Annotated in this window: 44 protein-coding genes, 2 tRNA genes, 1 pseudogene and 1 riboswitch (1 of these 48 running past the window's edge); of the genes and pseudogenes, 17 read left to right on the top strand and 30 right to left on the bottom strand. The window is 72.2% G+C overall.

Annotation, left to right across the window (positions count from 1 at the left end; translation table 11 throughout):
* A protein-coding gene (locus ACZ4E1_RS33205; protein WP_467546516.1) for a DUF4287 domain-containing protein crosses the window boundary here: on the top strand, positions 1–146 show its 3' portion. 85 nt of this gene lie to the left of the window's left edge; only the last 146 of its 231 coding nucleotides appear in the window; its start codon lies off the left edge, out of view; it ends in the stop codon at positions 144–146.
* A gap of 71 nt (positions 147–217) precedes the next feature.
* On the opposite strand, the gene ACZ4E1_RS33200 is transcribed toward ACZ4E1_RS33205, so the two are convergent.
* Together ACZ4E1_RS33200 and ACZ4E1_RS33195 are read right to left on the bottom strand one after the other, a co-directional pair.
* Positions 218–1,114 (bottom strand): Bax inhibitor-1/YccA family protein, encoded by an 897-nt coding sequence (locus ACZ4E1_RS33200; protein WP_467546514.1) that lies wholly within the window; start codon positions 1,112–1,114, stop codon positions 218–220.
* 175 nt (positions 1,115–1,289) lie between these two features.
* Positions 1,290–1,373, bottom strand: a tRNA-Leu gene (locus ACZ4E1_RS33195).
* A gap of 399 nt (positions 1,374–1,772) precedes the next feature.
* Between ACZ4E1_RS33195 and ACZ4E1_RS33190 the strand changes: the two genes are divergently transcribed.
* Positions 1,773–2,543 (top strand): ABC transporter ATP-binding protein, encoded by a 771-nt coding sequence (locus tag ACZ4E1_RS33190; protein WP_467546512.1) that lies wholly within the window; start codon positions 1,773–1,775, stop codon positions 2,541–2,543.
* 53 nt (positions 2,544–2,596) lie between these two features.
* Positions 2,597–5,128 carry an ABC transporter permease gene (locus ACZ4E1_RS33185; protein WP_467546510.1) on the top strand — a complete coding sequence of 844 codons (2,532 nt, stop codon included), beginning with the start codon at positions 2,597–2,599 and terminating at the stop codon, positions 5,126–5,128.
* Positions 5,129–5,197: 69 nt separating this feature from the next.
* Here the strand turns inward: ACZ4E1_RS33185 and ACZ4E1_RS33180 are convergent, their stop codons facing one another.
* The 9 genes from ACZ4E1_RS33180 to yczR all read right to left on the bottom strand — a co-directional run bounded on the left by ACZ4E1_RS33180 (position 5,198) and on the right by yczR (position 16,137).
* Positions 5,198–6,496 (bottom strand): class I SAM-dependent methyltransferase, encoded by a 1,299-nt coding sequence (locus tag ACZ4E1_RS33180; RefSeq protein ID WP_467546508.1) that lies wholly within the window; start codon positions 6,494–6,496, stop codon positions 5,198–5,200.
* Between the two features lie 218 nt (positions 6,497–6,714).
* Positions 6,715–8,106, bottom strand: a complete 1,392-nt coding sequence (locus ACZ4E1_RS33175) for an NAD(P)/FAD-dependent oxidoreductase (protein ID WP_467546507.1) — start codon at positions 8,104–8,106, stop codon at positions 6,715–6,717.
* Positions 8,107–8,545: 439 nt separating this feature from the next.
* Positions 8,546–9,490, bottom strand: a complete 945-nt coding sequence (locus tag ACZ4E1_RS33170) for a Ppx/GppA phosphatase family protein (protein WP_467546505.1) — start codon at positions 9,488–9,490, stop codon at positions 8,546–8,548.
* Positions 9,487–10,026: a DUF501 domain-containing protein gene (locus ACZ4E1_RS33165; protein ID WP_467546503.1), complete on the bottom strand. Its 540-nt coding sequence runs from the start codon at positions 10,024–10,026 to the stop codon at positions 9,487–9,489. The genes ACZ4E1_RS33170 and ACZ4E1_RS33165 overlap by 4 nt, the downstream gene beginning before the upstream one ends.
* Positions 10,027–10,098: 72 nt before the next feature.
* On the bottom strand, positions 10,099–10,596 hold the full coding sequence (locus tag ACZ4E1_RS33160) for an FtsB family cell division protein (RefSeq protein WP_467546501.1): 498 nt from the start codon (positions 10,594–10,596) through the stop codon (positions 10,099–10,101).
* 97 nt (positions 10,597–10,693) lie between these two features.
* Positions 10,694–11,974: a phosphopyruvate hydratase gene (gene eno, locus ACZ4E1_RS33155; protein WP_467546499.1), complete on the bottom strand. Its 1,281-nt coding sequence runs from the start codon at positions 11,972–11,974 to the stop codon at positions 10,694–10,696.
* A gap of 507 nt (positions 11,975–12,481) precedes the next feature.
* The gene (locus tag ACZ4E1_RS33150) at positions 12,482–13,165 is read right to left on the bottom strand and encodes a transglycosylase family protein (RefSeq protein ID WP_467546497.1); all 684 of its coding nucleotides are present in this window, start codon (positions 13,163–13,165) and stop codon (positions 12,482–12,484) included.
* A gap of 4 nt (positions 13,166–13,169) precedes the next feature.
* A riboswitch (cyclic di-AMP (ydaO/yuaA leader) is annotated at positions 13,170–13,333 on the bottom strand.
* A gap of 180 nt (positions 13,334–13,513) precedes the next feature.
* The gene (locus ACZ4E1_RS33145) at positions 13,514–14,554 is read right to left on the bottom strand and encodes a transglycosylase family protein (RefSeq protein ID WP_467546495.1); all 1,041 of its coding nucleotides are present in this window, start codon (positions 14,552–14,554) and stop codon (positions 13,514–13,516) included.
* A gap of 179 nt (positions 14,555–14,733) precedes the next feature.
* Positions 14,734–16,137, bottom strand: coding sequence for a MocR-like transcription factor YczR (gene yczR / locus ACZ4E1_RS33140; RefSeq protein ID WP_467546493.1), 1,404 nt, complete (start codon positions 16,135–16,137; stop codon positions 14,734–14,736).
* Positions 16,138–16,199: 62 nt separating this feature from the next.
* Here yczR and yczE point away from each other — a divergent pair, with 62 nt between their 5' ends.
* A complete protein-coding gene (gene yczE, locus ACZ4E1_RS33135; protein WP_467546491.1) occupies positions 16,200–16,826 on the top strand; it encodes a membrane protein YczE in 627 nt (208 codons plus the stop codon).
* Here yczE and ACZ4E1_RS33130 read toward each other — a convergent pair.
* The 8 genes from ACZ4E1_RS33130 to ACZ4E1_RS33095 form a co-directional block, all read right to left on the bottom strand.
* Complete coding sequence (locus ACZ4E1_RS33130; RefSeq protein WP_467546489.1) at positions 16,759–17,958, bottom strand: Cmx/CmrA family chloramphenicol efflux MFS transporter; 1,200 nt, start codon at positions 17,956–17,958, stop codon at positions 16,759–16,761. The genes yczE and ACZ4E1_RS33130 overlap by 68 nt on opposite strands.
* A gap of 209 nt (positions 17,959–18,167) precedes the next feature.
* Positions 18,168–19,403, bottom strand: coding sequence for a cytochrome P450 family protein (locus tag ACZ4E1_RS33125; RefSeq protein ID WP_467546592.1), 1,236 nt, complete (start codon positions 19,401–19,403; stop codon positions 18,168–18,170).
* A gap of 23 nt (positions 19,404–19,426) precedes the next feature.
* Positions 19,427–20,419 (bottom strand): nucleoside triphosphate pyrophosphohydrolase, encoded by a 993-nt coding sequence (locus ACZ4E1_RS33120; protein WP_467546487.1) that lies wholly within the window; start codon positions 20,417–20,419, stop codon positions 19,427–19,429.
* 33 nt (positions 20,420–20,452) lie between these two features.
* Positions 20,453–21,130 (bottom strand): rhomboid family intramembrane serine protease, encoded by a 678-nt coding sequence (locus ACZ4E1_RS33115; RefSeq protein WP_467546485.1) that lies wholly within the window; start codon positions 21,128–21,130, stop codon positions 20,453–20,455.
* Positions 21,131–21,361: 231 nt separating this feature from the next.
* Positions 21,362–22,027 (bottom strand): SurA N-terminal domain-containing protein, encoded by a 666-nt coding sequence (locus tag ACZ4E1_RS33110; RefSeq protein ID WP_467546483.1) that lies wholly within the window; start codon positions 22,025–22,027, stop codon positions 21,362–21,364.
* 139 nt (positions 22,028–22,166) lie between these two features.
* On the bottom strand, positions 22,167–23,693 hold the full coding sequence (locus ACZ4E1_RS33105) for a protein kinase domain-containing protein (RefSeq protein ID WP_467546590.1): 1,527 nt from the start codon (positions 23,691–23,693) through the stop codon (positions 22,167–22,169).
* 5 nt (positions 23,694–23,698) lie between these two features.
* Positions 23,699–24,364 (bottom strand): hypothetical protein, encoded by a 666-nt coding sequence (locus ACZ4E1_RS33100; RefSeq protein ID WP_467546481.1) that lies wholly within the window; start codon positions 24,362–24,364, stop codon positions 23,699–23,701.
* Positions 24,365–24,474: 110 nt separating this feature from the next.
* The gene (locus tag ACZ4E1_RS33095) at positions 24,475–26,610 is read right to left on the bottom strand and encodes an N-6 DNA methylase (protein ID WP_467546479.1); all 2,136 of its coding nucleotides are present in this window, start codon (positions 26,608–26,610) and stop codon (positions 24,475–24,477) included.
* Positions 26,611–26,832: 222 nt separating this feature from the next.
* On the opposite strand from ACZ4E1_RS33095, the gene ACZ4E1_RS33090 reads away from it, so the two are divergent.
* Complete coding sequence (locus ACZ4E1_RS33090; RefSeq protein ID WP_467546478.1) at positions 26,833–27,648, top strand: DUF4352 domain-containing protein; 816 nt, start codon at positions 26,833–26,835, stop codon at positions 27,646–27,648.
* A gap of 157 nt (positions 27,649–27,805) precedes the next feature.
* Here the strand turns inward: ACZ4E1_RS33090 and ACZ4E1_RS33085 are convergent, their stop codons facing one another.
* The 4 genes from ACZ4E1_RS33085 to ACZ4E1_RS33070 form a co-directional block, all read right to left on the bottom strand.
* Complete coding sequence (locus tag ACZ4E1_RS33085; protein WP_467546476.1) at positions 27,806–28,567, bottom strand: N-acetyltransferase; 762 nt, start codon at positions 28,565–28,567, stop codon at positions 27,806–27,808.
* Positions 28,568–28,661: 94 nt separating this feature from the next.
* Positions 28,662–32,195 (bottom strand): transcription-repair coupling factor, encoded by a 3,534-nt coding sequence (gene mfd, locus ACZ4E1_RS33080; protein ID WP_467546474.1) that lies wholly within the window; start codon positions 32,193–32,195, stop codon positions 28,662–28,664.
* Positions 32,196–32,441: 246 nt separating this feature from the next.
* The gene (locus ACZ4E1_RS33075; protein ID WP_467546472.1) at positions 32,442–35,030 is read right to left on the bottom strand and encodes an ABC transporter permease; all 2,589 of its coding nucleotides are present in this window, start codon (positions 35,028–35,030) and stop codon (positions 32,442–32,444) included.
* Positions 35,027–35,815, bottom strand: a complete 789-nt coding sequence (locus ACZ4E1_RS33070) for an ABC transporter ATP-binding protein (RefSeq protein ID WP_399128696.1) — start codon at positions 35,813–35,815, stop codon at positions 35,027–35,029. Before ACZ4E1_RS33070 ends, ACZ4E1_RS33075 begins: the two co-directional genes overlap by 4 nt.
* Positions 35,816–36,153: 338 nt before the next feature.
* Between ACZ4E1_RS33070 and ACZ4E1_RS33065 the strand changes: the two are divergent.
* The 3 genes and pseudogenes from ACZ4E1_RS33065 to ACZ4E1_RS33055 form a co-directional block, all read left to right on the top strand.
* Positions 36,154–37,680 (top strand): annotated as a pseudogene (locus ACZ4E1_RS33065) (MDR family MFS transporter); the annotation flags it as partial.
* A gap of 140 nt (positions 37,681–37,820) precedes the next feature.
* Complete coding sequence (locus ACZ4E1_RS33060) at positions 37,821–38,195, top strand: DUF485 domain-containing protein (protein ID WP_467546470.1); 375 nt, start codon at positions 37,821–37,823, stop codon at positions 38,193–38,195.
* Entirely contained in the window at positions 38,192–39,826 is a 1,635-nt protein-coding gene (locus ACZ4E1_RS33055) for a sodium/solute symporter (RefSeq protein ID WP_467546468.1), read from the top strand. The genes ACZ4E1_RS33060 and ACZ4E1_RS33055 overlap by 4 nt, the downstream gene beginning before the upstream one ends.
* A gap of 17 nt (positions 39,827–39,843) precedes the next feature.
* Here the strand turns inward: ACZ4E1_RS33055 and def are convergent, their stop codons facing one another.
* The gene (gene def, locus ACZ4E1_RS33050; RefSeq protein ID WP_467546588.1) at positions 39,844–40,446 is read right to left on the bottom strand and encodes a peptide deformylase; all 603 of its coding nucleotides are present in this window, start codon (positions 40,444–40,446) and stop codon (positions 39,844–39,846) included.
* A 67-nt stretch (positions 40,447–40,513) separates the two neighbouring features.
* Between def and ACZ4E1_RS33045 the strand changes: the two genes are divergently transcribed.
* Positions 40,514–40,948, top strand: a complete 435-nt coding sequence (locus tag ACZ4E1_RS33045; RefSeq protein ID WP_467546466.1) for a helix-turn-helix domain-containing protein — start codon at positions 40,514–40,516, stop codon at positions 40,946–40,948.
* 16 nt (positions 40,949–40,964) lie between these two features.
* Here ACZ4E1_RS33045 and ACZ4E1_RS33040 read toward each other — a convergent pair whose 3' ends face one another.
* The 4 genes from ACZ4E1_RS33040 to ACZ4E1_RS33025 form a co-directional block, all read right to left on the bottom strand.
* Entirely contained in the window at positions 40,965–41,870 is a 906-nt protein-coding gene (locus ACZ4E1_RS33040) for a cellulose-binding protein (RefSeq protein WP_467546464.1), read from the bottom strand.
* An 88-nt stretch (positions 41,871–41,958) separates the two neighbouring features.
* Entirely contained in the window at positions 41,959–42,945 is a 987-nt protein-coding gene (locus ACZ4E1_RS33035) for an LCP family protein (RefSeq protein ID WP_467546462.1), read from the bottom strand.
* Positions 42,946–43,025: 80 nt separating this feature from the next.
* Positions 43,026–45,707: an SUKH-4 family immunity protein gene (locus tag ACZ4E1_RS33030; RefSeq protein ID WP_467546460.1), complete on the bottom strand. Its 2,682-nt coding sequence runs from the start codon at positions 45,705–45,707 to the stop codon at positions 43,026–43,028.
* 7 nt (positions 45,708–45,714) lie between these two features.
* Complete coding sequence (locus ACZ4E1_RS33025; RefSeq protein WP_467546458.1) at positions 45,715–46,707, bottom strand: SMI1/KNR4 family protein; 993 nt, start codon at positions 46,705–46,707, stop codon at positions 45,715–45,717.
* 223 nt (positions 46,708–46,930) lie between these two features.
* On the opposite strand from ACZ4E1_RS33025, the gene ACZ4E1_RS33020 reads away from it, so the two are divergent.
* Together ACZ4E1_RS33020 and ACZ4E1_RS33015 are read left to right on the top strand one after the other, a co-directional pair.
* Positions 46,931–47,521: a YwqJ-related putative deaminase gene (locus tag ACZ4E1_RS33020; protein WP_467546456.1), complete on the top strand. Its 591-nt coding sequence runs from the start codon at positions 46,931–46,933 to the stop codon at positions 47,519–47,521.
* Positions 47,521–48,033, top strand: a complete 513-nt coding sequence (locus ACZ4E1_RS33015) for an SUKH-3 domain-containing protein (protein ID WP_467546454.1) — start codon at positions 47,521–47,523, stop codon at positions 48,031–48,033. The genes ACZ4E1_RS33020 and ACZ4E1_RS33015 overlap by 1 nt, the downstream gene beginning before the upstream one ends.
* Positions 48,034–48,252: 219 nt before the next feature.
* Here the strand turns inward: ACZ4E1_RS33015 and ACZ4E1_RS33010 are convergent, their stop codons facing one another.
* Positions 48,253–49,569 (bottom strand): sensor histidine kinase, encoded by a 1,317-nt coding sequence (locus ACZ4E1_RS33010; protein WP_467546452.1) that lies wholly within the window; start codon positions 49,567–49,569, stop codon positions 48,253–48,255.
* A gap of 184 nt (positions 49,570–49,753) precedes the next feature.
* Here ACZ4E1_RS33010 and ACZ4E1_RS33005 point away from each other — a divergent pair.
* The 6 genes from ACZ4E1_RS33005 (at position 49,754) to ACZ4E1_RS32980 (ending at position 54,540) form a co-directional block, all read left to right on the top strand.
* Positions 49,754–49,825: transfer RNA gene (locus ACZ4E1_RS33005), tRNA-Gln, on the top strand.
* A 114-nt stretch (positions 49,826–49,939) separates the two neighbouring features.
* Positions 49,940–51,388 carry a bifunctional UDP-N-acetylglucosamine diphosphorylase/glucosamine-1-phosphate N-acetyltransferase GlmU gene (gene glmU, locus ACZ4E1_RS33000; protein WP_467546450.1) on the top strand — a complete coding sequence of 483 codons (1,449 nt, stop codon included), beginning with the start codon at positions 49,940–49,942 and terminating at the stop codon, positions 51,386–51,388.
* Positions 51,389–51,519: 131 nt separating this feature from the next.
* Complete coding sequence (locus ACZ4E1_RS32995; protein WP_188338454.1) at positions 51,520–52,497, top strand: ribose-phosphate diphosphokinase; 978 nt, start codon at positions 51,520–51,522, stop codon at positions 52,495–52,497.
* 185 nt (positions 52,498–52,682) lie between these two features.
* The gene (locus tag ACZ4E1_RS32990) at positions 52,683–53,276 is read left to right on the top strand and encodes a 50S ribosomal protein L25/general stress protein Ctc (protein ID WP_467546448.1); all 594 of its coding nucleotides are present in this window, start codon (positions 52,683–52,685) and stop codon (positions 53,274–53,276) included.
* A gap of 116 nt (positions 53,277–53,392) precedes the next feature.
* Positions 53,393–53,992 (top strand): aminoacyl-tRNA hydrolase, encoded by a 600-nt coding sequence (gene pth, locus ACZ4E1_RS32985; protein WP_467546446.1) that lies wholly within the window; start codon positions 53,393–53,395, stop codon positions 53,990–53,992.
* A gap of 92 nt (positions 53,993–54,084) precedes the next feature.
* On the top strand, positions 54,085–54,540 hold the full coding sequence (locus ACZ4E1_RS32980) for a hypothetical protein (protein WP_467546444.1): 456 nt from the start codon (positions 54,085–54,087) through the stop codon (positions 54,538–54,540).
* Between the two features lie 12 nt (positions 54,541–54,552).
* Here the strand turns inward: ACZ4E1_RS32980 and ppc are convergent, their stop codons facing one another.
* Positions 54,553–57,288: a phosphoenolpyruvate carboxylase gene (gene ppc / locus ACZ4E1_RS32975; RefSeq protein WP_467546442.1), complete on the bottom strand. Its 2,736-nt coding sequence runs from the start codon at positions 57,286–57,288 to the stop codon at positions 54,553–54,555.
* Positions 57,289–57,353: the final 65 nt, after the last annotated feature.

The raw sequence follows: 57,353 nt of genomic DNA, 5'->3' as shown, positions 1-57,353 counted from the left end.
TGGACACCGTAGAGAACGGCCCGAGCTTCCTTCGTTTCGAAGAGAAGGTGAACTGGCTGCGCGGGGAGCACAACCTCTCACACGGTCACGCCAAGGCGCTCATCCACGAATACGACCTGCGGCGTGCCGCACGCCGCTTCGGCTGACCCCCCACCCCCTCACCGACAAAAGGACCCGCGCACCTGAGGTGCGCGGGTCCTTCGACGGTTCACGATCGTCAGTCGTTGCCCTGCAGGATCGCGATGAGCCGCAGGAACTCCATGTAGATCCAGACCAGCGTCATGGTCAGACCGAACGCGGCGAGCCACGCCTCTTCCTTGGGCGCGCCGTACGCGATCCCGTCCTCGACCTGCTTGAAGTCCAGGGCCAGGAAGCACGCGCCGAGCAGGATGCCGACGATGCCGAACAGGATGCCGAGGCCGCCGCTGCGGAAGCCGAGACCGTCACCGCCGCCGAACACGGCGAACAGCAGGTTCACCGCCATCAGCAGGATGAAGCCCATCGCCGCGGCCATGACGAAGCCGTAGAAGCGGCGGTTCACGCGGATCCAGCCGGCCTTGTAGGCGATCAGGACCGCCGCGAAGACGGACATGGTGCCGATGACGGCCTGCATGGCCGCGCCGTCCGCGATCCAGTTGTCGACGATGCTGGAGACGACGCCGAGGAACACGCCCTCGAGGGCCGCGTACGCCAGGATGAGCGGCGGCGACGCCTTGCGCTTGAAGGCCTGGACGAAGCCCAGGACCATCGCGACGAGGCCGGCGCCGATCGCGATGCCGCGCGACGTGCCGATGTTCTCCGCGTCGACCGGCAGCAGCGCCCAGGCGAGCGCGGCGGTCACGATCAGCGTGCCGAGCGTGGTGGCCGTACGGACGACGACGTCGTCCATGGTCATACGGCCGGTGGTGGCGGGCGCCTGCGGAGCGCCGTACTGCAGGTCCTGCTGGGCGTAGGGGTTCTGCGCGTACGGGTTGCCGGCGGGGGCCTGGCCGTACGGATTGGCCTGCGTCCCGACCGCGGGTCCCCCGGCCTGCGACTGCCGCGCGTCGAACTGCGCATAGCCGTTGTCGCGGCTGAACCCCCGTCGCGAGAAGACCGGGTTGCTGCTCCTCATCTCACTCCTCCATGGCCACCGTGTATGGCCTTCCCACAAGAGTAATGGGCTGGCAAAGATCCGACCCTAGTGCTCAGGGAGGATCTTTCCCAGTCTGTTGTGAGGAACGCCCCGGAGCACCCCTGTGTTCCCCGGCCGGGAACACAGCGTGACCGGTGGTGAGAGGGGGAGGAGGTGCCCGGAACCGGACTTGAACCGGTACGCCCGCGAAGGGGCAGCGAGGTTTAAGCTCGCCGTGTCTGCATTCCACCATCCGGGCAGGCTGTGGGGCTCCGCGTCGACCTTCCGAGCCTATCCGGCGGCCTCCCCCGGCCGGCGGGGCTCCCTCGCGATGTTGTCTTATTTTATTGAGGTCTGAGGGTGCATCAGCCCCTGCATCGGCCCCTGACAGACGCCATCCGCACTTGCCACACGCCCTTCCCGCCGCAGGTGCGCGTCCACGTGGATTGACGGAATTTCACCTCAGGGGCGCGGCCGGGTGCGGCTCCGCCCGGCGGCTCAGGGTTCCGGGTCATCCCCAGGTATGACCCCGGGCCCCGCGGTCCGACTCCAGTCGCCCCCGGGAACGGGAGCAGCGGCTGACTTCCGGCCGGTGTTCCGCCGAGACGATGGAACGGTACCCAGCAGGCAGTTCCCCGTACCGACAGGAGCACCCTCCGTGACCACCATCTCTCTCGCCGACCGGACCGTGACAGCGGCCGCCCGCGCCACGGATCTGAGCAAGGTCTACGGACAGGGCGAGACCCAGGTGGTCGCGCTCGACCGGGTCTCCGTCGAGTTCCGGCAGGCCGAGTTCACCGCGATCATGGGCCCGTCCGGCTCCGGCAAGTCGACGCTGATGCACTGCGTCGCCGGTCTGGACACCTTCTCGTCCGGTTCGGTCCGCATCGGCGACACCGAGCTCGGCTCCCTCAAGGACAAGCAGCTCACCAAGCTGCGCCGGGACAAGATCGGCTTCATCTTCCAGGCGTTCAACCTGCTGCCGACGCTGACGGCGCTGGAGAACATCACGCTCCCCATGGACATCGCGGGCCGCAAGCCCGACAAGGCGTGGGTGGAGAACGTGATCCAGATGGTGGGCCTGTCCGGCCGCCTCGGGCACCGGCCCGCGCAGCTCTCCGGCGGCCAGCAGCAGCGCGTCGCCGTGGCCCGCGCGCTCGCCTCCAAGCCCGACATCATCTTCGGCGACGAGCCCACCGGAAACCTCGACTCGCGCTCCGGCGCGGAGGTCCTCGGCTTCCTGCGCAACTCGGTGCGCGAGCTCGGCCAGACCGTCGTCATGGTCACCCACGACCCGGTCGCCGCGGCGTACGCGGACCGCGTGATCTTCCTGGCCGACGGCCGCATCGTCGACGAGATGGCCGCCCCGACCGCCGACACGGTCCTGGACCGCATGAAGCGTTTCGACGCCAAGGGCCGCACCAGCTGACCGCGGGCCGCGCCCCGATCCCGTCCCGCCGAACCCAGGACTGACCCGAACCCATGTTCCGTACAAGCCTGCGCAGCGTGCTCGCGCACAAGGCCCGCCTGATGATGACCGTGCTGGCCGTCATGCTCGGCGTCGCCTTCGTCTCCGGCACCCTCGTCTTCACCAACACCATCTCCGGGGCCCTGGAGAAGAGCTCCGCCAAGGGCTTCGACCATGTCGACGTCGCCCTCACGCCCGGCGCGACCGCCGCGAAGGGCGACCAGGTCGGCAAGCCGGTGAAGCTCACCGACGCCACCCTGAAGAAGGCCGAGCGGGTGCCGGGCGCCGCCTCCGCGTACGGCGTGGTCAGCGGGTACGCGGCCGTCGCCGACCAGGACGGCAGGCTCGTCGGCAACGGCTTCTCCACCCAGGGCGGCAACTACTGGGGCGACGACGACGCCCGGTACCCCTTCACGTCCGGCAAGGCCCCGCACGGCGCGAACCAGGTCGCCCTCGACGCCGAGACCGCGAAGCGCGCCGGCTACAAGGTCGGCGACCAGGTCCGCATGTCCGTCGACGGCCCCGTCCTGACCCCGACCCTGACCGGCGTCTTCACCACCGACGACGGCAACGTCGCGGCCGGCGGCTCGCTCGCCCTGTTCGACACGGCGACCGCGCAGCAGCTCTTCCACAAGCCGGGCGCGTACGACGAGATCGACGTGAAGGCCGCCGCGGGCACCGGCCAGGAGCAGCTGAAGCGGAACGTCGACAAGGCGCTGGACGGCGCCGCCGTGCACACCGACACGGCGCGGCAGCTCGCCGACGACCAGGCCGAGGCCATCTCCTCGTCGATGAGCTCGATGAAGACGATGCTGCTGGTGTTCGCGGGCATCGCCCTGTTCGTCGGCATCTTCATCATCGCCAACACGTTCACGATGCTGGTCGCCCAGCGCACCAAGGAGCTGGCGCTGATGCGCGCGGTCGGCGCCTCGCGCCGGCAGGTGACGCGCTCGGTGCTGATCGAGGCGTTCTTCGTGGGCGCGGCCGCCGCGGTGACCGGTCTCGTCGTCGGCATCGGCATCGGCGCGGGCATGCGCTCCCTCATGGGCAGGACCGGCGCGATCATCCCGGACGGCCCGCTGGTCGTGTCGGTCGGCACGGTCGTCGCCTCGCTGCTCGTCGGTGTCGTGATCACGATGCTGGCCGCGTGGCTGCCGGGCCGCCGCGCCGCGAAGATCCCGCCGGTCGCCGCGATGAACGCGGTGCACGCCGCCCCGACCGCAAAGTCCCTGGTCCTGCGCAACACGCTGGGCGCGCTGGTCTCGGCCGCCGGTGTCACGGCGGTGCTGGCCGCGACGACGATGAGCGGCGACTCCGGTCAGCTCCCGATGGGCGCCGGCGCCGGACTCCTCGTCATCGGTGTCTTCATCCTGACGCCGCTGCTGTCCCGTCCGCTGATCGCGGCGGCGGCCCCGGCGCTGCGCGTGTTCGGCATCTCCGGCAAGCTGGCCCGCCTCAACTCGGTGCGCAATCCGCGCCGTACGGCCGCGACCGCCTCGGCGCTGATGATCGGGCTGACCCTGATCACGGGCCTCACGGTCATCGCGGGCAGCGTCCAGTCGGCGATCGACAAGATGGCCGCGGACTCCCTGAAGGCCGACTACGTGGTCTCCATGGCGAACGGGAACTTCCTGTCCCCCGACGTCCTGAAGACGCTGTCGAAGACGGACGGCGTCACCGCGACCAGCGGTCTGTCGAACTCCCCGTCCCGGATCGACGGCACCACCGAGTACCTGACGGGGGTCGACGGCCGCACGATCACGAAGCTGGCGGACCTGCCCGTGCGGGACGGCCGGTTCACGGTCGGCGGCACGGACGCCGTCGTCGACGACAAGACGGCCAAGGACCACGGCTGGAAGGCCGGTTCGACGTTCTCCGTAGCCTACGAGGACGGCAAGAAGCAGCGCCTGACGGTCGCGGGTGTCTACGAGGGCAACGAGATGATCCGGGGCATCATGCTCGACGCCCCGACGCTGAACCCGCACATGAGTGACGGCGCCTCGGACATGCAGGTGATGCTGAAGACGGCCGGCGGCCCGTCCGACGCCACCAAGGACAAGCTGACGAAGGCGCTCGGCGAGAACCCGGCGGTGAAGATCCAGGACCGCCAGGACCTGTCCAACGAGATCGCGCAGATGTTCACGCTGATGCTGAACATGCTCTACGGCCTGCTCGCGATGGCGGTGATCGTCGCCGTCCTCGGTGTCATCAACACCCTCGCCATGTCGGTCTTCGAGCGTCAGCAGGAGATCGGGATGCTCCGCGCGATCGGCATCGACCGCAAGGGCATCAAGCGCATGGTCCGCCTGGAGTCCCTGGTGATCTCCCTGTTCGGCGGGGTGCTCGGCATCGGCCTGGGCGTGTTCTTCGGCTGGGCCGCCGGACAGCTGATCGGCAACAGCATGTCGACGTACGCGCTGGTGCTGCCCTGGGGCCGGATGGGGATCTTCCTCGCGCTGGCCGCGGTGGTGGGCATCCTCGCGGCCCTGTGGCCGGCCCGCCGCGCCGCCCGCCTGAACATGCTGACGGCCATCAAGTCGGAGTAGTACGGGAGGGGTTACGCGAAGGGGGCGCCCGGTGACGAGGTCACCGGGCGCCCCCTTCCGTGTCCGCGGCTAGTTCCAGGTGCGGGCCCGCAGCGGCATCCCCGACGCCCCGGCGTCCGGGGTCTTCACAGCGAGGATCTGGTTGACGCCGATGCGGTTGCGCTCGAAGCTCAGGGCGCACGCGGCCATGTAGAGCCGCCAGACGCGGGCGCGGCCGGGGCTGACCAGCTTCTGGGCCTCGGACCAGTGGGCCTCCAGGTTGCGCACCCACTGGCGCAGGGTGAGGGCGTAGTGCTCGCGGATGGCCTCGATGTCGCGCACCTCGAACCCGGCGCGTTCCAGGAGGCCGGTGGTGGTGCCGACCGGGGCGAGTTCCCCGTCGGGGAAGACGTAGGCGTCGATGAACTCGTCGACGGAGTACGCCGATTCGTCGAGCTGGGGTCTGCGCGCGATCTGGTGGTTGAGCAGCCGCCCGCCGGGCTTGAGCAGCGCGTACAGGTCCTGGGCGTACTCCAGATAGCGCTCGGCGCCGACGTGCTCGGCCATGCCGACGGAGGAGATGGCGTCGTACGGGCCGTCCCGCACGTCGCGATAGTCCTGGACGCGGATCTCGACGCGGTCGGTGAGGCCCTCGTCGGCGACGCGCTTCCTGGCGTAGGCGGCCTGCTCCTGGGAGAGGGTGACGCCGACGACGGTGACGCCGTGCTCGCGGGCGGCGTGGATCGCCATGGAGCCCCAGCCGCAGCCGACGTCGAGAAGGCGCATGCCGGGCTTCAGGCCGAGCTTGCGGGAGACGAGTTCGAGCTTGTCGCGCTGGGCGTCCTCCAGGGTGGCGTCCGGGCTCTCCCAGTAGGCGCAGGAGTAGACCATGGAGGGGCCGAGGACGAGGGAGTAGAAGTCGTTGCCGACGTCGTAGTGGTGGCTGATGGCCTTCTTGTCGCTGCCCTTGGTGTGCCGGTGGAGGCGGCCGGTGGAGCGCATCTCCTCGGCGGGCGGCGCGGGCGGCGGGAACGGTCCGGCGAGCTTGACGAGCTCGGCGACGGCGGAGCGCACGGCGGGGTCCTTGAGGGCCTCGGCGAGGCTGCGGCGCTCGTCCTCGGGGCGCTCCCAGATGAGGTCGGACAGGGCGTCGAGCAGCTCGTACAGGTCGCCCTCGACGTCGAGGTCGCCGGCCACCCAGGCGCGGGCGAGGCCCAGCTCGCCCGGCTTCCACAGCAGGCGGCGCAGGGCGCGGCGATGGCGTACGGCGAGGACGGGGGCGTCCGGGGGCCCGGCTTCCGAGCCGTCCCAGGCGCGCAGCCGCACCGGGAGTTCGGCGCCGATGAGCTTTTCGGCGAGGTTCTTCAGCCGCTGTGCGGCGTCCTGCATGGCGCACACCTCCGTGAAGCGGGGGGTTCCCGGAACGGACCGAGCTGTACGGTCCGGCACTTACGTAAACACCACGTACCCGGTACGGCAGTCCCGTCTCCGCGTCACGGATGAGCAAAATGCATGTAGCCGCCATGTAAACCGGTGCGAAAACGCCCGAAGGGGCCGCCCGCACCACGGATGGCGGACGACCCCTTCGGGCGTGAACTACCGGCGGGTCAGGAGGCCTTGGCCTTCTCCTCGACCTTCTTCTCCTCGGCCTTGGCGGGAGCCGGGGCCGGCTTGGCGGCCTCGTAGAACTCCTCGCGCGGGGTCTCGAGGGCGCCCAGGGCGGTGATGTCGCGCTTCTGGAACATGTTGATCGTCCACTCGGCGATCACCCGGATCTTGCGGTTCCAGGTCGGCATGGCCAGACCGTGGTAGCCACGGTGCATGTACCAGGCGAGACGGCCCTTGAGCTTGATCTTCATCTTGCCCATGACGATCATCGCGACGCCCTTGTGCAGGCCGAGACCCGCGACGGCGCCCTTGTTGCTGTGGCTGTACTCCTTCTGCGGGAAGCCCCGCATGCCGGAGACCACGTTGTCGCCGAGGACCTTGGCCTGGCGCATGGCGTGCTGCGCGTTCGGCGGGCACCAGGCGTTCTCGTTGCCCGCCTTGCGGCCGACGAGGTCCGGAACCTGGGCGTTGTCGCCCGCGGCCCAGATGTAGTCGCTGCCCTGGACCTGGAGGGTCGCCTGGGTGTCGACGTGGCCGCGGGGGCCGAGCGGCAGGCCGAAGCGGGCCAGCGCCGGGTTCGGCTTCACACCGGCGGTCCACACGATCGTGTTGGCGTCGACCTCGAGGCCGTTGCTCAGCACGACGTGGCCGTCGACGCAGGAGGGCATGGTGGTCTTCAGGTAGACCTCGATGCCGCGGGACTCCAGGTGCTTGCGGCCGTAGGTGCCCAGGTCGGGACCGACCTCCGGGAGCACCTTGTCGGCGGCGTCGACGAGCACGAAGCGCATGTCCTCGCGCTTCACGTTCTTGTAGAACTTGGCCGCGTCGCGCGCCAGGTCCTCGACCTCACCGATCGTCTCGGCGCCCGCGAAGCCACCGCCGACGAAGACGAAGGTGAGCGCCTTGCGGCGGATCTCCTCGTCCGTCGTGGACTCGGCCTTGTCGAGCTGCTCGAGCACGTGGTTGCGCAGGCCGATGGCCTCCTCGACGCCCTTCATGCCGATGCCCTGCTCGGCGAGGCCGGGGGTCGGGAAGGTGCGGGAGACCGCGCCGAGCGCGATCACCAGGTAGTCGAAGGGCACCTCGTACGCCTCACCGACGAGCGGCGAGACCGTGGCGACCTTGCGGTCCTGGTCGATGTTGGTCACGCGGCCGGTGAGAATCTCGGCGCCCGGCACAGCGCGTCGCAGCGGGACGACGACATTGCGCGGCGAGATGCTGCCGGCGGCGGTCTCGGGGAGGAAGGGCTGGTACGTCATGTACGAGCGCGGGTCGACGACCGTGACGGTCGCTTCCGCGTATCGCATCTTCTTGAGGATGCGACGCGCTGCGTACAGGCCTACGTACCCACCCCCGACAATGAGGATCCTGGGACGCTCCGTGGTGCTCATGCCATCGAGTATCCACCCGACTGGAGGGGGTCGCTCGTGCGCCCCTTCACAAGGTTGGGTGGGGGCTCTGCTACACTGCGCCGCCCACGTGACCCATGTCATGGTCCCCGAGGGGAACCACGGGGTGCCGCCGGTCGTTGCTCACCCCCTTTGAGCAGCCACGGTGAGCCCCCCAGGGCGATGGACCACTTACCGGCCCCGCCCCTGCGCCCGCCTCGGAAAGCAAGGCATTCACGCGTTCCCAGAGGCGTTTGGCCGCCCCGAACGGGCCTATGGACCCGAAACCGCGCCCCACGGGACCGAAATCCTTGTGAAGAAGTTCACGAACTTTCTCGAAGGCGTGTCGCCGGGGCGTGTCGGGGCGCTCGTCCGAGCGCTCGGGAGACACCCGGAACGCTCGGTTGAGCCCCTCGTGGAACGGGCCGTGGGCGGCCTCGTCTCAGGCCACGCTCCAGGCGATACCGTCCAGGATGTCGTGCTCCGAGACGACGACCTCGCGGGCCCCGACATGCTCCATGATCAGCCGCAGCACGAGCGCGCCGGCGGCGATGACATCGACCCGTCCCGGGTGGATGACCGGCTTCAGGGCGCGCTGGTCGTGCGTCGACGTCAGCAGCCAGTCGGTCAGCTCGGCGACCCGCTCGTAGGAGATCCGCGCGTGGTGGATCGCCGTCCAGTCGTACTCGCTCAGGCCGAGCGCGAGCGCGGCCACCGTCGTCACCGAACCGGCGAGACCGACCAGCGTGCCCGCCTCGTCGATCGGGACCGTGCCCGCCACCAGGTCCAGGGCCGCCGCGATGTCCTCGCGGATCGCCTCGATCTGGGCCGGCGAGGGCGGGTCCGTCACCGTGCCGTCCGCGCCGACGAGATGACGCTCGGTCATCCGCACGCAGCCGATGTCCACGGAACGCGCGCCGCGCACCGCGTCGTCGCCCACGACGAACTCGGTGGAGCCGCCGCCGATGTCCACGACCAGGTACGGCCGGTCCAGGTCGGCGCGGCCGGTGAGCTCCTTGGTCGCGCCCGTGAAGGAGAGCTGCGCCTCCTCGTCACCGGTGATGACCTCGGGCTCGACGCCCAGGATCTCGACGACGCCCCGGACGAAGTCGTCCCGGTTCTCGGCGTCGCGCGAGGCGGAGGTCGCCACGAAGCGGAGCTTCTCGGCCCCGTGCTTCTTGATGATCCCGGCGTACTCGCGGCACGCGGCGAACGTCCGCTCCAGCGCCTCGGGGGCGAGCCGGCCGGTGCGGTCGACGCCCTGGCCGAGCCGCACGATCGTCATCCGGCGGTCCAGGTCGACGATCTCGCCCGTCTCCGGGTCCGCGTCCGCGACGAGCAGCCGGATCGAGTTCGTACCGCAGTCGATGGCGGCGACGCGGGTCACTTGGCGTCCTCCTCCTTCGGCGCGCACGGGGTCACGCACGGGCCCTTGCGCCACCACTCGGGCAGCATCGCGATGGCCTCGTCGCCCAGCGGGTTCACGCCGGGGCCCGCGACCAGGGAGTGCCCCACCAGGACGTGCAGGCACTTCACGCGGTCGGGCATGCCGCCGGCGCTCGGGAAGCCCTCCAGGACCTCGATGGCGTCACGGCGCGCGATGTAGTCCTCGTGCGCGGCGCGGTACTGCTCCGCGAGCTCCGGGTCCGTCGCGAGACGCTCCGTCATCTCCTTCATCACGCCGTTGGCCTCGAGGGTGCCGATGGCGGAGGCTGCGCGCGGGCACGTCAGGTAGTACGTCGTGGGGAACGGCGTGCCGTCCTCCAGGCGCGGGGCCGTCTCGACCACGTCCGGGTTGCCGCACGGGCAGCGGTGCGCGATGGCCCGCAGACCACGCGGCGGGCGGCCCAGCTGCTCCTGGAACGCGTGGATGTCGGCGTCCGTGGGCGTGGTGGGCTCGGTCTGCGGCGGAGGCGTTTCCATGACTGAGTTCGCGTCGTCTTTCGTCTACGGGCTTACGGGTCTACGAGTGTGCTGGTCTACGGGGCCGGGACGTCAGCGGTCCGCGCGGTCGGCCTGGTCGACGCCGTCCCACACGTTCGAGTACCAGGGGCGGTCGGCCTCGCCCTGTTCGGCACGGCCGGTGGTGGTGGAGCGCGGGTCGGGCACGATGTAACCGGTCTCGCCGGGCAGCACCAGATGCAGGCGCTCACGGATCCGCTGCTCCGCGTACGCGTCGTCCTGCCAGCGCGCCTTCTCGTCGCGCAGCCGGTCCACCCGCTGCTTCGCCTCCTGCTGCTTGCGCTGCAGGTCGGCGATCTCGCCGCGCTGGGACACGTACTGCCTTATCGGGTACGCGAGCGCGACGATGAGGGTGCACAGGACGAGGGCGAGCAGCGCCGCGCGGCCGGTGAGCCGGGAGCGGCGGGCCTGCCGCTTGTTCTGCGAGCGGTACACGCGCTCGGCGGTCTGCTCGCCGAGCGCGCGCAGGCGGGTGGCCGTGGAGAAGCGGGCCGAGTCGAACTGGCCCCTGCTGCGGAGCTTTCCCGGCATCGGATCTCCCGCCTCTCCCTGCCTTCACGTGCGTACGTCCCCGCACACGGTACGGGACCGAGTGCGGGGACGTACGCAACTACCGCGTCGGCGGGGATCAGCCCTTGAAGCGCGGGAACGCGCTGCGGCCGGCGTACACCGCGGCGTCGTCGAGGATCTCCTCGATGCGCAGCAGCTGGTTGTACTTGGCGACGCGCTCGGAGCGGGCCGGGGCGCCGGTCTTGATCTGGCCGCAGTTGGTGGCGACGGCGAGGTCGGCGATGGTGACGTCCTCGGTCTCGCCGGAGCGGTGGGACATCATGCACTTGAAGCCGCTGCGCTGGGCGAGCTCGACGGCGTCCAGGGTCTCGGTGAGCGAACCGATCTGGTTCACCTTCACGAGCAGGGCGTTGGCCGAGTTCTCCTCGATGCCGCGGGCGAGGCGCTCCGGGTTGGTGACGAACAGGTCGTCACCGACGAGCTGGACCTTGTCACCGAGCTTCTCGGTGATGACGTTCCAGCCGGCCCAGTCGTCCTCGAACAGCGGGTCCTCGATGGAGACGAGCGGGTAGGCCGCGACGAGCTCCTCGTAGTACTCCGTCATCTCGGCGGCGGAGCGCTCCTTGCCCTCGAAGAGGTACTTGCCGTCCTTGTAGAACTCGGAGGCGGCGACGTCGAGCGCGAGGGCGACCTGCTGGCCGGGGATGTAGCCGGCCTCCTTGATGGCCTCGAGGATGAGGTCGAGGGCCTCACGGTTCGAGCCGAGGTTCGGGGCGAAGCCGCCCTCGTCGCCGAGGCCGGTGGCCAGACCCTTGCTCTTCAGGACCTTCTTGAGGGTGTGGTAGACCTCGGTGCCCCAGCGCAGCGCCTCGGAGAAGGACTCCGCGCCGATCGGGGCGATCATGAACTCCTGGATGTCGACGTTGGAGTCGGCGTGCGACCCACCGTTCAGGATGTTCATCATCGGGACGGGCAGCAGGTGCGCGTTCGGACCGCCGAGGTAGCGGAACAGCGGCAGGTCGCTGGCCTCGGAGGCGGCGTGGGCGACAGCGAGCGAGACGCCGAGGATGGCGTTGGCGCCGAGGGAGCCCTTGTTGTCGGTGGCGTCCAGGTCGAACATGGCCTGGTCGATCAGGCGCTGCTCGGTGGCGTCGTAGCCGACCAGCTCCGGGCCGATCTGCTCGATGACGGCGAGGACGGCCTTCTCGACACCCTTGCCCTGGTAGCGGTTCGGGTCACCGTCGCGGAGTTCGATGGCCTCGAAGGCGCCGGTGGAAGCGCCGGACGGGACAGCAGCACGACCCGTGCTGCCGTCGTCGAGGCCGACCTCGACCTCGACCGTGGGGTTGCCTCGGGAGTCCAGGATTTCCCGGGCTACGACGACGTCGATGGACGGCACGAGCATCTCCTTCTGGGATGTGACGCGGGCTGTGCGGGGCCGCGGTGCGCGGTTCCGCATGGCTTGAGCCTAACCGCACGCGGGCCATCGGCCAGCCGACCGCCCGTCTCTTGGACTCTGCCGTGAGCGAAATGTTTCCGACGGGAACAAATACCGCCGGTGGTTCGCGGGTGAACGGTCCGTCAGGGGTGGCTCGGTTTCGTCGCGGGGCGCGGGCCGGTGGGGGCTGATCGCGCAGTTCCCCGCGCCCCTGGAAGGCTGCGGCTTCGCCGCGCCTTCCCCAGATGAAAGGCACCCCGCACCTCGATCGGGGAAATGCGCCCGAAGGGCATGCATTTCAGGGGCGCGGGGAACTGCGCGACCAGCCCCCACCGGGCGGCAGACGGTGAACGCACGGAACCTCCCACCCCGGAAGCCGGGGCAGGAGGTCCACATGACGAGCGGCCGGCGACTCGGCGTCCGCCGATGCCGAGTGCGGGGGGCGCTCCCCTATATAAGGGGCGCGGCTTACTTCAGGTGGAGCTGCTGACCCGGGTAGATCAGGTCCGCGTCCTGAACGATGTCGTCGTTCAGCTTGAAGAGCTTCTGCCAGGTCGTGTGGTGCGCCTCGGCGATCGTGCTGAGGGAGTCACCCTTCTTGACCTTGTACTCGCCGTCACCCTTGGCGACCTTCTTGCCGGTCGGCGTGGTGACGGTCTTCTTCGGCGCGGCCTTCGGGGCCTGGCGCTCCTGCGAGCGGTTGGCCGGCTGCTCGACCTTGCGCTCGGGCTGCGGCTGCGTCTGCTGCTGGGTGGGGGCCGGGGCCGGGTTCGACGTCGAGGCGCCGGACAGGCCGACACCGCAGGACGGCCAGGCGCCCTTGCCCTGGGAGGCGAGGACCTTCTCGGCGACAGCTATCTGCTGCGCCTTGGAGGCCTGGTCGGCGGTGGAGGCGTAAGCGGTGCCGCCGTACGCGGCCCACGTGGAGGCGGAGAACTGCAGGCCGCCGTAGTAGCCGTTGCCGGTGTTGATCGACCAGTTGCCGCCGGACTCGCACTGGGCGACGGCGTCCCACTCGGAGGTGGTGGCGGCGGAGGCGCCGGTGGCACCCATCAGCGGAACGGCGACGGCGGCACCGGTGACACCGGCGAGCGTGGCGACACGGACGGCCTTGGACGGGCGGCGGTGCTTGCCCTTGCTGGAGAACAGCATGGAGAGATCCCCTCACCGACGCCTACGAGGTGAGCTGTCGGGTTCGGGCCAGTGAGTGCCCGGCCGCGCAACCTAGTGCGCGGCTTAACCCCAAGCCGTACCGGACTATCGCTTTCCGGACGGCGCCTACCTTGGGTCCCCCGCTCCTGCCCACGGCGCTGACGCGTCGACTGTTCCCGTACGGAGGTTGGCAGGATTCGGCGTGACATCCGTCGGGGCCCGCTGTGGCGAGCGGTCAGACCGTACGCAGCCGATCCGGCGGTTTTCAAAGCGGATCAGGCCCTTTGAGACCCATCTCTCACTTTCGCCAAATCGGACATTCAGGCAGCAACCCGCCCTGAACTCCCGCTACTTTTCGCCCGATTCGAGCCCAAGATCCAGACTCTGACCAGGAAGGATGAGGTCCGGGTCGGAGCCGACCTCCTTCTTGTTGAGCTGGTACAACTCGGCCCACCCGCCGTCCACGTTCTGGGAGTCGGCGATGTCCCACAGGTTGTCGCCGGCCCGCACCGTGTACGCGTCGCCGTCGCGCCGGTCGTCACGGGAGGCGTGACGGCCCTCTCCGGTACGGGAGTCGGCGGTGTCGTCGGAGGCGGCGCCGCCCCGGTGGCGGCCCGCGCCGGAGTCCCCGGAGGCCGGGTCGGAGGCGGACGGAGAGGCGCCCGGCTTGCCGGGACCCGTCGACTCGTCCGGGGAAGTGGAGGCGTCGGAGCCGGACTTGTCCGATTCACCCTTCGCGTCACCTTCGTCCGACGTCGCGCCGTCCGAGGGCGAGGCACTGGCGCCGTCGCTCGGCTCGTCGCTCGCCTTGCCGTCGGACGCGTCACCCTTGGCGTTACCGGAGGTATCACCGGAGGCGTCATCTGACGGGATGTCCGAATTACCCCCGTCGTCGTGATTCTTCTCTCCGTCGTCGGTGTTCGCGTCCCCGCCGACACCGAGGAGCCCGCCCGACGAACCACCGAGGACCGGCGGCGGCGTGCTCGCCCCCGGGTCGACCTCGGCCGAGCTGTCGCTCTTGGAGAGGCCCGCCGTGATGGAACAGCTCGGCCAGGCGCCGGGCCCCTGGTCGTCGAGCACCTTCTCGGCGACGGATATCTGCTGCGAGCGGCTCGCCTGGTCCGCGCTCGGCGCGAAGTCGAGCCCGCCGTACTGCTCCCACATCTCCTGCGAGAACTGCAGTCCGCCGTAGTACCCGTTACCGGCGTCGAGACTCCACTGGCCGCCGCTCTCGCACTCGGCGAGCCGGTCCCAGGCCTGGGTGGTGGCGGCGCTCGCGTTGGACGCGGCGAGCAGCGGGATCGCGATGGCGCTGCCGGCGACACCGGCGGCGACGACGAGAGCAGGAGCCTGACGGGGGCGACGGTGACGACCGTTCCCGGAGAGCATGCGGATGCCTTTCGCGAGACTGATGCTGCGCCGCGACGGGTGTCGCGGATGCGACGGACGGTGCCGACGCGATGGGTTGTGAACGTAGCGGGACTCGAACGCTTGTCACAAGTCGATGCAGCGGAGATCACGTGAAAGTCACAGCTTTGACGACTCGTCAGTTTTGCCGCGGCCGAACGTCATGCGGTGGGCGGCGGAACATGGTGTCCGAAGGCCCCGCGGGCCACCGCGTCCCGGGCCGCGGCGAGCCGCTCCACCCCCTGAACCAGCAGCTCAGGAGGCAAGGTGAAAGGCAGTCGGACATGCCGCTCGAAGGCCCCGCCGACCCCGAAACGCGGCCCCGCCGCCACCGTCACACCATGGTCCGGGGCCACCGCCGCGAGCCGTGACGCGACCGGCTCCGGAAACCTCGCCCACAGCGTCAGACCGCCCGCAGGACACGGAACTTCGACCTCCGGAAGCCGCCTGCCGAGCTCCCGCACAAGCACCTCCCGCCGCGACCGCAACTCCCCCAGCGCGTCCGGCCGCCGCGTCCGGCCCTCGTCGAGCAGCACCGCCGCCGCGAGCTGCTCCAGCACCGGCGTACCCAGATCCGTCACCGGCCGGTTCCTGACCACCCGTTCGAGCAGCGCGGGCCGCGCCCGGATCCAGCCGATCCGCAGCCCGCCCCACACGCTCTTCGACACGGACCCGACACTGACCGCCTCCGGCACCCGCGCCGCCAGTGGCTCCGGACCCACCGCGTCCGGCGCACGGTCCAGCGCCAGATCCGCCATCGTCTCGTCGACCACCGTCAGACACCCCGGCCGCAGCTCCCGCCGCACCCCGGACGGCATGCACAGCCCCGTCGGATTGTGGAAGTCCGGCACCAGATACGCCAGCGCCGCATCGCGCGCCGCCGCCCGCACCTGCGGCACGTCCCACCCGGAAGGCGTCAGCGCGACCGGCACCAGCCGCGCCCGTGCCTCCGTGAACAGCCGGATGGCGTGCGGATACGTCGGATGGTCGATCAGCACCTTGTCGCGCGGCGCCACCAGCGTCCGGGTCAGCAGCGCCAGCGCGTGCTGCGCCCCGTTCGTGACCATGATCTGGCCCGGCGTCGTCGGCAGCCCGCGCCGCCCGTACCAGTCCGCGACCGCCGCCCGCAGCTCCCCCACGCCGTACGGGTCGTAGCCGTGCCGGCCGAAATGGTGTGGCAGCCGCCGCAGCGCGCTCGCGAACGCGGCGTGCAGGATCTCGACCGGCGCCGCCGGCGCCGCGACCGACAGGTCCACCGTCCCCGGACCGGTCCGCTCCGGCACCCGGCCCGACGCGTCGTCGGGCAGCCGCACCGTCGCCCTGGCCCGCGAACGCGTCGCCAGATACCCGTGCTCGGCCAGCGTCCGGTACGCGGCACCGACCGTCGTCCGGCTCACCGCCAGCGCCGCGGCCAGGTCCCGCTCGCTCGGCAGCGCCGCGCCCAGCGCGATCCGCCCGTCCAGGATCAGCAGCCGCAACCGGTCCGACAGCCGCCGGTGCCCGGGCCCCGGCCCCTCCCGCCACTCCCCGACCATCTGCGCCACCGCGTACGAACCGACCTTCATCGGGCCAGCGTAGGCAATCTGGCTATGGAATCCAGGACCAGATCCTCCGGAAGCTGACCTCCATGCCCGCACCGTCACCCCTCTCCGTCCGCTGTTCCCTCCGCGCACGCCCCGGCCGCCGCGTCCCCCAACTCCTCCTCGGCCTCGTCGGCTACGGCGCCGCCGTCATGCTGCTCGTACGCTCCGGACTCGGCGCCGCCGGCTGGAACGTGCTCACCGAGGGCACCTCCCTCACTCTCGGCCTCAGCTTCGGCTGGACCACGAACCTCATCTCCCTTCTCGTACTGCTCGCGTGGATCCCGCTGCGCGAGCGGCCGGGCCCCGGCACGCTCCTCAACATCGCGCTCGTCGGCTTCGCCGCCGACGCCACGGCCGCGCTGCTGCCCGACCCCCACGGCCTCGCCGCGCGGATCGCCTACCTGGTGTGCGGGCTCGTCGCGCTGGCCTTCTTCGACGCGCTCTACCTCGGCGCCCGGCTCGGACCGGGGCCGCGCGACGGCATCATGACCGGGCTCATCCGGCTGACCCGGCTGCCCGTCGCCGTCGTGCGCACCGGCATCGAGGTCACGGTCGCCGGCACCGGCTGGCTCCTGGGCGGAACGCTCGGCGCCGGCACCGTGGTCATCGCCCTGGGTCTGGGACCGCTCGTCGGCTGGTTCCTGCCGCGGGTGACGGTCCCGCTGCCCTGAACGCCGTACGCCACGCCGCCCCGAGAGCCAGCGCCGCCGCCACCAGCGCCCCGCTCACCCAGAACGGACCCGACTCCCCCGCCCCCGCGCCGAGGGCCGCCGCCGCGAGGAACGGACCCGCGGCGGCGCCCACGTTGAGGGACGCCGTCGCGTAGGCCCCCGCGAGCGTGGGCGCCGCCTCGGCCGCGTAGAGGACCCGCGTGATGAGGGTGCTGCCGACCCCGAAGGAGAGGACGCCCAGGACAAAGGCCAGCACGAGAACGACGGACGGACGGGAGGCGAGCAGCGCCGTCCCCGGCCAGCCCACGAGAAGAAGGGGACCGCCGACGGCGAGCACCCGACCGGGACTGCGGTCGGCGAGCCGGCCGGCCACCGTGACCCCCACCAGCGAACCGAGGCCGAACAGCACCAGCGTGACGGGGACCCAGAGAGCGCCGAGTCCGGCCGGGCCGGTCACGACGGGGGCGAGGAAGGTGAAGCTCGCGAAGGTCGCCGCGTTGACCAGCGCCGCGAGCAGCATCACGAACAGCAGCCGGGGCCTGCGCAGTTGGGCCAGCTCGGAGTCGAGCGGCACGGCGGGGGGCGGGGCCAGGGCCGGGAGGCCGCGCAGCACACCGAGCGCCGCCGGCACACAGAGCAGGGCGACGGCCCAGAACGTGGCCCGCCAGCCGAGCAGCGCGCCGAGCACCGCCCCGCCGGGCACCCCGACGACCGTGGCCAGAGTCGTACCCGACAGCAGGACGGCGAGCGCACGCCCCTTGCGGTCCGGCTCCACGAGCGCCGCCGCGGTCGTCAGGGCGACGGCGAGGAACCCGGCGTCGGCGAGCGCCGCGACCGCGCGGGTCACGAGCAGCACCCCGAAGTCCGTGGTGAGCGCGCCGACGGCGTGCGCCGCCGCGAACACGAGCAGCGAACCGAGCAGGACGGTACGGGGCGGCCGACGGCGGGTCAACACCGCCATGACCGGGGCGCCGACCGCCAGACCGGCCGCGAACGCGGTGGTCAGCAGCCCGGCGGTACCGACCGGGACGCCGAGACCGGCGGCGATGTCCGGCAGGAGTCCGGCGAGCATGAACTCCGAGGTCCCCATGGCGAAGACCGCCAGGGACAGCAGATAGAGAGGAAAGGGCATCGAGATGCTCCGGGTGAGGAGAGGGACGTGGACGTCTTCTCGTCACCGCGGTCAGCACCCGAGGGGGCGTGTCCTTACGCGATCACCGGTTCTCGGGGCTGACGGCGTGACCGACAGCCCCCGACCTGTCCGACTCGGGACTCGACATGTCCCCCACGCTACCGGGCCGGCTCCCGCCGGGGCATCCGGATTCTCACCGGGCCCGCCGGCTAGACGTCCCGGGGCTCGAAGGCGACCGGCAGAGTGCGCAGGCCCCGCATGATGAGCCCGCCGCGCCAGCGCAGTTCGGCCGGGTCGGCGGCCAGACGGAGGTCGGGCAGCCGGGTCAGGAGGGTGGCCAGCGCGGTCTGGCCCTCCAGGCGGGCGAGCGGTGCGCCCAGGCAGTAGTGGATGCCGTGCCCGTAGCCGAGGTGCTGGTTGTCGGTGCGGGACAGGTCGAGGGTGTCCGGTTCCGTGAACCGGGCCGGGTCGCGGTCGGCGGCGGCCAGCACGACGAGCACCGGGTCACCGGCCGCGATGTCCTGGCCGCCGATGCTGAGGGGCTCGGTGGCGAAGCGCCAGGTGGCCAGCTCCACCGGGCCGTCGAAGCGCAGCAGTTCCTCGACGCCGGTCTCCAGCAGACCCCGCTCCCCCGCCGCGATCGACTCCTGGAGGCGGGCGCGCTGCTCGGGGTGGGTCAGGAGCGCATACGTTCCATTACCGATCAGATTTACGGTCGTTTCGAAGCCGGCGAACAGCAGCACGAAACACATCGCCGCCGCCTCGTTCTCCGTGAGGTGCTCGCCGTGGTCGGAGGCGCGGATCAGGCCCGAGATCAGGTCGTCGGCGCCTTCGTCCAGAGCGGCGCGCTTGCGGTGGATGAGGTCGACCAGATAGGCGCGGATCTTCTTGACGGCCCGGGCGACCCCGCCCCGCGGTCCCCCGCCGTGCCGGATCATCATGCCCGCCCAGTCGCGGAAGTCGTCCTGGTCCTCGCGGGGGACGCCGAGGAGGTCGCAGATCGCGTAGATGGGGAGGGGGAAGGCGAAGTCGTGGATGAGGTCGGCCTCGCCCTTGGCCGCGAAGCGGTCGATGAGGTCGTCCGTCAGTTCCTGGACGCGCGGGGCGAACTCGGCCACGCGGCGCGGGGTGAAGGCCTTGGAGACGAGGCGGCGCAGGCGGGTGTGGTCCGGGGGGTCGATGTTGAGGAGGTGGGTCATCAGCTCGGCCTTGCGCTCGCCGGGGATGCCCGTCTTGCCCTTGGCGTGGGAGGGCTCGTCGTGGTGCTCCGGGTTCTTGCTGAGCCGCTGGTCGGCGAGGGCCTGGCGGGCGTCCGCGTACCGGGTGACCAGCCAGGCCTCGACCCCGCTGGGCAGGGTCGTGCGGTGCACGGGGGCGTGCTCGCGCAGCCAGGCGTAGGCGGGGTACGGGTCGCTCGCGAACTCCCAGGTGAAGAGTTCGGGCATCTCGGCGGGGGTGGGGCTCTGGGTCACCCTTCGACCGTATCCGGGAGTCCTTCGGCGGCGCGGACCGCGTCGCGGTAGGCGCGGGCGGCGGCGCGCAGGGCGGATTCGGGGTCGACGCCGTCGGCCTCGGCGCGCAGGGCGAGGGCGAGGAGTTCGTAGCCGACGCCGGTGCCGGTGGGCAGCGGCACGTCGAGTCCGGCGGTGCGGACGCGGGAGCCGAGTTTCGCGGCGAGAGCGAGGCCGGGCTGGCCGACGGGGACGCCGTCGGTGACGGAGGCGCGCTGCTTGGCCTCGCCCTTGCGGCGCAGCCAGATCTCCCGGACCTCCTCCGGCGTGGCCGCGCTCTCGTCGCCGAAGACGTGCGGGTGGCGGTGGATGAGCTTGGTGACGATGCCGCCGGCGACGTCGTCGATGGAGAAGGGCTCGTCGTCGCCGGTGGCCTCCTCGGCGATGCGGGCGTGGAAGACGACCTGGAGGAGGACGTCGCCGAGTTCCTCGCGGAGCTCCTCGCGGTCGTCGGTCTCGATGGCCTCGACGAGTTCGTAGGCCTCCTCGATGGCGTACTTGGCGAGGTCCTCGTGGGTGCGCAGCTTCGACCAGGGGCATTCGCGGCGGATGCGGTCCATGACCTGGACGAGGTCGAGGAGGCGGGCGCCGGGGAGGTCGTAGGAGCCGGGGAGCAGTTCGAGGGACGGCATCTGTTCGCGGCCGGAGCCGGCGAGGGTCGCGAGGCCGTCGGTGAGGCGGCGGTCGCCGTCGGCGGAGGCGAGGACGACGACGGTGCGGCCGCCGTCGGCGCACCGGTCGACGAGTTCGCGGGCGGTGACGGTGGTGAGCCGGGGCTCGACGCCGGCCTCCTTGAGGTACGGCAGCTGCGGGTGGCCGGGGTCGGCGCACAGCACCTCGTCGGCGGCGCGCAGCACCTGCCAGGCCTGCCAGGACAGGAGTCCGGGGGCGACGCGGTGGCTGGTGGTGAGCAGGACGATGCGGCCGGCGGTGCTGGTGGTGTCGTTCACGGTTCGAACGTAACGCAGGGCGCCGGTGTCCGGTCAGGCCGCCAGGGGCCGGCGGGCGGGGAGGGCGAGTCCGGCGCCGAGGAGGGAGCCCATGAGGAGGCCGACGCCGTGGTTGTTCGTCAGCAGGCACAGGACGAGGCCGGCGAGCGGGACGAGGGGTGCGGTCCGGCGCAGGAGGGGGTCGGTGCCGCGCAGGGCGTACCAGGTGGCGAGGGCGCCGACTAGGCCGCAGATCGCGACGGAGTCGCCTCCGCCGGTGGGGCTCCAGCCGGACATGCTGACGGCCTGCGCGGTGACTCCGCTCAGGACGAAGACCAGCAGCGTGCGGACGGGGCCGAAGTGCCGTTCGGCGACGGGGGCGACGGCCGCGAGGGCGGCCAGGTTGAACAGGAGCTGGAACCAGCCGGAGGACTGGACGAGCAGCGCGGTGCCGGCGCGCCACCAGTCGCCGTGCGGCCGGCGCTCCAGGGCGTCGATCAGGCCGGGGGCGGCGAGCTGGGCGATGCCGAGGGCCACCATCGCGGTGACGAGGAGTGCGGCGGCCCAGGGGAGGGGGCGCCGCCATGCCCTCAGCAGCGCCTGTGGCGGCGCGATGTCCCGGCCGTGCGGGGCGTCGCGGTCGCCGAGGGCCGCGATCGCCGCCAGGACCCGTACGCCGACCACGACGACGGCGGCCGCGCACGCGTAGAGCGCCACGCTGTGCAGATTCATGCGGGAAGCCTGTCAGAAGGGGTGCGGGTTCGTCGCCGGGTGCGGGCCGGTGGGGGCTGGTCGCGCAGTTCCCCGCGCCCCTGGAGATGCGCACTTCGTGCGCGATCTCCATAGGGCGCCTGTCCATCGGGGAAATGCGACCCGAAGGGTCTGCATTTCAGGGGCGCGGGGAACTGCGCGACCAGCCCCCACCGGGCCCGCACCCGAAATCCCGCCCCCGCGCGGCAGCGCTTACGCCGGCTGTGTCGCCGGCTGCTTGGTCACCTGGTTCAACCAGGGCACGCGGGCGTCGGTGGACTTGTTGCCCTTCGCGTCCCAGGTGCCGTAGCGGGGGTTGAGGGAGACACCCAGTTCCTTGGAGGCGTCGGCGAGGGCCTTGGCGAAGGCGGCCTGGCCCTGCGGGGTCTGCGGGTCGGCGCCGATCGCCTCGATGAGCTTGCCGGCCTCGACCTCGCTGCGCATGGCCTCGGTGAGCCGCTGCGGCGGGATGTTGAACTGCTGGAGGAACGCGGCCTTCAGCTGCTCGGAGCCGCCGACCTGCTTCTCGTACTCGGCGCGCTTGGCCTGGGTCTCGGCGCGGGTGACGGTGACGCCCGCGTCGGTGGCGGCGCGGTGCAGGACGCGGGTGCGCACCATCGCGTTGAGGGTGCTGCGGGTGAGGGGGCCGCTCTGGGCCACGGCCTGGCTGTACTGGGCGTCGCCGCGGGTGGCGGCCTGCTGGGCGTCGCGGACCTCGGTGACGCGGGCGTCCAGTTGGGAGACGGTGATGCGCTGGCCGCCGACGACGGCCGCGGCACCGGGGTGCGCCTCGTTCCCGCAGGCGGTGAGGAAGGGCGTCGCGGCGAGTGCGGCGGCGGACAGGACGAGCGCGGTGCGGCGGCTGTTGCGGCGGTGCAAGGTGGGCCTCCCTGCGAGCAGTTTGTGCTTCGGTGCACAAAGTCCGGCGTTGATCGATGTTAGGCAGTGACCGCTTGCTCGGCCACCTATTCGACAACGATTCGCCGGGAGTTGGGGCACTGAACTCCGCCCGGGCGGGTCAGCCGCGCACTTGTCCGAGCCATTGCAGGGTGCGGCGGACCTCGCCGGGGAACGGGTGGGCGGGCCCGTGGAGGTGCTCGGCGTCGTGCAGGAGGCGGACCAGGGTCTCCTGCGCGGCGCCCCGGTCGCCGACGGCGAGGAGCAACTGCCCGATGCGGCGGCGCACTTCGAGGGCGAGCCGCAGATCGGTCGTCGCGTACTGGTTCTCGTAGTACGGGAGGAGGGAGCGGTACTCGGCGAGGGCCGCGGCCGGTTCGCCGAGGGCTTCGAGGCACTGGGCGACCTCGTAGCGGAACTGGAGGGACTGGGGGTCGGCGTGACCGGCCTCGGCGGCGCGCTCGTCGGCGAGGCGGCGCAGTTCGGGCAGGGCGCGGCGGTACTGGCCGTCGTCCATGAGCGTGGCCGCGTACTGCTTGCGCAGGGTGCGGACGACGGGTGACTGCTCGCCGTGCTGGGCGGCCGCGGCGGGCAGGATCGCGCCGAGGATGTCGACGGCCTGGGTGATGCGGCCCTCGCCGAGCAGGCGCTTGACCTCGTCGACGGCGCGGGCGACGTCGGGGCGCTCGCCCTGGACGTCGGCGCCGGCCGGCCGGGGCGCGGGGGTGAGGGCGCGGTCGGGCCAGGGGGCGTGCGGGCGCAGGAAGGGGCGGGTGGGGTCGAGGGGGCGGCCGGTGGGGACGCCGCGGGGCGGGAGCAGCGGCAGCAGTTCCTCGTAGGTCTGCTGGGCGGAGGCGGGGCGGTGCTGCGGGTCCTTGGCGAGCAGGCGCAGGACGAGGCTCTCGAGCGCTTCGGGCACCTCGGGGCGCAGTTGGCGCAGGGGGGCCGGGGCTTCGTAGAGGTGGCGGTGGAGGATGCCGAGGGCGGTGGTGCCGGCGAACGGGACGTCGCCGCTGAGCAGTTCGTGGAGCAGGACGCCGAGGGCGTACAGGTCGGTGTACGGACCGACGGCGCCGCCCATGGCCTGCTCGGGGGCCATGTAGGCGGGGGTGCCGATGGGTGAGCCGGTGTGGGTGAGGCGGGTGGTGTCGGTGTCGAGGACGGAGGCGACGCCGAGGTCGAGGACGGTGAGGGTGCCGTCCTTCTTCACCATCACGTTGCGCGGCTTGAGGTCGCGGTGGACGATCGGCACGGCGTGCACGGCGGAGAGCACGGCGCACAGCTGCGCGGCGACGGACACGGCCCAGGGCCACGGGTAGGGCGCGTGCTCGGCGAGGTGGTCGGCGAGGTCGGAGCCGTCGATGTACTGCATGACGAGGTACAGGTCGCCGTCCTCGCTGCCCGCGTCGTGCACGGTGACGAGGCCGGGGTGGTCGACCTGGGCGGTGACGCGGGACTCGCGCAGGAAGCGGCGGCGCAGTTCCTCGGCCTCGGCGCCGGCGACGCGGTCGGGGCGGACGAGCTTGACGGCGACGCGGCGGTCGAGACGCTGGTCGTAGGCGGTCCAGACCTGGCCCATGCCGCCCTGGCCGATGAGCGTGGACAGTTCGTACCGGCCGGCGACGACGCGGCCGCCGGTCGTGGGCAGTACGGTCACCGGCCGCCGTCCTGCTTGCGCAGGTAGTCGCTCAGCTCGTCCAGTTCGGCGCGGACCTGGTCGATGCGGTGCGGCGGCTGGCCCTGCTCGGCCTGGGGCTGCTGCCGGGGCTGAGGCTGGATCGGCGGCGGCGTCGGGTGCGCGTGCTGCGGCGCGGGGTGCTGGGGTGCGGGGTGCTGGGGTGCGGCGCCGAGGGTCTGGTGCGTGGCGAAACCGGTCTGCGACATGCTCGGGTGGGTGTACGGGGGCTGCGGGGCCGGCTGCTGCTGCACAGGCTGCACGGGCGGATAGCCGTATCCGACGGTCTGGGCGGTGGGCGGGTACGGGGCCGGGAGCGGTGTCGCCTGCGCGCGGCGCACGTCGAAGACGACGAAGTACACGGCGGACGCGGCGCCGATGATCAGGATGGTCGCCAGGGCGACGTCGGTGCGCCGGTCCGCCTCGGGCAGCGAGCCGACGACCGCGAACAGGGCGAAGGTGACCGGCAGCGCGACGCTCGCGAGGACCCAGTCGAGGGTCCGCTTGCGCAGGTAGGCGATCCGGAACAGCGGGACCGAGGCGAGCAGTCCGCAGCTGAGGACGGACAGTGCGGCGAACAGCACGCGCAGGGCGACGACCCCGCCATCGGTGCGCGGGGGCGGTGCGGCGCCGGGCCCGTACATAACTGCTCCTGGATCGCTCGTGCTGCTTCGTACGACGAGCGTATCGGCCCCTTCGGACAACGTAACCCCGGTCTACCGAACCGTTGTCGGGGCCGCGCTTGCGGTGTCTGTCATTCCGGATCGGCGCCGCGCTCGCGGGACGGATCGCCGGACGGGTCGAGGGTGCCGTCGGTGAGGCCGTCGTGGAGGCCCTGGACGAGCTGTTCGCCCAGGCGGGCGGCCTGGCGCAGGGCGTCCTCGAAGGCGGCGAGGGCCTTGAACCGGGCGCCGTACCCGGCCTGTTCGGACCGGGGCAGGCGGGGCAGCTGGAGGCGGCGGACGTCGAGCCGGGTCGCGGTGGACGCGTAGCTGCTGGCCTGGCGGTTGTTGGCGGTGGAGCGCAGGAAGCCGGCGAGGAACCAGGGGTCGAGGGCGGCCGGGTCGGGGCGCAGCAGGGCGAGGCCGCGGCCGAGGGCGGCGCCCGCGGTGGCCTCGTCGACGACGCGGGCGGTGGCGCCGCCGCCGACGACGGGCACGACGACGTCGCCGGCCTCCAGGAGGACGGGGTCGTCGTCGCCGGTCTGGGTGCCGGAGGGGGCGGTGCCGGTGAGGACGTCGTGGTCGGTGAGCACGGGTACGCGCGCGGGGGCGGCGCCCGGGGTTCCTCCGGTGGCGGCGGTGCGCAGGGTGAGGGCGCCCGCGCGGGCGAGTTCGCCGATCGTGGTCTGCGGCCAGCGCACGGGGGCGGGAGCGGGGGCGCCGGGCTGCGGGGTGAGTTTCGTGGTGAGGCGGAGGGTGTCGGCGAGGTCGGCGCGCACGGTGCGCAGTTCGGCGGCGCCGCCGGTCCCGGCGGCGGGCGGGGGCAGGCGGCGGGCGGGGGTGAGGTCGACCTCGTCGTCGAGCAGTTCGATGACGGGGACGGAGCGGGCGAGGCCGGGGCGCTCGGGCAGTGTGCCGTCGCGGTCGAAGGCGCGCCAGGCGTCGAGGACGACGTCCTGGACGGCGGCCCAGGCCTGCTTCTCGCGCATGTCGCCCTCGGCGGTGCCGGTGGTGTCGACGAGGAGGAGCTCGGGGGCGGCGGGGGCGGCGGCCGTGGGGCGGCGCAGGACCCACAGGTGGAGCGGCACGTTGTTGGGCGGGACGGCGCCGGCGGGCAGGGCGATGACGGCGCGCAGGGCGCCGCGGCGCAGCAGGTCGGCGCGGATGCGGCGGCCCGAACGGCGGGAGGCGACGGCGGGGGGCATGAGCAGGACGGCGGAGCCGCCGTCCTTGAGGCGGGCCAACGCGTGCTGCACCCAGGCCAGTTCGGACTCCGTGCGGGCGGGCAGGCCGTACTCCCAGCGCGGGTCGTAGGCGAGCTCCTCGTGGCCCCAGCCGCGCTCGTTGAACGGCGGGTGGGCGAGGACGACGTCGGCGCGGACGTCGGCGAGGGCGTCGGCGCGCAGGGTGTCGGCGGCGGCGGTACGGACGGTGGGGGCGGCGTCGGGGGCCTCGCGGCCGTCGAGGGCGAGGCGCAGCGCGGTGAGGGCGGCGAGCTCGGGGGACGCGTCCTGGCCGTAGAGGCGGCGGGCGGGGCCGGTGCCGTGACCGCGGGCGGCGTGCAGGAGGGCGCCGGTGCCGCAGGCCGGGTCGAGCACGGTGCCGCCGCCGTCGGGGCTCGCGGGTCCGGCGAGGGCTGCCATGAGTGCGGCGGGGCCGGGCGGGGTCAGCGTGTACTGCCGGGGGTTGGCGTCGAGGTGGCGGCCGAGCAGGAAGGCGAAGGCGCGGCGGGCGCCGAGCTCGGCGGCGAGTTCGGCGGCGGCGCGCAGGAGGGGGACGGAGGGGCGCAGGTCGGCGGGGCGCGGGGTGGCGACGGCGCGCTCGGTGGCGTGGCCGAAGCGCGGGGTGAGGACGCCTTCGAGGGAGACGGAGAGCCCCTCGGCGAGGACCTGGTCGTCGGCCGTGGCGCTCAGGGCGAGCCATTCGGTGGGCCGGTCGTGGACGAGGAGGAGGGTGGCGCCGGCGTGCAGGAGTGCGGTGACGGGGCCCGCGGGGTGTCCGGCGAGCTGCTGCCAGACGCGCTCGCGGAGCGGGACCTCGGCGAGCTTGCCCTGGGCGCGGAGCCAGTCCTCGATCTCGGCGAGCGCGAAGGAGGGGCTGGTCTCGGTGCCGCCGACGGGCTTGGGGAAGTCGGCGTGGCGGCGCCGCCAGTTGCTGACCGCGGCGCGGCCGACCCCGGCCAGCCGGGCGATCCCGGCGGCCGTCACCTCTGTCGCGTTCTCCTGCACCGGGCTCGCTCCCCTCGTTCGCGCGCGCGGGTCCGGATGCCGCGTACGTGTGGAGCAGACCCTACCTACTTCCACGTAAGAAGCGCATTCACAGCCGTGTTCGCAAAGAAACCCGTGAACGCGGTTGACTCGGTTCACAAACGATGGTGTTCTTGACCCAGCCAACCGCCGGACGATCGGAAAGCCGGGGGGAGGTTGGCGTCTCTCATCACGGAGGAACCCATGTCCCAGACCCAGCAGCAGCCCCAGTACCCGCCGTTCCAGCAGCAGCCGCAGCGGACCGCGCGCAACGGCCTGGGGACGGCGGCGCTGATCCTCGGCGTCATCGGCGCCCTGTCCGGGCTGATCCCGATCATGTTCTGGCTGGCCGGCATCCTCGGCGTGATCGCCCTGATCCTGGGCCTGTCGGGCCGCGGCCGGGCCAAGCGCGGCGAGGCGACCAACAAGGGCGTGGCGCTGGCCGGCGCGCTCCTCGGCCTGGTGGCCCTGGGCCTGTCCGTCTTCGGCGCGTACACGACGTTCAAGGCGGTCGACGACGCGGTCGACGAGATCAACAAGTCGGTGTCGGACACCGGGGCCAAGGGCACGGACAAGGCCGGCAAGGACGACAAGGGTTCCGGCGCGAAGGACGACGCGCCCGCCAAGGGCAAGGCGCTCGACGCCGGTGACTCCGTCATCTACGACGACGACCTGACCATCACGGTGTCGAACGCGGTGACGTGGAACCCGAGCGAGTACGCGGCGGGCCACACCAAGGGCAACCACGCCTACAAGGTGACCGTCACCGTCGAGAACAAGACGAAGGCGAAGTTCGACTCGAGCCTGCTGACCGCCGAGGCCCGCGCCGGCAAGGACGGCGTCGACGCGGAGCAGATCTTCGACGAGAAGGTCGGCACGGGCTTCAGCGGCTCGATCCTGCCCGGCAAGAAGGCCACGGTCGTCTACGGCTTCGACGCCCCGGCCGACGCGAAGAACCTGACGGTCGAGGTGTCCCCCAGCTTCGAGTACGACGCGACGCACTGGGACCTGAAGCTGTAACCGTCCCGGTCACCCGGGGGGGGAGGGTGCGGCGCGTGCTCGCTCGGAGCACGCGCCGCACCCATGCGGTGTGCCGGACGCTCAAAGCGTGTGCCGCACCCATGTCGTGTGCCGGACGCTCAAAGCGTGTGCCGCACCCATGTCGTGTGCCGGACGCTCAAAGCGTGTGCCGCACCCACACGTTGGGCTCGACGTACACGGCGTAGCCCCGCTCCGGTTCACAGTGCACGGGCACCAGCGCCCCCGGCACCTCGACCGGACCCGCCGCGTCGAACGGCAGCCCGGTCCACGCCCGCCACTCGTCAGTCGACGCGGACACGGTCATCGAGGCGGGCGCCACCTTCACGACCGTCCCGCCCGCGCGCACATGGACCCGCAGCCACGGATCGTGCGGCAGCCCGTCCGACTCCCGCACCCGGTACGCGTACTCGCTCATCGGCGCCGCCGGCTCCCGGTGCTTGGCGCTCGGCCGCACCGGAGCGACGACCTCACCGAAGCCCTTGGCCCGCGCGTTCTCCCGCATGGCCCCGAGCATGACCCCGGACAGTCCGCGCCCCTGCGCCTCGGGCACCACACTGATCTCGATGGCACTCACGGTGTCGGGCACGACCCCGTGCCGCCGGTCGGCGAACGCCCACTGCAGCACCCGGTCCCAGCCCCGATCGGGCAGCTCACCGTCGCGCCCCGCGCCGCGCAGCGCGAACGGCACGCTGAACCCCTTGGCCACCACGGCTCCCGCCGGGTCCGTCGCCACCAGCACGTACTCGGGCAGCTCGGCGGCGATCCGCCCCATGAACGACCAGGCGACGGCGTCGTGCTGCACGTACACCGGCCAGGTGTCCGCCATCCCCCACATCGCCTCCAGCAGCTCCGGCCGCTCGGCGAGCGTGGTGATCGTGAGGTCGTCCTGCACGGTCATGGTCGTGGGCCCTTCGAAGACAACGCCACCCGACGGTCGGACGACCGCCCGAAGGTAGCCGCGGCCCAGGGTGTCCGGCGACCGCTTTTCGCCGTCACGACCCCAGGATCGTCGTCAGGAACTCCCCCACCCACGCGAGCAGTTCGCGCCCGACCAACGGCTTGCCGCCCACCTTCGCCGTCTTCGGGCGCGGGACCAGGAGCTGGTGGGTGGCCGGCTTGATGACCGTGCCGGGGTAGAGGCGCTTGAGGCGGAGTTCCTGCGACTCGCGGAGTTCGACCGGGGCGAAGCGGATGTTGGTGCCCTGGAGGACGATCTCGCCGACGCCGCACGCCCGCGAGAACATGCGCAGGCCGGCGACGAGCAGCAGGTTCTCCACCGGCTCGGGGAGCTTGCCGTAGCGGTCGGTGAGTTCCTCGCGGACCTGGCGGACGTCGTCCTCCGTGTTCGCCGAGGCGATCGAGCGGTAGGCCTGGAGGCGCAGGCGCTCGCCGGGGGCGTAGTCGTGCGGGACGTGCGCGTCGACCGGGAGCTCGATCTTGACCTCCAGCGGCGGCTCCTCCTCGACGCCGCCCTCCAGGGAGGCGCGGTAGTCGGCGACGGCCTCGCCGACCATGCGGACGTAGAGGTCGAAGCCGACGCCCGCGATGTGGCCGGACTGCTCGCCGCCCAGGAGGTTGCCCGCGCCGCGGATCTCCAGGTCCTTCATCGCCACGTACATGCCCGCGCCCATCTCCGTGTGCTGGGCGATCGTGGCGAGCCGCTCGTGGGCCGTCTCGGTGAGGGGCTTCTCCGGCGGGTACAGGAAGTAGGCGTAGCCGCGCTCGCGGCCTCGGCCGACGCGACCGCGCAGCTGGTGGAGCTGGGAGAGGCCGAAGTTGTCGCCGCGCTCGACGATGAGCGTGTTGGCGTTCGAGATGTCGATGCCGGACTCGACGATCGTCGTCGAGACGAGGACGTCGAACTTCTTCTCCCAGAAGTCCACGACGACCTGCTCCAGGGCCTGTTCGGACATCTGGCCGTGGGCCGTCGCGATGCGCGCCTCGGGCACGATCTCGCGCAGCCGGGCGGCGGCGCGGTCGATCGACTCGACCCGGTTGTGGATGTAGAAGACCTGGCCCTCGCGCAGCAGTTCACGGCGCACGGCCGCGCCGATCTGCTTCTCCTCGTACGGGCCGACGAAGGTGAGGACCGGGTGGCGCTCCTCGGGCGGGGTGGTGATCGTGGACATCTCGCGGATGCCGGTGACCGCCATCTCCAGGGTGCGGGGGATGGGGGTCGCGGACATCGTCAGGACGTCGACGTTCGCGCGGAGCTTCTTCAGCTGCTCCTTGTGCTCGACGCCGAAGCGCTGCTCCTCGTCGACGATGACCAGGCCCAGGTCCTTGAACTTCGTCTCGGAGGAGAAGAGGCGGTGGGTGCCGATGACGACGTCGACGGAGCCCTCGCGCAGGCCCTCCATCGTCGCCTTCGACTCGGTCTCGGTCTGGAAGCGGCTGAGCGCCTTCACGTTCACGGGGAACTGGGCGTAGCGCTCGGAGAACGTGCCGAAGTGCTGCTGGACGAGGAGGGTCGTGGGCACGAGGACGGCGACCTGCTTGCCGTCCTGGACGGCCTTGAACGCGGCGCGGACCGCGATCTCCGTCTTGCCGTAGCCGACGTCGCCGCAGATCAGGCGGTCCATCGGGACCGTCTTCTCCATGTCGTCCTTGACCTCGGCGATCGTGGTCAGCTGGTCGGGCGTCTCCGCGTACGGGAACGCGTCCTCCAGCTCCCGCTGCCACGGCGTGTCCGCGCCGAAGGCGTGCCCGGGGGCCGCCATGCGGGCCGAGTACAGCTTGATGAGGTCGGCGGCGATCTCCTTGACGGCCTTCTTGGCGCGCGCCTTCGTCTTCGTCCAGTCGGCGCCGCCGAGCCGGTGCAGGGTCGGGGCCTCGCCGCCGACGTACTTGGTGATCTGCTCCAGCTGGTCGGTCGGGATGTAGAGGCGGTCGCCGGGCTGGCCGCGCTTGGCCGGGGCGTACTCGACGACGAGGTACTCGCGGGTGGCGCCCTGCACGGTGCGCTGGACCATCTCGATGTAGCGGCCGACGCCGTGCTGTTCGTGGACGATGTAGTCGCCGGACTCGAGGGTGAGCGGGTCGATGGTCTTGCGGCGCCGGGCGGGCATCCGCTGGCCGTCCTTGCCCGCGGCGCGCTGCCCGGTCAGGTCGGTCTCGGTGAGGACGGCGACCTTCAGCTCCGGGTGCACGAAGCCGTACTCGAGGCTGCCGCAGGCCACCTGGACGACGGACGGGGCGAGCGTGGTGAGGTCCTTGTCGAGGCGGGCGGGGACGCCCTCGCCGCCGAGCACCTCGACGGTGCGGGTCGCGGGGCCGTGCGCCTCGGTGACGAACACGGTGCGCCAGCCGTCGGCGAGCCAGCCCTTGGTGTCGGCCAGCGCCTTCGCGGTGTCCCCGCGGTACGTCTCCGGGGCGTGCAGGCCGAGCTGCAGCGTGTCCGCGTCGGCGGCCGAGGCGTCGGCGGCGAACGGCGACACCGACCACCACATCATGCCGAGCTCACGGGCCCGGTCGCGGACGTCGGCGATGGAGCGCAGCGAGGCCGCGCCCACGTCGATCGGGGCGTCGCCGCCGGTCGCGGACGCGGCCCAGGACGCCTGGAGGAACTCCTGCGAGGTCGCCACCAGGTCGGTGGCGCGGGTGCGGACCCGCTCGGGGTCGCAGACGACGGCCATCGCGTCCTTCGGCAGGACGTCGATCAGCAGCTCCATGTCGTCGACGAGGACGGGCGCGAGGGACTCCATGCCTTCGACGGCGATGCCCTCGGCGATCTTCCCGAGCAGTTCGCCGAGCTCCGGGTGCTGCTCGGCGAGCTCGGCGGCCCGGGCCCGTACGGACTCCGTCAGCAGCAGCTCGCGGCAGGGCGGGGCCCACAGGCCGTGCTCGGCGATCTCCAGGGAGCGCTGGTCGGCGACCTTGAAGTAGCGGATCTCCTCGACGTCGTCGCCCCAGAACTCGACGCGGAGCGGGTGCTCCTCGGTCGGCGGGAACACGTCGAGGATGCCGCCGCGGACCGCGAACTCGCCGCGCTTCTCGACGAGTTCGACGCGCGCGTACGCGGCGGCGGCGAGCGCCTCGACCGTGGCGTTCAGGTCGGCGCTCTGTCCGCTGCGCAGGGCGACGGGCTCCAGGTCACCGAGGCCCTTGACCTGCGGCTGGAGCACGGAGCGGATGGGGGCGACGACGACGGAGACCGGGCCGGTCTCGGGGTCGTCGGTGCTCGGGTGGGTGAGACGGCGCAGCACGGCCAGGCGCCGGCCGACGGTGTCGCTGCGCGGGCTGAGCCGCTCGTGCGGCAGCGTCTCCCAGGACGGGTACTCGGCGACCGTGTCGGGCGGCAGCAGCGAGCGCAGCGCGGCCGCGAGGTCCTCGGCCTCGCGGCCGGTGGCGGTCACGGCGAGGACGGGACGCCCCGCCTCGCGGGCCAGCGCGGCCACCGCGAAGGGGCGGGACGCGGGCGGGCCCACGAGGTCGACGTGCATGCGGTTGCCGTCACCGGCGGCCTTCACCGCTTCGGCGAGGGCCGCGTCCTTGACGACGGCGTCGAGCAGTCCGTGCAGGCTCATGGGGGCCTTGACCTTCCCGGTCCGGGGGTGGGCAACGCGAAAGGCCCGGCACGTCTTACGGGCCGGGGGTTCCAGAGTACGTCTCCGTGCCGGGGGGCGCGGTTTTTGCTGGTCGGGGCTGTGGAAAAGCCGCAGACGCGGCTGCCCGGTCGGGCGGCAGTCGCGTCTGCGGCTTTCGTCGTGGCTGGTCGCGCCCCGCGGCGGAGCCGCTGATGTCACAGCCCCGCGCCCCTTACGGGGCTTGATCTACTCCGTCGCGATCGCGTTCAGTACGTTCATCCGGCCTGCCCTGAAGGCCGGGATCAGGGCCGCGAAGAGGCCCACGAAGGCCGAGCCGATGAAGACCGCGATGATCGTCGGCCAGGGGATCTCCAGGACGCCGAGGCCCTCCAGGGCCAGGAGCTTCTGGGCCGTCGCGCCCCAGCCCATGCCCAGGCCGAGGCCGAGCAGGGCGCCGAAGAGGGCGATGACGACCGACTCCAGGCGGATCATGCGGCGCAGCTGGCGGCGGGAGAGGCCGATGGCGCGCATGAGGCCGATCTCGCGGGTCCGCTCGACGACCGACAGGGCCAGGGTGTTCACGACGCCGAGGATCGCCACGATGATCGCGAGGGCGAGGAGCCCGTAGATCATGTTGAGGAGCTGGCCGACCTGGTCCTTGAGGGTCTCCTTGTAGTCGGTCTGGTCCTTGACCTTGACGGTCGGGTCGGCGGCGACGGACGACTTCAGGGCCTTGTAGGCGGCGTCCTCCTTGCCGTCGGCGGCCTTGGCGAACATCATCCCGTTGAGCGGCACCCGGTCCTTGGGCAGGTACTGCTCGGCGGTGGCGACGTTGGTGTACATCGCGCCCTTGTCGAACGCGGTGTCGTCCGAGGTGATCGCCGCGATCCTCAGCTTGGCCGTGGAGCCGTGGTGGAAGGCGACGGTCATGGTGTCGCCGACCTTGAGGTGGTTGCGCTCGGCGAACTCGGAGCCGACCGACATCGCGTTCTTCCCGTACGCCGCCGCGAGTTCACCGGAGGTGGCCTCGCGCCGCAGATCCTCGGCGTAGCTGGGGCTGGCCGCGGAGAGCTCTTCCTCCTCCTTGACGCCGCCGGGGGTGGTGACGGTGGCCTTGACCCACTTGACCTCGGTGACGTGGGAGACGAGCCCGCCGTCGCGCACCTTCTTCAGGGCGTCGGCGGCCTGCGGCTTGATGCCGCCCTGGCCCTCGACGATGAAGTCGGCACCGACCGACTTGTCGAGCTGGTCGGTGGCCGAGGCGACCATCGAGGAGCCGACGACGGAGAGGCAGGCGACGAGCGCGAGGCCGATCATCAGGGCCGCGCCGGTGGCGCCGGTGCGGCGCGGGTTGCGCAGCGCGTTGCGCTCGGCCATGCGGCCGACGGGGCCGAAGAAGCGGAGCAGTACGGCGCTGATGACGCGGACCACGACGCCGGCGAGCAGCGGGCCGACGACCACGAAGCCGATGAGCGAGGCGACGATGCCGGCGCCGAGCCACAGCGAGCCCTGGCTCGCCTTGTCGGCCTGGGTGGCGAGGTAGAGGGCGAAACCGCCGCCGCCCGTGAGGAGCAGGCCGATGACGGCACGGACGAGGCCGGCCTTGGCGTCGGCGGGGGTGCCGGCGTCGCGCAGGGCGGCCATCGGGGAGACCTTGCCGGCCCGGCGGGCGGGCAGGTAGGCGGCGAGGACGGTGACGACGATGCCGAGGAGGAGGCCGACCGCGGGGGTCGTCCACTTCACGGTGAGGTCGTCGGTGGACAGGTCCATGCCGGCGGCGGACATGAGCTTCATGAGGCCGACGGCGAGGCCCACCCCGGCGCCGACGCCGACCACGGAGCCGACGACGCCGAGGAGCAGCGCCTCGACGAGGACGGAGCGGTTGACCTGCTTGCGGGAGGAGCCGATGGCGCGCATCAGGCCGATCTCGCGGGTGCGCTGGGCGACCAGCATCGAGAACGTGTTGATGATGAGGAAGATGCCGACGAGGAAGGCGATGCCGGCGAAGCCGAGGAGGGCGTACTTGATGACGTCCATGAAGGAGCCGACGTCGGAGGCGTTGGCGTCCGCGGTCTCCTGCTGGGTCCGGATCTTGTAGGTGCCGTTCCCGGAGAGTTCCGCGGCGACGTTCTTCTTGAGCCGGGTGTCGCTGACGCCGTCGGCGGCGGCGACGTTGATCTGCGTGAACTGCCCGGTCTTGCCGATGAGTTCGCGCTGGGCGGTGGCGGTGTCGAAGTAGACGACGGCCGCGCCCGGGTTGGTGACGGTGAAGGAGGCGACGCCGCTGATCTTCGCCTTGATGTCGCCGGAGACGGAGATCGTGCGCAGCTCGTCGCCGAGCTTGAGGTGGTGCTTCTTCGCGGTGTCGGCGTCGACCATGACCTCGGTGGGTCCGCGCGGGGCGTGGCCGGAGGTGATCTCCATGGAGCGGAGGTCGTTGTGGGTCCAGTTGCCGGCGATGGTCGGGGCGCCGTTCTCGGAGCCCATGTTCTTGTTGTCGGCGTTCACGACGGTCACGTTCATGGAACTGACCGCGCCCTCGGCCGACTTGACGCCGTCGGCCTGCTTCACGGTGGCGAGGAGGGACGCCGGGAGGGCCTCGGGCCGGCCGGTGTCGGAGCCCTCGGCCTCGGAGTCCTTGGGGCTGACGGTGACGTCGGAGGCGGTGGCCGTGAACAGCTTGTCGAAGGTCTTGTCCATCGTGTCGGTGAACACGAGGGTGCCGGTCACGAAGGCGACGGAGAGGAGGACGGCGACCGCGGAGAGGGCCATGCGGCCCTTGTGCGCGAAGAAGTTGCGCAGCGAGGTCTTCAGGACGGTGTTCGCGGCACTCATGACGTACGGCCCCGGGCGTCGAAGTCCTTCATGCGGTCGAGGACGGCGTCGGCGGTGGGCCGGAGCATCTCGTCGACGATGCGGCCGTCGGCCAGGTAGAGGACGCGGTCGGCGTAGGAGGCGGCGACCGGGTCGTGGGTGACCATGACGATGGTCTGGCCGAGCTCGTCGACGGAGCGGCGCAGGAAGCCGAGGACCTCGGCGCCGGCCCGCGAGTCGAGGTTTCCGGTGGGCTCGTCGCCGAAGATGATCTCGGGCCGGGCGGCGAGGGCGCGGGCCACGGCGACGCGCTGCTGCTGGCCGCCGGAGAGTTCGGTGGGCCGGTGCTTGAGGCGCTCGGCGAGGCCGACGGTCTGCACGACCCGGTCGAGCCACTGCCGGTCGGGCTTGCGGCCCGCGATGTCCATCGGCAGCGTGATGTTCTCCAGCGCGTTCAGCGTCGGCAGCAGGTTGAAGGCCTGGAAGATGAAGCCGATGCGGTCGCGCCGCAGCTGGGTCAGCTTCTTGTCCTTCAGGCCGGTGATCTCGGTGTCGTCGAGGTAGATCTGGCCCCCGGTGACGTTGTCGAGCCCGGCCAGGCAGTGCATGAGCGTGGACTTGCCGGAGCCGGACGGGCCCATGATCGCGGTGAACTGGCCGCGGGCGATGTCGACGTCGACGTGGTCGAGCGCGACGACGCGGGTCTCCCCGGTCCCGTACGCCTTGACGACCTGCCGCGCCCGCGCGGCGACGGCCGTCAGCCCTCCGGTGCCCCCGTGCCTGGGAATGGTCACAGCCGATGTCACGGTATGTCTCCTAAGTCGGTCACGCAGCGACGAGGTCGTGGGCCGGTGCGCGGTCGCGGATCTACGGGAAGTGCCAGGCCGTGTCCGGCCTTGCGGTGTGCGTTCAGTCTGGTCGGGCGGGGGTCCGGGCGCGCTGGTGGAAGTCACCCTCTTTCCCGGGGGAAAACCCCACCCCTCGACGGTAGGAAGAACCCCCGGCCCGCTCGTCCTCCAGGGGGACGAACCGTCCCCGGTCCGTTGTACGGAGCTCCCCCTAGGGGAGGTCCACCCTTCGGTGGAGCTCTACTCAGGGTCGCCTCCACCCGCTTAGGCTCCGCCGTGCAAGTAGGTGCAGGGGGAAAGGACTTCCGCAGGTGAACTCGTCCGTGGCCGAGGGGGCCTCTGATCGGCGGCGCGGCGCGGTCGTGGCCGCGCTGATGCTGTCGATGGCGCTGGCCGCGCTCGACTCCACCATCGTCTCCACCGCCGTTCCGCAGATCGTCGGGGATCTCGGCGGCTTCACCGTCTTCTCGTGGCTGTTCTCCGGCTATCTCCTCGCGGTGACGGTCACGCTGCCCGTCTACGGGAAGCTGTCCGACACCCTCGGCCGCAAGCCGGTGCTGATCGCGGGCAGCGTCCTGTTCCTGATCGGCTCGGTGCTGTGCGCGTCGGCCTGGGACATGGGTTCGCTGATCGCGTTCCGCGTCGTGCAGGGGCTGGGCGGCGGCGCCATCCAGGGCACGGTGCAGACGCTCGCCGCCGATCTGTACCCGCTGGAGGAACGCCCGAAGATCCAGGCGAAGCTGTCGACGGTCTGGGCCACTTCGTCGGTGCTCGGCCCGGCGCTCGGCGGCGCCCTCGCCTCCACGGCCGGCTGGCGCTGGATCTTCCTGATCAACGTGCCGATCGGCGCGGTCGCGCTGTTCTTCGTCGTACGTCATCTGCACGAGCCGCGCCGGGAGCGGCGGGAGCGCGCCTCGGTCGACTGGGCCGGCGCGCTGGCCGTGTTCGCGGCGGGCGGCGTCCTGCTGACCTGGCTGGTGCAGGGCGGCGTCGCCTGGGCCTGGGGCTCGGCCTCCTCGCTGGGCCTGCTCGCGGCCGGACTCGCCCTGGTCGGCGCCGTGTTCCTCATCGAGCGGCGGGCCGCCGAACCGATCCTGCCGGGCTGGGTGTGGCGCCGTCGCACCATCGCCGCGGTCAATCTGGCGCTCGGCGCGCTGGGCCTGCTGATGGTCGCCCCGACCACGTTCCTGCCCACGTACGCGCAGTCGGTGCTCGGCCTCTCGCCGGTCGCGGCCGGGTTCGTGCTGTCCGTGATGACGCTGAGCTGGCCGGTGTCGGCCGCGTTCAGCCAGCACGTGTACCGCAGGATCGGCTTCCGGAACACCGCGGCGCTCGGCATCACCGGCGCCCTCGCGGTCCTCCTCGTGTTCCCGTTCCTGCCCTACCCGGGCGCGGCCTGGCAGCCCGCGCTGCTCAGCCTGCTGCTCGGCGCCGCCCTCGGACTCTTCCAACTGCCGCTCATCGTGGGCGTGCAGTCCACGGTCGACTGGTCGGAGCGCGGCACGGCCACCGCCTCCGTCCTCTTCTATCGCCAGATCGGCCAGACCGTCGGCGCCGCGCTGTTCGGCGCCGTCGCCAACGGGGTGATCGCCGGGCGGCTCGGCGCGCACGCCGACCTCGACTCGGTGGCCCGGGACCCGGGCGCGGCCGGAGTGCGGCCGGCGATCGACGCGGCTGTCGACGCGGTCTACCTGGGCGCGGCGGGGGCCGCGGCGGTGGCGCTGCTGGTCCTGCTGACCCTGGCCCCGCGCCGCTTCCCGGTCCTGGACCGCCCGGCACCGGTACCGAACCACCAGAACCGCACACCGGAACCAACCGACTGAACCGAAGTGAACCGACCGACCGGACAGTTTGCGGAAAGACTCCCCAAGGCGAATACCTGCGAGTAACGTTCCGGCTCCCACTCCCTCCCTGCGGTCCGCCACCGTCCCCGGCGGACCCACGCCGCGCAAGGAGAACCGGGATGCCGCACCCTGCCCACGCCCACCGGTCGCACGCCTACCGGCTCCCCCGCCACCCCGATCTGCCGCCGCCCACCGGCCCCGCGCCCGAACTGCGGCTGCTGCGCACCGCGTACCGCCGGCAGCGCCGCGTGGCCACGCTCACCGCGCTCGGCTACTTCACGTCGTTCCTGCTGCTGTCCGCGTTCGCGCCCCCGTTCATGAACCGCTCCGCACACGGCGGCCTGTCCACGGGACTGCTCATCGGCCTGTGCCAACTGCCGGTCACCGGCCTCGCGTTGCTCCTCTACGAGCTCACGGCCCGGCGGCGCGTCGACCCGCTCGCCCACCGGCTGCGCCGCCGCGGCCGCGACGCGACGGGAGGCACCCCGCGATGAGCGACGTCTCCTCGGAGTCCATGGCCCTGGTCGCCTTCACCGCGGTCGCCACCATCACGCTGCTGCTCTGCGTCATGACCGGCCCCGACCGCGACGACCTGGAGGAGTTCTACACCGGCTTCGGGTCCCTGAGCCCGATGCGCAACGGCCTGGCGATCGCCGGCGACTACATCTCCGCGGCCAGCGTCCTCGGCACCGGCGGCGTCATCGCCCTGATGGGCCACGACGGCATCGTGCTGGCCCTCAGCACCGCGCTCTCCCTGATGCTGCTGATGTTCCTGCTGGCCGAACCCCTGCGCAACGCAGGCCGGTTCACGATGGGCGACGTGTTCGCCCGGCGCGCCCCGGGCCGCGCCGTCCGCATCACCGCCTGCGCCGCCACCCTCATCGCCCTGCTGCCCATCATGCTCGTCCAGCTCGCGGGCGCCGGCGACCTCATGGCCTTCCTGCTGGGCTTCACCAGCCAGAGCTTCCGCACCGGCTGCGTCCTCACCCTCGGCGCCCTGATGATCGGCTACGCGGCGATCGGCGGCATGAAGGGCACCGCCCTCATCCAGATCCTCAAGATCGTGATGCTGCTCGGCTCCGGCGCCGTGGTCGCCGCCCTCATCCTGCGCCGCTTCGACGGGGACCCCGGCGCGCTGCTCACCGCGGCGGCCCGGCGCAGCGAGGCCGGCCGCGCCTACCTCACCTCGGGCCTGCAGTTCTCCGGCGGCCCCAACCCCCGCCTGGACATGATCAGTTCGGAGCTGACCGTGGTCCTCGGCGGCGCCTGCCTCCCCCACGTCACCATGCGCATGTACACGGCGCGGCACGCGCGCGAGGTGCGCCGCTCGATGTCCTGGGCGGTCTCCTCGGTGGCCGTCTTCGTGCTGATCGTCTCGGTCGTCGGGGTCGGCGCCGCGGCCCTGGTCGGCCGGGACGCCATCGTCGCCGCCGACCCGCAGGGCAACACGGCGTATCTGCTGGGCGCGCGGGCGGCGTTCGGCCCGGCGATGACGGCGACCGAGTCGCTGCTCTTCACCGCCGTCACCACGGCCCTGTTCCTCACACTGCTCGCCTCGGTCGCGGGCATGATCCTGGCCTGCGCGAACACCCTCGCCCACGACGTCTTCGCCCACCGAGGCGAGGCACCCTCCCCGCGCCGGGAACTGAAACTGGCCCGCCTGTCGGCCCTCGCGGTCGGCGTCCCCGCGATCCTGCTCGCCACGGTCGTCCAGCACCGCAACCTGCAACCGCTGGTCACCCTGTCCTTCTGCCTGGGCGCCTCGGCCCTGGCCCCCGCCCTCGTCTACAGCCTCTTCTGGCGCCGCTACACCCGGGCGGGCCTGCTGTGGACCCTGCTGGGCGGCTCGGCGGCCTGCCTGGTCCTGATGACGGGCACGAACCTGGTCTCGGGCAGCCCGACCTCGATGTTCCCGGACCGGGACCTCAACTGGTTCCCCTTCACCACGACCGGCCTGGTCTCCATCCCGCTCGGCTTCCTCCTCGGCTGGCTGGGCACCGTACTGACCCGTCCCCGCGAACAACGTGAGCAGCAGGCGCGGTACGAGGCGGTGGAGGGCTGGATCCTGGCGGGCGCGCCGGTACCCCAGCCGCCCGGGCCGCACCGGGCCGGTGGTCGCGGCTAGGCGACCGCCGGCAGCGGCTACTTCCCCAGCGCCTCGGCCGTCCGGGCGCGCCGCGCGAGCACCCCGTCGCGCAGCTCGGCCATCTCCCGCAGCGCGTCCCGCCGGTCGCGCCGGGTGAGCCGGTCCACGTAGAGGCGGCCGTGGAGGTGGTCGGTCTCGTGCTGGAGGCAGCGGGCGAAGTAGCCGTGCCCCTCGACGACGATCGCGTTCCCGTCCTTGTCCCGTCCCCGGACGACGGCGTGGTCGGCGCGCGGGACCGGCTTGTAGGGGCCCGGCACGGAGAGGCAGCCCTCCATCTCGTCGACCAGGCGGCGCGTGGCGACGGGCTCCTCGTCGAGCACGGGGTTGAGGACGTGCCCGGTGTGCCGGACGCCCCAGTCGTCCTCCATGTCCCAGACGAACAGCCGGAGGTCGACGTCCACCTGGTTCGCCGCGAGGCCCGCGCCGTGCGCCACGTGGTTCGTGGCGAACATGTCGTCGATCAGCCGGTCGAGCTCCGGGGTGCCGAACTCGGCGTCCGTGGCCGGGCGCAGGCTCCGGTGCAGCACGTCCTCCCCGATGACCGTGATGCGCCGCACCGCGCCCCGCTCGACCTCCGGCAGCAACCCGTCCGCGCCCATGTCCCTCAACTCCCCGATCCGCTTCCGCACTTGACCCGATGCTTTGCAAGGTAGCAGTCTTTGCAAAGTGACCGAGGAGAACGAGAAGACCGACGCGGCGCCGGACCACAGGACGCTGCCCGACCACCCCGTACGGATCGCGCTGCTCGACCTGCTCGCCGAACTGGGCACCGTCACCTCCACGCAGGCGGCGGCCCGGCTCGGGCACAGCTCGGGCCTGTGCTCGTTCCATCTGCGCCAGCTGGCCCGGCACGGGCTGATCGAGGAGGCCCCGCACGGCGGCGGCCGGGTCCGCCCGTGGCGGCTGCGCTGGGACGACCCGCGCAGCCCCGCCCGGGCCACCGCGCGCACGGTGCACGCCGAGCTGTTCCTGACGCCGGACGAGGCCGACGAGCTCGCCGCGCGGGTACGGGCCCTGACCGCCCCGTACGTCCGGCGCACCGCGCACCCGGAGGGCGCGGCCCGCTGGACCCTGGACGCGGACTTCCGGCCCGCCCCCTGACCTCCCGGCGAGGGCGCTACGCGGAGGGGTCCGGGTCCATCGCCCGGCCGGTCAGGGCCGCGAGCGAGCTGCGGACGTGCTCCATGTGGTCGCGGACCTCCGCGCGGGCCTCGTCGTGCTCGCCCAGGATCCGGTCCGTGTCCTCGGCGATCCGGGCGGCGCGGGCGCGGGCCTGCTCCAGCAGCTCGGCGGTCCGCGCGTCCGCGGCCTCCTGAGCGCGCCGGGCCGACTCCTGCGCCTCGGCGAAGGCCTGCTTCGCCTCCGCGAGGCGGGCCTCGGCGGCGGCCTCGGCGGCCGTCTCGCGTTCGCTCGCGGCGCGGTCGGCGGCGGCCAGCTCGCGCTCGGCGGTGTCGAGGCGTCCGGCCTGGTCCTCGGCCTGGTCGGCGAGCAGGGTCTCGGCGCGGCGCCGGGTCGCGTCGACGTCGGCGAGCGCCTCGTCACGGGCCCGCTTCGCGTCGTGCCGGGCCAGCGTGCGGATCCCGTCGGCCTCGGCCCGCGCCGCGGTCTCCCGGGCCTCGGACCACTCGGCGGCCCGCTCCCCCACGCCGTCGGCGTACGCGCGGGCGGCGTCGCGCAGCGCCTCGGCGGCGTCGGCGGCGGCCTGCGCGGTGGCCTCGGACTCGGCGCGGGCGGCGTGCCGTACCGCCGCGGCCTCCTCCTCGACGAGGTCCAGCAGGCCCCGGGCGCGCTCGCCCAGGGACTCGTAGGTCTGCGGGGCGAGTCCGGCGACGGCCTCGCGCAGCCGCTCCACCTCCGCGACCAGCTCCGCCTCCCGCCCGGTCAGCCCGTCGATCCGCGCCCGGGCCTCCTCGGCGGCCCGGAACAGACCGGCCGCGTACTCCTCGACCTGCTCGGGACGGTAACCGCGCCACCCCCGTACGACGGCGAACCCGAACGGCGAGGACGGCGTACCCGATGCCATCTCGACCCCTCTCCCAGATAGGCGACACAAACGCGACACAAACGCACCACAGGTGACACACCGGTCGACCCGCTCGGTCAAGGATGCGTCAATTGCCGCCGAAAGTCGGAATCGCGCGATCATCGCGGAGGGCGCCGAAGAGCCGCTCGGCCCCCGCCTCGTCCCAGACGACGACGTCGCCGACCCCCGGCAGATCCGGCTCGGAGGCCACCGGCACGGTCGTCGTGGCCTTCGGATCGGACAGCTCGCGGCCCATCTTCGTCAGCTCGGTCAGCCCGGTCCGCTGGTCGACCGTGAGCGCGTCGAGCACGGCGCTCAGGAACGGGATCACCTTCCAGGGCACGGCCAGCACGGACGCGCTGAGCGCCTCGTCCGCGATCGCGTGCACCAGCTCCCGCTGCCGCTCCACCCGCCCGAGGTCGCCGCGCGGATCGGAGTAGCGGGCCCGCGCGTACTGAAGGGCCTGCACCCCGTCCATCTCCTGACAGCCCGCGTCGAAGTCCGCGCCCGACTTCGGATCGTGCAGCCCCCCGGCGGGCACGCACAGGGTGACCCCGCCGAGCGAGTCCACGACGTCCACGAGCCCCAGGAAGCCGATCTCCGCGTAGTGCCCGATCCGCAGCCCCGTCGCCTGCTCGACCGTCCGCGTCAGCAGCCGCGGCCCGCCCAGCGCGTACGCCGCGTTGATCTTGTTCTTGCCGTGCCCCGGGATCGACACGTACGAGTCGCGCGGGATCGACACCAGATACGGGCCGTTGTCCCCGTAGTGCAGGATCATGATCGTGTCGGTGTTCAGGCCCTGGTCGTTGCCGACGTGCAGCTGCTTGCGCTGTTCGGGCGTCAGATCGGAGCGCGAGTCCGAGCCGACGAGCAGCCAGTCGCTGCCGTGCCCCGCCGCGGGCCGCCCCGCGTAGTCCCCCAGCGCCTGCGTCGTCCGCAACCGGCCGTCGGCCCAGAAGTACAGGCCCGCGCCGTACCCGACCACCAGGACGATCACCAGCAGCAGAGCCCACAGGACCCGCCGCTGCCACCGCCGCCGTCGCACGGGACGCGCCCGCGCCGGATTCCCCGCCATGCCCGCATGATGAAGGCGCCCGACCGGTCCCGCAGGTCGAGCGCCCTCAGCATGTCCGTGCCGATGTGTGTCCTACGCCGCTACAGCAGGCCGTCCCACATCTGCTCCAGGAGCACCGACCACCAGGTCTCGGGCGAACCGAGCGCCGCCGGGTCGATCGCGTTCAGCTGCGCCTGGAAGTCGACCGTCCAGCGGCCCGCCTGCTCCGGGTTCAGACCGAAGCGCAGCCGCCACATACGGCCCAGCAGCGCCAGCGAACGGGCGAACTCGGGCAGCCCCGAGTTCACGAACTGCGGCGGCACCGGGCCACCGCCCGGACCCGCCTCCACCGGCACAGCCACGATGTGCGCCGTCCCGTACTGGACGCAGATCGCCTTGCCGAAGTCGCTGCCCATCACCAGGTACGACCCCGCGTCCGAGGCCGGCTGCACCCCACGCTCCGCGGCGAGCTCCGCCAGCGTCGGCACCGGACGGCCCGGCTGGGCCTGCGCCCAGAAGAACGGCCCGAAGTCCGCCGGGAGCCCCGCCACGACCAGGGTGTGCGCGACGACGTCCGGGACGCCCTGCCGCGACACGGCCCGCTGGTCGAACCGGAACACACCCGGACCGAACGCCGCGCCCAGCTCCTGCGCGATGCCCTCCGGAGGCACCGGCGGCATCGGCTGGGCCGGCGGCAGCGGCGCCCGCACCGGGGCGGGCCGCGCCGGACCGTCGGCCACCTGGTGCAGCTCGCCCTGGTGCGCGATCAGCTGCTGCATGCCCTGCTGGCGCGACGCGTGATCGGTGCCGTACGGCGCGATCGACGTGATCCGCGCCTGCGGCCACTGCTCCTTGATCATGCGGGCGCAGTAGGCACCCGGCAGCGCGCAGGACTCCAGCTCCGTGTGGAGCTCCAGGACCTGGTCCGGCGGAATGTTCATCCCGCGCAGCTCGTGGAAGATCTGCCACTCCGGGTGCGGAGTGCCGGGCGCCGAGCGGCGGATCAACTGCTGCTCGGAACCGTCGGGCGCGCGGTAGCGCAGCACCGCCTGGTAGCCGGGGCCCACGGTGGGCTGACCGGCGGGCGGCTGCGGATACCCGTACGCGGCCGGCGGGGCACCCGGGATCTGCTGCCCGGCCACCGGCGGCGGCATCGCGCCGGGCGGCGGGGGCGGCACCGGACCCGGCGCGGCCGGCGCCGGCGGCACCGGACCGGGCGGCATCGGGCCCTGCGGGCCGGGGCTCGCGAGCATCGTCGCCGCGTGGTGGACACCGCCACCGGGCGGCGGAGGCGTGGCACCGGGCGGCTTCGGCGCGCCGGGGGCACCGGGCGGGCCGGGCGGCGGCGGGGTCTGGCCACCGGGAGCACCGGGGACGCCGGGCGGCCCCGGAGGCGGCGGCGCCTGACCGCCCGGACCCTTCACCGGCGGGCCCGCCAGCATCGTCGCCGCGTGGTGCACCCCGCCGCCGGGCGGCGGAGGCGTGGCACCGGGCGGCTTCGGCGCGGCGGGCGGCTGCGGCGCGCCCGGCATCTGCGGCTGCCCGTCGGGGCCGAGCGAGGACACGAGCTGCGTCGGCACGTAGCCGCCCGCGGGCGCGCCCGGGGTGCCCGGGGCACCCGGAGGCGGCGGCGTCTGACCACCGGGAGCACCCGGGGTGCCGGGGGCGCCGGGCGGCGGCGGAGGGTTCCCGGCGCCACCGCGCGCCGGGGGCTGGGCCTTGCTCGTCGCGGCGTCCGCGATGTCACCGGCGCCGGGCGCCAGCGGACGGCCGGACGCGTCCCGCGCACCGGGTCCCTGCGGGTAGCCGTACGAGGGCGCCTCGGGAGCACCCGGGGCGTTCGGCGTGTTCGGCGCGGGCGGCGTCGGCGCGGCCGGCGGCACGGGGGTGCCCGGCGGCGGCGTACCGGGCACGGCGGTGCCCGGAGCGGGCGGCGCCATCGGCGCGGGCCGCTCCTCGCGCAGCGCGGGACTCACGGCGGTCGGCGGCAACTGGCTGCCGCCCGACATCAGCGCGGTCTTCGCCTCCGGGGTCACCCCGGGCGGCGGAGTGTCCTCGGACACCGGCGGCGAGAACACGGTCTCCGGCAGCGGAACCGACCGGTCCTCCTCGTCCCCCACCCCGTTGGTGTCGGTCCCGGCCCACGGCGTGGCATCGGAACCGGCCCCCGGGAAGCCCTGCGGCTCCACCGGCGAGGGCTCGTCGGGCGCGCTCGGGAAACCCTGCGTCTCGGCGACGGCCGGAGCGGGCGCGGGCGCGGGCGGAGGCTCGTACGGCGCGGGCGCCGGCGCGGCCGGAGGCTCGTACGGCGCGGTCGGGGCCGGAGGCTCGTACGCGGAAGAAGGAGCGGGCGCCGACGGGGCCGGAGAAGCCGAGCCACTGTCACGGTTCTCCCGGCGGTCCGGGATGCCCAGCTTGTCCGCCGCCTCCTGGAGCCACTCGGGCGGGCTCAACAGGAACGACGTCTGATTCAGATCCACCCGCTCGGGCGGCTGCGCCGCCGCCGGCTCCGCGGGCACCTCCGGCAGCCCGTACTCCTCCTCGTACCGCCGGATCACCTCACCCACCGGCAGCGCCGGCCACAGCGTGGCCTCCCCGCTGTCCCGGGCGATCACCAGCCGCTGACGGCCGCCGTCGGACACCGGACCGGTCTCCCGGTCCTCCGCCCACACCACGAACCCCAGCTCGAACTCCCGCACCCGCACCTCACGGTGCTGGTAGCCGGGCACATCACCGTTGATCCATTCCTCGGCGCGCTCCTGCGCCTGCGCGAACGTCACCATCGGAGCCTCACTCCCCACCCGTGACCGGGACCGCGCGCGCGAAGCCGCCGTCCACCATCAGGTTCGCCACCGTCTCCAGCTCCGGCGGATTGCCCGCGAGCCGCGACAGGAACGCGTCGAAGTCGTCCCCGCACGGCAGCAGCAGCCGCTCGACCCGCTCCGCGACCGACCAGCCGGCCGTGTCACCGCCGTCGCGCGCGTCGTCGTACGCGCACAGCCACACCGAGCCGATCGCCGCACCCCGCACCTTCACGGCGAGGATGCCGCCCTGCACGAACGCGACACCCAGATAGTCCTTCGTCAGGTGATCGCGCAGACACTTGTTGACGTACACGAGGTCGTTGACCGCGGCCTCGTCGCGCACTGTGAAGAACGGCTGGTCGACCAGGAGCCCCAGCTCCGCGTCGAGCGCCGCGCCCACGGGCGCGCTGCCGCCGCCCGCCTTCAGGAACGACCGGTACGCGCCGGGCAGCCGGTACCCCAGGTCCTCCTCCACACCGAGCACCTGCGCCTCGGTCACCGCGACACCCGACTTCGGCAGTCCGAAGTGCGCGGGCCGCGTGTCCTGCAACGGGCGCGTGCCCCGCTTGTGCTGGTCGACGGCCGTCGTGGCGAGCCCGCCGTGATGCCGCAACAGCGCCTTCACCTCGACCGGCACCAGCTCCAGCCGCCGCGAGGCGCGTACGTGGTGCCAGGTCCAGCCGTGCGGCGTCGCCACCGGCGGGATCGTGTCCCACAACGGGTGACCGGACGCGGCCAGCGCCGCGTTCGCCGACACGTAGTCCGTGAGGCGTAGCTCGTCGACACCGAAGCCCTCCGGGGGCTCGGCGATCTCGGCCGCCGCCCGCGCGTAGGCGGAGAAGTCGGGATAGCCCTCGCCGTCCATCCGCACACCTCTGGGGTGGCGGGCGGCGCGGACCGGGTCCGGGAAGTGCACCACCTGCCCGGCGTAGGCCGCGTTCGGCGGCGCGGTCTGCTGCCCCAGCCGACCTGTCGTCATGGCGGTTGCCCCCTGCGGCACTGTTGACGGTTCCTGGTCGTGACAGCCTATGCGGTTGTACGACACGGGTCACCGGGCCTCCGGTTCCATGACCTGCAGTCACCCCACCGTCACCACCCTGTGACGAACTGGCGTGTCGCGGGGGACCGACTACCGCACCAGCCGCCCCATTTGGCACTCTGTGCAGGCAACCTGGGGGATTGCAGGAGGGGAACCAGACCACATGCACAGCGGTACAGCAGAGCCAGCCACGGCCACGGACACCCGGTCCGAGGCCGACCCGCGCGTCGGCTGGAGCGCCACCGACGCCACCGCCGTACCCGTGCTGCGGGGCCGCCGCGACGGCATCCTGCCCACCGTCGCCGCCGCACTGTCCGTACGCGGCACCACGCTCACCTCGACCGCGGCCCGCGGCGAGCAGGCACCCGCCCTGCACCCGCTCGTCCAGGACTTCCTCGACACCCTCACCAGCGCGCAGCGCGACCGCTTCACCGGACGCTGCGCCGAGGCCATCCTCATCTCCCGGCACCTCGCCGCCTCCGACGCGGAGCGCGCCGAGAAGTCCAAGCGCGCCCGCCGCAAGCCCATGTCGATGAGCGAGGCCCGCAAGGCGCTCAAGCACGCCAAGCTCACGACCCGGCGCATCCGCGAGGACGGCGACCCGCTGCACGGCGGCTTCGCCCGCCCCTGCCGCGCCTGCACCGCGCTGACCGCCCACTTCGGCGTCCACGTCGTCGTGCCCGAGGACGCCGCCGCCGCCGCACCTGGCGACGCCACCGACCCCGCACCCCCGCACCCCGAGGCCGCCCCCTGATGTCCCACCCCGCATCCGCCACCGACGGCGCCACCACCGCCCGCTTCAGCGCCGGCGCCGACACCGTGCTGCGGGCCGCCGGCTGGCGGCCCGGACGCTGGGACATCAAGCAGGCCGAGTTCTGGGCGGACGCCCTGCGCACCCACGTCTCCCCCGCCGGCCACCGGCACAGCGTGTTCCCGGCGGCGGTCGAGGCGTGGGCCGAGTTCGGCGGACTCCACCTCACGCCCACGGGCCCGGGCCGGCACGTCGCCCCCGCCCAGCCCCACCTCGACCCCCTGCACGGGCTCCACATGGCCCGCACCCTCGGCGACCTCGGCCGCGCCCTCGACACCGAGGTCTGCCCCCTCGGCGCCGAATCCGGCACGGAGGCCCTCCTCGCGATCGACTCCGAGGGCCGCGTCTACGTCCTCGACCACAGCGGCGACTGGTACCTCGGCCCCGACATCGACCACGCCCTGGAAACCCTCATCACCGGCACCCATCCACCCCGCCTCACCTCCGGGGGTTGACCGGTTCGATCGCGGGTGCGGGCCGGTGGGGGCTGGTCGCGCAGTTCCCCGCGCCCCTGAGATGCATGGCGCTTCGCGCCGCATCTCCCCGACAAAGGCGCCGCTCGCCTGTCATCTGGGGAAGGCGCGGCGAAGCCGCAGCCTTCCAGGGGCGCGGGGAACTGCGCGACCAGCCCCCACCGGCCCGCAGCCAAAGACCCGCCGGCGGAGCCATGGCGCTCAGCCGACCGGCAAAACCGCCGACACCCGGAACCCGCCCACATCCGTAGCCCCCGCAACAAAAACCCCACCGAGCCCACCCACCCGCTCCTTCATCCCCACCAACCCGTTCCCCCCGGAGGGAAGACCCGCCGAAGCAGCCGCAGGCACCGGCGGCGGCTCGTTCTCCACCTGCATCGCCACCTCCGCCTCCCGGTGCGCCAGCCGCACATACGTCTTCGCCCCGGCCGCATGCTTGTGCACGTTCGTCAGCGCCTCCTGCACCACCCGGTACGCCGTCTGCTCGACCGCCGCCGCATACGCCCGCACCTCCCCCAGCACCGTCAGCTCCACGACCATCCCCGCGGCCCGCGACTGCTCGACCAGTTCCTCGAGCTCCGCCAGACACGGACCCCCCTCCGCGTCCTCCACCTCCACCCGCGAGGCCGCCGCGGCAGCCGCAGCCGCGGCCCCCACCGCCTGCAACGGCACCGCACCCCGCTCCGGCACCGCGTCCCCCGCCCGCAGCACCCCGAGCATCTCCCGCAGCTCCGTCAGCGCCTGCCGCCCCATGTCCCCCACCAGCGCCGCGTTCTTCACCGCCTTCTCCGGATCCTTCCGCGCCACCGCCTGCAACGCCGCCGCGTGCACCACCATCAGCGACACCCGGTGCGCCACCACGTCGTGCATCTCGCGGGCGATCCGCGTCCGCTCCTCACCCCGCGCCCACTCGGCCCGCTCCTCCGCCCGCTCCGCGAGCAGCAGCAACTCCCGCTCCAGCGACTCGTTGCGCTCCGTCAGCGACTCCATCAACCGCCGCCGCGCCCCCACGTACATACCGAACAGCAACGGCGGCGCCGTCACCCCGAGCGAGGTGGTGATGGCGACGAACGGCACGAACCAGCCGCCCACCTCCAGCAGCTTCTCGCTGTGCACCATGTCCTGCTGCGCCCGCACCACGGACACGATCAGCGTCCCGGCGAACGACATGCCCGCCAGCGCCGCGATGATCCGCCGCGGCATCTCGGACGCGGCAAGCGAGTACAGGCCGACGACCGTGAGCAGCACGCCCATCTGCGCGGGCGTCACCGCGACCGACACCAGCACCACCGCGATCGGCCAGCGCCGCCGCAGCAGGAGCGCCGAACCGGTCAGCACCCCGAAGACGATCCCCACCCACGCCGGCAGCCCGGCCTTGTGCGCGAACGGCACCCCTTCCACGGCGCACTCCGCGGCGGACGCCACCGCGAGCCCCACATCGAGCACGGCAGAACGCCGTCGCTCCCACCACCACGGCCCCCCGGCCGCGTCTCGGTGAACTTCCCCCGTCGTGGTCATACCTCCACCCTACGGGCGCCCCCTGCCCGATTTCCGGCGAGTTTCCCCCGCCGCGCGCCCCCACCCGGCGACGCGGAGCGACTCCGCACCGTCGCGGTACCGTCGCATCGGAGGCGCTCGGTACGGCATAGTGTGGGAGGCCCGGCCGTCGGCCTGACGCAATGTCCGGTTCCGGCCGTGATGATCCCCCGTGGTGTAATTGGCAGCACCGTGGCTTTTGGTGCCATTTGTCCGGGTTCGAGTCCTGGCGGGGGAGCAACTTTCGAGACGGGGCCCGATCCATCGGTCGGGCCCCGTCCCCGTTTGAGGCCCAAAACGCCCCGGTATCCTGCGGATGTCCACCCGAACAGACATCCTGAGGGGCACACCCGTGAGCGCCACAAGCCCGGCCGCCGTCGTCGTTCTCGCCGCGGGTGAGGGCACCCGTATGAAGTCGGCCACCCCGAAAGTCCTGCACGAGCTGTGCGGCCGGTCGCTGGTCGGTCATGTGCTGGCCGCCGCGCGGGAGTTGACGCCCGAGCAGCTCGTCGTGGTCGTCGGGCACGAGCGCGAGAAGGTCGCCGCGCACGTCACCGAGATCGACGCCGCCGCCCTCACGGCCGTGCAGGCGGAGCAGAACGGGACGGGGCACGCCGTGCGGATGGGCCTGGAGGGGCTCGACGGCGCGGTCGAGGGCACGGTCGTGGTGGTGTGCGGCGACACGCCGCTGCTGACCGGCGAGACGCTGAAGGACCTGGCCGGCACGCACGAGGCCGACGGGAACGCGGTGACGGTGCTGACCGCCGAGGTCCCGGACGCCACGGGCTACGGCCGCATCGTGCGCGACGCGGCCACGGGCGCCGTCACGGCGATCGTGGAGCACAAGGACGCCTCCGCGGCGCAGCGTGCGATCCGTGAGATCAACTCGGGTGTGTTCGCGTTCGACGGCCGGCTGCTCGTGGAGGCGCTGCGGCAGGTACGTACGGACAACAGTCAGGGTGAGGAGTACCTGACGGACGTGCTGGGGATCCTGCGCGAGGCGGGGCACCGGGTGGGTGCGTCCGTGGCGCGTGATCACCGTGAGATCGCGGGGATCAACAACCGGGTGCAGCTGTCCGAGGCGCGCCGGATTCTCAACGACCGGCTGCTGGAGCGGGCGATGCTCGCCGGGGTGACGGTCGTGGATCCCGCGAGCACGCTGATCGACGTGACGGTGACGTTCGGGCAGGACGCGACGGTGCTGCCGTCGACGCAGCTGCACGGGGCGACGCACATCGCCGAGGGCGCCGTCGTGGGCCCGAACACGCGGCTGACGGACACGCGGGTGGGCGCCGGGGCGCGGGTCGACAACACGGTCGCGGACAGCGCCGAGATCGGCCCGGAGGCCTCGGTGGGCCCGTTCGCGTATCTGCGTCCGGGGTCGCGGCTCGGTGTGAAGTCGAAGATCGGCACGTTCGTGGAGACGAAGAACTCGTCGATCGGTGAGGCGACGAAGGTGCCGCACCTGTCGTACGTGGGCGACGCGACGATCGGCGACTTCACGAACATCGGCGCCGCGAGCGTGTTCGTGAACTACGACGGCGAGGCGAAGCACCACTCGGTCGTCGGGTCGCACTGCAAGACCGGTTCGGACAACATGTTTGTGGCGCCTGTCACCATCGGGGACGGTGCTTACACGGCTGCGGGCTCCGTGATCACGAAGGACGTACCGGCCGGTTCGCTGGCCGTCGCCCGGGGCCAGCAAAGGAATATCGAGGGTTGGGTGGCCCGAAAGCGTCCGGGGAGCGCGGCCGCGAAGGCGGCGGAAGCGGCCTCCCGGAATCCGGAAACCGCAGACTGACGCGGTCTGACCGGAATCAGGTGCGTCCGACACGGCGTACCGTGATAGGTGCACACGATTCGCCTGGCTCGCTGCTATAGGGACGCGCGGGCAGCTGGGGCGCGACGAACTCGTCTGAGGAGACTAGTGCTGTGACCGGGATCAAGACGCAGGGCGAGAAGAAGTTGATGCTCTTCTCTGGCCGCGCCCACCCCGAGCTTGCCGAGGAGGTCGCGCACCAGCTCGGTGTCGGGATCGTCCCGACGAAGGCTTTCGATTTCGCCAACGGCGAGATCTACGTCCGCTACCAGGAGTCCGCTCGCGGCGCCGACTGCTTCCTGATCCAGAGCCACACGGCTCCGATCAACAAGTGGATCATGGAGCAGCTGATCATGATCGACGCGCTGAAGCGCGCGTCGGCTCGCTCCATCACGGTGATCGTGCCGTTCTACGGTTACGCGCGGCAGGACAAGAAGCACCGTGGACGTGAACCGATCTCGGCGCGTCTGATCGCGGATCTGATGAAGACCGCGGGTGCCGACCGGATTCTCACGGTCGACCTGCACACGGACCAGATCCAGGGCTTCTTCGACGGCCCGGTGGACCACCTGTTCGCGCTGCCGATCCTGGCGGACTACGTGGGCGCGAAGGTCGACCGTGACAAGCTCACCGTGGTGTCGCCGGACGCCGGCCGCGTGCGGGTGGCGGACCGCTGGTGCGACCGTCTGGGCGCGCCGCTGGCGATCGTCCACAAGCGGCGCGACAAGGACGTGGCGAACCAGGTCACGGTCCACGAGGTCGTGGGTGACGTGAAGGGCCGCGTGTGCGTGCTCGTCGACGACATGATCGACACGGGCGGCACGATCTGCGCCGCCGCGGACGCGCTGTTCGCGCACGGTGCGGAGGACGTCATCGTGACGGCGACGCACGGCGTGCTGTCGGGTCCGGCCGCGGACCGGCTGAAGAACTCGAAGGTGAGCGAGTTCGTGTTCACGGACACGCTGCCGACGCCGGGCGAGCTGGAGCTCGACAAGATCACGGTCCTGTCGATCGCGCCGACGATCGCCTCCGCGGTGCGTGAGGTCTTCGAGGACGGTTCGGTGACGAGCCTCTTCGAGGGCGAGGCCTGAGCGGCCTAGCTCGTAGATCCATTTGGTGCGGCCTTCCGCGCCGGGTAACCTGTCAAAGTTGCTCGGCGAGGGAGGCCGCACTTCTGTTCTCAGAGGTCGCGGCGGTCCGTTATCGACGCGCTCTTCGTAGCAGGCCGTTCGTGGCCGGGTGACTCTTTCCCCAGATCTACGAGGAGTTGAAGAGCATGTCCGAGGTCAAGCTCGCCGCCGAGACCCGTTCCGAGTTCGGCAAGGGTGCCGCCCGCCGCATCCGCCGCGAGGCCAAGGTTCCCGCGGTTCTGTACGGGCACGGTTCCGAGCCGGTCCACATCACGCTGCCGGGCCACGAGCTGCAGCTCGCCCTGCGTACGCCGAACGTCCTGATCTCCCTGGACATCGACGGCAAGGGCAACGAGCTCGCGATCCCGAAGGCCATCCAGCGTGACCCGCTGAAGGGCTTCCTGGAGCACGTCGACCTGCTGCTCGTGAAGCGCGGCGAGAAGGTCACCGTCGAGCTCCCGATCGTCACCGAGGGCGAGCTCGCCGCCGGTGGCAACCTGCTCGAGCACGTGCTGAACACCCTTCCGGTCGAGGCCGAGGCCACGCACATCCCCGAGTCGGTCACGGTCTCCGTGGCGGGCCTGGAGGCCGGTGCCTCGATCCACGCCAAGGACATCACGCTGCCCTCGGGCACCACGCTGGCGACCGACGGCGACGCCGTCGTGCTGCAGGTCCTGGCCGCGCAGGCCGAGGAGGCCCCGGCCGAGGCCGCGGGTGACGAGGCCGCCGCGGAGGCCTGAGCCTTCGAGGTCGTCTGACCTGGTGTACGGGGTGGTGGGCGCGGCCTGCCACCCCGTACCGCTGTTCTGACCCGCTCACCTGTCTCACCCGTCTTCCACACGTCTCTACGCGAGGAATGTGCATGTCCGACGAGAACGCTCCCTGGCTGATCGCCGGCCTGGGCAACCCCGGTCCCGAGTACGCGATGAACCGGCACAACGTCGGTTTCATGGTGGCCGATCTGCTGGCGCAGCGGATGGGGGCGAAGTTCAAGCGGGCGACCAAGGGGCAGGCCCAGGTCGTCGAGGGGCGGATCGGTCCGCCCGGGCCGGCGAACCGGCGGGTGATCCTCGCGAAGCCGATGTCGTTCATGAACGTGTCGGGTGGCCCGGTGACGGCGCTGAGCGACTTCTACAAGGTGCCGACCGCGCACATCGTCGCGGTGCACGACGAGCTGGACATCGACTACGGGGTGCTGCGGCTGAAGCTGGGCGGCGGCGACAACGGGCACAACGGTCTGAAGTCGATCACGAAGGCGCTGGGCAGCGACTACCACCGGGTGCGTTTCGGGATCGGTCGTCCGCCGGGCCGGATGCAGGTCGCGGACTTCGTGCTGAAGGACTTCTCGTCGGCGGAGCGCAAGGAGCTCGACTACTTCGTGGACCGGGCGGCGGATGCCGTGGAGGCGCTGGTCATCGAGGGTCTGGAGCGCGCGCAGTCGACGTACAACTCGTGAGTTCACGGGTTACGGCGGACAACTGGCGACCTGTGCGGACTTTCCCCGGCAGGAGTTGACCGGGCCGGGGTGGATGGCCAAGGATCCCCGCCATGTTGGCTGTCACCCGGCAGGTCGCGGCGGGCGTGCTCGCCGTGTTGTTGCTGATCACCGGCGTGTGGGCGTCCTGGGGGTCGGCCCAGCACGTCGTGTTCCCGTCGGGCCGTGAGCGGGGCGAGATGACCGTGGCGCGGTGTGCGGGCGAGGTGTGTTCCGGCCCGTTCGCGCCGGCGTCGCCGGTCGCGGTGCGGCATGCGCGGGTGACGCTCGACCGGTCGGTGGGCGTGGTGAAGGGGGCCCGCATTCCGGTGGTGCTCAAGCCGGGTTCGACGTCCGCGGTGCGGGCGGGCGGGCCCGGCTTTCTGCGTGCGTGGGTGCCGCTGGGCGGGGCGTTGCTGCTGGCCGCGGTGGTGGTCGCGGGCGGATTGCGGCGCCGGCGCCTCGCGTGGGTGACGGGAGGCGCCGGGTTCGCTCTGCTGACGGCGGCTTTTGTCGCGGTCGGCCTGTGAGGTCGTACGGGGTCAGCCGGTGTTGCGCAGGCCGGCGGCGACTCCGTTGACGGTGAGCAGAAGGGCGCGGGCCAGGGTCGGGTCCGGTTCCTGGCCCGCGGCGGCGTCGTCGCGCTGGCGCTTGAGCAGGGCGACCTGGAGGTAGGAGATCGGGTCCAGGTAGGCGTCGCGGATGTCGAAGGTCTGCTTGAGGACGGGCTCGGCGTCGAGGAGTTCCTTCTCGCCGGTGACGCGGAGGATCTCCTGGACGGTGAGGGCGTGCTCGGTCTCGATCTCGGTGAAGACGTGCCGCAGGTTCTCGGGGACGAGCGTCTCGACGTAGTGGCGGGCGATCCGCAGGTCGGTCTTGGCGAGCGTCATCTCGACGTTGGAGATGAAGTTGCGGAAGAAGTGCCACTTCTCGTGCATCTCGTCGAGGACCGTGTCGAGGCCGGCCTCGCGCAGGGCCTTCAGGCCGGAGCCGACGCCGTACCAGCCGGGGACGATCTGGCGGGACTGGGTCCAGCCGAAGACCCACGGGATGGCGCGCAGGCCGTCGAGGGAGACGCCGGAGCCGGGGCGGCGGGAGGGCCGCGAGCCGAGGTGGAGGTCGGCGAGCTGGTCGACGGGGGTGGAGGCGACGAAGTACGTCGGCAGGTCCGGGTCCTCGACCAGCTTGCGGTACGCGGCGTGGGCGGCGTCGGAGACGAGGTCCATCGCGGCGTCCCAGCGGGCGAGGGCCTCGTCGGACTGGCGCGGCGCGGTGTGCAGGGCGGAGGCCTGGAGCGTGGCGGCGACGGTCAGTTCGAGGTTCTCGCGGGCCAGGGACGGCACGAGGTACTTGTCGGAGATGACCTCGCCCTGCTCGGTGACCTTGATCTCGCCTTCGAGGGTGCCCCAGGGCTGGGCGAGGATCGCGTCGTGCGAGGGGCCGCCGCCGCGGCCGACGGTGCCGCCGCGGCCGTGGAAGAGGCGCAGGCGGACGCCGTAGCGGTGGGCGACGTCGCGCAGCCGGCGCTGGGCGCGGTGGATCTCCCACTGGGAGGTGGTGATGCCGCCGAACTTGGAGGAGTCGGAGTAGCCGAGCATGACCTCCTGGACGTCACCGTTGAGGGCGACGAGCCGGCGGTAGGACGGGTCGGCGAGCATGTCCTCGAGGATCGTGTCGGCGGCCTTGAGCTCGTCCGTCGTCTCCAGGAGGGGCACGATGCCGATCTTGGCCCAGCCGGCGTGGAGGTCGATGAGTCCGGCCTCGCGGGCGAGGACGGCGGCGGCGAAGACGTCGTCGGCGCCCTGGCACATCGAGATGATGTACGACTCGATGACCTCGGGCCCGAAGACCTCCAGGGCCTTCTTCACGGTGTGGAAGACGCCGAGGGTCTTCTCGCCGGCGGCGTCGAGCGGTGCCGGGGTGGGGGCCAGCGGCCTGCGCGACCTGAGCTCCTTGGCGAGCAGCTTGCCGCGGTAGTCGCGGGGCATGTCGGCGTAGCGCCAGGACTCCTCGCCGAGCCGGTCGAAGAGCTGACCGAGGGCGTGGTGGTGGGCGTCGGCGTGCTCGCGGACGTCCATCGTGGCGAGCTGCAGACCGAAGGCGGCGAGCGTACGGATCGTACGGTTCATGCGGCCTTCGGCGAACAGGCCGCCGCGGTGCTCGCGCAGGGAGGTCTGGATGAGGGTCAGGTCGGCGAGGAGCTCGGTGGTGCCGAGGTAGTCGCGGCCGGGCTCGTGCGGGGTGTTCTTCGCGAGCCGGGTCTTGGTGTTCTCGAGCTTCTGGCGGATCGCGGTGGCCTTGAGCCGGTAGGGCTCCTCCGCGTTGAGCCGCTTGTAGCGGGGGCTGATCTCGGGCAGCAGTTCGAGGTCGGCGGCGAGGGAGGTGAGCAGTTCCTCGGTGGCGCCGGTGTAGCGGATCGAGTTCGACAGGAAGCCGCGCAGCTCGTCGATCATGTCGAGGGCGTCGTTGATGCCGTGCTCGTGCTGGAGGATCAGGACGTCCCAGGTGACCTGGGGGGTCACGTTCGGGTTGCCGTCGCGGTCGCCGCCGATCCAGGTGCCGAAGGTGAGCGGCCGGGTGTCCTCGGGGAGGGTGAGGCCGACGCGCTCGAGCTCGGCGGTGAGGTCTTCGAGGACGTCACCGACGGCGCCCGCGTGCAGCTCGTCGAGGTAGTAGATCGCGTTGCGCGACTCGTCGGTCACCTCGGGGCGCACGACGCGCAGCTCGTCGGTCTGCCACACCAGGTCGATGTTCTCGGCGAGGCGGGTGTCGTAGCGGCGGCGGTCGGTCTCCAGGACCGGCGTCTCCAGGAGCTCGGCGATGCGGCGGAGCTTGCCGAGGACGGAGCGGCGGGCGGCCTCGGTGGGGTGGGCGGTGAAGACGGGCCGGACGTTCAGATTGCGGACGGTGTCGCGCAGGTGGTCCGGGTCGGCGTCCTTGAGCCGGTCGGCGGTGCGGGCGAGGAGTCCGCCCTCGGCGGCGCGCTTGGCGCGCAGCTCGCGACCGCGGTGGACCTGCTCGGTCACGTTGGCCAGGTGGAAGTAGGTGGAGAAGGCGCGGACGAGCTTGGCGGCGGTCTCCAGCTCGGTGCCGCGCAGCAGCTCGGCAGCGGCCTCGCCGTCCTCGCGCGTCAGGCGGCGGACTTTCTCGACCAGCTCGAGGAGCTCGGGCCCTTCCTGGCGGACGAGCGTCTCGCCCAGCAGGTCACCCAGGCGGCGGATGTCGGCACGCAGTTCGGGGCTGGTGCTCGTCGAAGCGGTCTGATCGGCACTGCTCACAGGTGCGGCTCCTTGCAGTGGTGAAGCTCATCTGGAGGGGAGAGTCCCGGAACCGGGTATGAGTC

Source organism: Streptomyces sp. NPDC025806, assembly GCF_055558275.1.
This window is presented reverse-complemented; position numbering and strand designations above follow the sequence as displayed.

Coding starts and splice junctions, on each gene's coding strand:
- ACZ4E1_RS33055 (WP_467546468.1), top strand. CDS start 38,192: ATGAGCGACGTCTCCTCGGAGTCCATGGCCCTGGTCGCCTTCACCGCG.
- ACZ4E1_RS33100 (WP_467546481.1), bottom strand. CDS start 24,364: ATGTACGGGCCCGGCGCCGCACCGCCCCCGCGCACCGATGGCGGGGTC.
- pth (WP_467546446.1), top strand. CDS start 53,393: ATGTGCATGTCCGACGAGAACGCTCCCTGGCTGATCGCCGGCCTGGGC.
- ACZ4E1_RS33125 (WP_467546592.1), bottom strand. CDS start 19,403: ATGCCCGAACTCTTCACCTGGGAGTTCGCGAGCGACCCGTACCCCGCC.
- ACZ4E1_RS33035 (WP_467546462.1), bottom strand. CDS start 42,945: ATGGCGGGGAATCCGGCGCGGGCGCGTCCCGTGCGACGGCGGCGGTGG.
- ACZ4E1_RS33130 (WP_467546489.1), bottom strand. CDS start 17,958: ATGCCCTTTCCTCTCTATCTGCTGTCCCTGGCGGTCTTCGCCATGGGG.
- ACZ4E1_RS33015 (WP_467546454.1), top strand. CDS start 47,521: ATGTCCCACCCCGCATCCGCCACCGACGGCGCCACCACCGCCCGCTTC.
- ACZ4E1_RS33025 (WP_467546458.1), bottom strand. CDS start 46,707: ATGACGACAGGTCGGCTGGGGCAGCAGACCGCGCCGCCGAACGCGGCC.
- ACZ4E1_RS33010 (WP_467546452.1), bottom strand. CDS start 49,569: ATGACCACGACGGGGGAAGTTCACCGAGACGCGGCCGGGGGGCCGTGG.
- ACZ4E1_RS33020 (WP_467546456.1), top strand. CDS start 46,931: ATGCACAGCGGTACAGCAGAGCCAGCCACGGCCACGGACACCCGGTCC.
- ACZ4E1_RS33115 (WP_467546485.1), bottom strand. CDS start 21,130: ATGAATCTGCACAGCGTGGCGCTCTACGCGTGCGCGGCCGCCGTCGTC.
- mfd (WP_467546474.1), bottom strand. CDS start 32,195: ATGAGCCTGCACGGACTGCTCGACGCCGTCGTCAAGGACGCGGCCCTC.
- ACZ4E1_RS33200 (WP_467546514.1), bottom strand. CDS start 1,114: ATGAGGAGCAGCAACCCGGTCTTCTCGCGACGGGGGTTCAGCCGCGAC.
- ACZ4E1_RS32990 (WP_467546448.1), top strand. CDS start 52,683: ATGTCCGAGGTCAAGCTCGCCGCCGAGACCCGTTCCGAGTTCGGCAAG.
- ACZ4E1_RS33040 (WP_467546464.1), bottom strand. CDS start 41,870: ATGGCATCGGGTACGCCGTCCTCGCCGTTCGGGTTCGCCGTCGTACGG.
- ACZ4E1_RS33160 (WP_467546501.1), bottom strand. CDS start 10,596: ATGCCGGGAAAGCTCCGCAGCAGGGGCCAGTTCGACTCGGCCCGCTTC.
- ACZ4E1_RS33180 (WP_467546508.1), bottom strand. CDS start 6,496: ATGCAGGACGCCGCACAGCGGCTGAAGAACCTCGCCGAAAAGCTCATC.
- ACZ4E1_RS33185 (WP_467546510.1), top strand. CDS start 2,597: ATGTTCCGTACAAGCCTGCGCAGCGTGCTCGCGCACAAGGCCCGCCTG.
- ACZ4E1_RS33145 (WP_467546495.1), bottom strand. CDS start 14,554: ATGCTCTCCGGGAACGGTCGTCACCGTCGCCCCCGTCAGGCTCCTGCT.
- def (WP_467546588.1), bottom strand. CDS start 40,446: ATGGGCGCGGACGGGTTGCTGCCGGAGGTCGAGCGGGGCGCGGTGCGG.
- ACZ4E1_RS33075 (WP_467546472.1), bottom strand. CDS start 35,030: ATGAGTGCCGCGAACACCGTCCTGAAGACCTCGCTGCGCAACTTCTTC.
- ACZ4E1_RS33150 (WP_467546497.1), bottom strand. CDS start 13,165: ATGCTGTTCTCCAGCAAGGGCAAGCACCGCCGCCCGTCCAAGGCCGTC.
- yczR (WP_467546493.1), bottom strand. CDS start 16,137: ATGAAGGTCGGTTCGTACGCGGTGGCGCAGATGGTCGGGGAGTGGCGG.
- yczE (WP_467546491.1), top strand. CDS start 16,200: ATGCCCGCACCGTCACCCCTCTCCGTCCGCTGTTCCCTCCGCGCACGC.
- ACZ4E1_RS33030 (WP_467546460.1), bottom strand. CDS start 45,707: ATGGTGACGTTCGCGCAGGCGCAGGAGCGCGCCGAGGAATGGATCAAC.
- ACZ4E1_RS33090 (WP_467546478.1), top strand. CDS start 26,833: ATGTCCCAGACCCAGCAGCAGCCCCAGTACCCGCCGTTCCAGCAGCAG.
- ACZ4E1_RS33165 (WP_467546503.1), bottom strand. CDS start 10,026: ATGGAAACGCCTCCGCCGCAGACCGAGCCCACCACGCCCACGGACGCC.
- ACZ4E1_RS33085 (WP_467546476.1), bottom strand. CDS start 28,567: ATGACCGTGCAGGACGACCTCACGATCACCACGCTCGCCGAGCGGCCG.
- ACZ4E1_RS32980 (WP_467546444.1), top strand. CDS start 54,085: ATGTTGGCTGTCACCCGGCAGGTCGCGGCGGGCGTGCTCGCCGTGTTG.
- ACZ4E1_RS33060 (WP_467546470.1), top strand. CDS start 37,821: ATGCCGCACCCTGCCCACGCCCACCGGTCGCACGCCTACCGGCTCCCC.
- ACZ4E1_RS33175 (WP_467546507.1), bottom strand. CDS start 8,106: ATGAGCACCACGGAGCGTCCCAGGATCCTCATTGTCGGGGGTGGGTAC.